Origin of the sequence: Erwinia oleae (assembly GCF_000770305.1) — a bacterium.
In the GTDB taxonomy this organism is placed as follows: domain Bacteria; phylum Pseudomonadota; class Gammaproteobacteria; order Enterobacterales; family Enterobacteriaceae; genus Erwinia; species Erwinia oleae.
Genome location: NZ_JNVB01000018.1, coordinates 1 through 57081, shown reverse-complemented (window position 1 = coordinate 57081; position 57081 = coordinate 1). Strand labels below are relative to the sequence as shown.

At 53.8% G+C, this 57081-nt stretch carries 45 protein-coding genes and 2 CRISPR repeat arrays; of the genes, 19 read left to right on the top strand and 26 right to left on the bottom strand.

Features of this window, described 5'->3' with window-relative positions; translation table 11 throughout:
* Nucleotides 1-36: 36 nt before the first annotated feature.
* From GS12_RS08135 to GS12_RS08100, 8 genes are all read left to right on the top strand, one after another.
* Nucleotides 37-1632, top strand: a complete 1596-nt coding sequence (locus tag GS12_RS08135) for an ABC transporter substrate-binding protein (protein ID WP_052118395.1) — start codon at nt 37-39, stop codon at nt 1630-1632.
* Nucleotides 1633-1643: 11 nt separating this feature from the next.
* The gene (locus GS12_RS08130) at nt 1644-2708 is read left to right on the top strand and encodes an ABC transporter permease (protein ID WP_034945754.1); all 1065 of its coding nucleotides are present in this window, start codon (nt 1644-1646) and stop codon (nt 2706-2708) included.
* The gene (locus GS12_RS08125) at nt 2705-3640 is read left to right on the top strand and encodes an ABC transporter permease (protein ID WP_052118394.1); all 936 of its coding nucleotides are present in this window, start codon (nt 2705-2707) and stop codon (nt 3638-3640) included. Before GS12_RS08130 ends, GS12_RS08125 begins: the two co-directional genes overlap by 4 nt.
* Nucleotides 3633-4499 carry an ABC transporter ATP-binding protein gene (locus GS12_RS08120; RefSeq protein WP_034945752.1) on the top strand — a complete coding sequence of 289 codons (867 nt, stop codon included), beginning with the start codon at nt 3633-3635 and terminating at the stop codon, nt 4497-4499. Before GS12_RS08125 ends, GS12_RS08120 begins: the two co-directional genes overlap by 8 nt.
* Nucleotides 4496-5254: an ABC transporter ATP-binding protein gene (locus GS12_RS08115; protein ID WP_034945750.1), complete on the top strand. Its 759-nt coding sequence runs from the start codon at nt 4496-4498 to the stop codon at nt 5252-5254. The genes GS12_RS08120 and GS12_RS08115 overlap by 4 nt, the downstream gene beginning before the upstream one ends.
* A 9-nt stretch (nt 5255-5263) precedes the next feature.
* On the top strand, nt 5264-6178 hold the full coding sequence (locus tag GS12_RS08110) for a serine hydrolase domain-containing protein (protein WP_034945748.1): 915 nt from the start codon (nt 5264-5266) through the stop codon (nt 6176-6178).
* Nucleotides 6179-7486: an MmgE/PrpD family protein gene (locus tag GS12_RS08105; RefSeq protein ID WP_034945746.1), complete on the top strand. Its 1308-nt coding sequence runs from the start codon at nt 6179-6181 to the stop codon at nt 7484-7486.
* A 222-nt stretch (nt 7487-7708) separates the two neighbouring features.
* Nucleotides 7709-11392: a S6 family peptidase gene (locus GS12_RS08100; protein WP_034945743.1), complete on the top strand. Its 3684-nt coding sequence runs from the start codon at nt 7709-7711 to the stop codon at nt 11390-11392.
* 52 nt (nt 11393-11444) lie between these two features.
* Here GS12_RS08100 and acnB read toward each other — a convergent pair whose 3' ends face one another.
* Nucleotides 11445-14042, bottom strand: a complete 2598-nt coding sequence (acnB, locus tag GS12_RS08095) for a bifunctional aconitate hydratase 2/2-methylisocitrate dehydratase (RefSeq protein ID WP_152601383.1) — start codon at nt 14040-14042, stop codon at nt 11445-11447.
* 292 nt (nt 14043-14334) lie between these two features.
* Here acnB and bla point away from each other — a divergent pair, with 292 nt between their 5' ends.
* Complete coding sequence (gene bla, locus GS12_RS08090) at nt 14335-15249, top strand: class A beta-lactamase (protein WP_052118393.1); 915 nt, start codon at nt 14335-14337, stop codon at nt 15247-15249.
* Here bla and GS12_RS08085 read toward each other — a convergent pair.
* The 16 genes from GS12_RS08085 to GS12_RS08010 form a co-directional block, all read right to left on the bottom strand.
* Entirely contained in the window at nt 15233-16576 is a 1344-nt protein-coding gene (locus tag GS12_RS08085) for a hypothetical protein (protein WP_034945739.1), read from the bottom strand. The genes bla and GS12_RS08085 overlap by 17 nt on opposite strands.
* A gap of 174 nt (nt 16577-16750) precedes the next feature.
* Nucleotides 16751-18103: a carbohydrate porin gene (locus GS12_RS08080; RefSeq protein WP_034945737.1), complete on the bottom strand. Its 1353-nt coding sequence runs from the start codon at nt 18101-18103 to the stop codon at nt 16751-16753.
* Between the two features lie 202 nt (nt 18104-18305).
* Nucleotides 18306-19010, bottom strand: a complete 705-nt coding sequence (locus GS12_RS08075; protein WP_034945735.1) for a GntR family transcriptional regulator — start codon at nt 19008-19010, stop codon at nt 18306-18308.
* A 42-nt stretch (nt 19011-19052) separates the two neighbouring features.
* The gene (locus GS12_RS08070; protein ID WP_034945733.1) at nt 19053-19913 is read right to left on the bottom strand and encodes a DUF7916 family protein; all 861 of its coding nucleotides are present in this window, start codon (nt 19911-19913) and stop codon (nt 19053-19055) included.
* 12 nt (nt 19914-19925) lie between these two features.
* On the bottom strand, nt 19926-20960 hold the full coding sequence (locus tag GS12_RS08065) for an oxidoreductase (RefSeq protein ID WP_034945731.1): 1035 nt from the start codon (nt 20958-20960) through the stop codon (nt 19926-19928).
* Between the two features lie 23 nt (nt 20961-20983).
* Complete coding sequence (locus tag GS12_RS08060; protein WP_034945729.1) at nt 20984-22723, bottom strand: PTS transporter subunit EIIC; 1740 nt, start codon at nt 22721-22723, stop codon at nt 20984-20986.
* Nucleotides 22724-22768: 45 nt separating this feature from the next.
* Nucleotides 22769-23080: a PTS lactose/cellobiose transporter subunit IIA gene (locus GS12_RS08055; protein ID WP_200884506.1), complete on the bottom strand. Its 312-nt coding sequence runs from the start codon at nt 23078-23080 to the stop codon at nt 22769-22771.
* A 20-nt stretch (nt 23081-23100) separates the two neighbouring features.
* Nucleotides 23101-24474: a glycoside hydrolase family 1 protein gene (locus GS12_RS08050; RefSeq protein WP_034945727.1), complete on the bottom strand. Its 1374-nt coding sequence runs from the start codon at nt 24472-24474 to the stop codon at nt 23101-23103.
* Nucleotides 24475-24661: 187 nt separating this feature from the next.
* A CRISPR array of direct repeats spans nt 24662-26825; the repeat unit is 29 nt; unit sequence CGGTTTAACCCCGCGGACGCGGGGAACAC.
* 84 nt (nt 26826-26909) lie between these two features.
* Entirely contained in the window at nt 26910-27203 is a 294-nt protein-coding gene (gene cas2e, locus GS12_RS08045; protein WP_034945725.1) for a type I-E CRISPR-associated endoribonuclease Cas2e, read from the bottom strand.
* Nucleotides 27204-27205: 2 nt separating this feature from the next.
* Nucleotides 27206-28123: a type I-E CRISPR-associated endonuclease Cas1e gene (cas1e, locus tag GS12_RS08040; RefSeq protein ID WP_034945722.1), complete on the bottom strand. Its 918-nt coding sequence runs from the start codon at nt 28121-28123 to the stop codon at nt 27206-27208.
* Between the two features lie 5 nt (nt 28124-28128).
* A complete protein-coding gene (gene cas6e / locus GS12_RS08035) occupies nt 28129-28827 on the bottom strand; it encodes a type I-E CRISPR-associated protein Cas6/Cse3/CasE (RefSeq protein WP_034945720.1) in 699 nt (232 codons plus the stop codon).
* Entirely contained in the window at nt 28827-29552 is a 726-nt protein-coding gene (gene cas5e, locus GS12_RS08030; RefSeq protein WP_034945718.1) for a type I-E CRISPR-associated protein Cas5/CasD, read from the bottom strand. The genes cas6e and cas5e overlap by 1 nt, the downstream gene beginning before the upstream one ends.
* A gap of 9 nt (nt 29553-29561) precedes the next feature.
* Nucleotides 29562-30599: a type I-E CRISPR-associated protein Cas7/Cse4/CasC gene (gene cas7e / locus GS12_RS08025; protein WP_034945715.1), complete on the bottom strand. Its 1038-nt coding sequence runs from the start codon at nt 30597-30599 to the stop codon at nt 29562-29564.
* 23 nt (nt 30600-30622) lie between these two features.
* Nucleotides 30623-31207, bottom strand: a complete 585-nt coding sequence (casB, locus tag GS12_RS08020; RefSeq protein ID WP_034945713.1) for a type I-E CRISPR-associated protein Cse2/CasB — start codon at nt 31205-31207, stop codon at nt 30623-30625.
* Nucleotides 31200-32768, bottom strand: coding sequence for a type I-E CRISPR-associated protein Cse1/CasA (gene casA, locus GS12_RS08015; protein WP_034945711.1), 1569 nt, complete (start codon nt 32766-32768; stop codon nt 31200-31202). Before casA ends, casB begins: the two co-directional genes overlap by 8 nt.
* Before the next feature lie 418 nt (nt 32769-33186).
* Entirely contained in the window at nt 33187-35889 is a 2703-nt protein-coding gene (locus tag GS12_RS08010) for a CRISPR-associated helicase/endonuclease Cas3 (RefSeq protein WP_034945709.1), read from the bottom strand.
* Nucleotides 35890-36166: 277 nt separating this feature from the next.
* On the opposite strand from GS12_RS08010, the gene GS12_RS08005 reads away from it, so the two are divergent.
* Together GS12_RS08005 and GS12_RS08000 are read left to right on the top strand one after the other, a co-directional pair.
* On the top strand, nt 36167-36466 hold the full coding sequence (locus GS12_RS08005) for a type II toxin-antitoxin system HigB family toxin (protein ID WP_034945756.1): 300 nt from the start codon (nt 36167-36169) through the stop codon (nt 36464-36466).
* Entirely contained in the window at nt 36466-36831 is a 366-nt protein-coding gene (locus GS12_RS08000) for a helix-turn-helix domain-containing protein (protein WP_034945707.1), read from the top strand. Before GS12_RS08005 ends, GS12_RS08000 begins: the two co-directional genes overlap by 1 nt.
* A gap of 230 nt (nt 36832-37061) precedes the next feature.
* A CRISPR array of direct repeats spans nt 37062-37517; the repeat unit is 29 nt; unit sequence CGGTTTAACCCCACGCACGTGGGGAACAC.
* 221 nt (nt 37518-37738) lie between these two features.
* Here GS12_RS08000 and lpdA read toward each other — a convergent pair.
* The 4 genes from lpdA to pdhR form a co-directional block, all read right to left on the bottom strand.
* Nucleotides 37739-39163: a dihydrolipoyl dehydrogenase gene (gene lpdA / locus GS12_RS07995; protein ID WP_034945705.1), complete on the bottom strand. Its 1425-nt coding sequence runs from the start codon at nt 39161-39163 to the stop codon at nt 37739-37741.
* A gap of 198 nt (nt 39164-39361) precedes the next feature.
* On the bottom strand, nt 39362-41257 hold the full coding sequence (gene aceF / locus GS12_RS07990; protein ID WP_034945703.1) for a pyruvate dehydrogenase complex dihydrolipoyllysine-residue acetyltransferase: 1896 nt from the start codon (nt 41255-41257) through the stop codon (nt 39362-39364).
* Between the two features lie 13 nt (nt 41258-41270).
* Nucleotides 41271-43934 carry a pyruvate dehydrogenase (acetyl-transferring), homodimeric type gene (aceE, locus tag GS12_RS07985; protein ID WP_034945701.1) on the bottom strand — a complete coding sequence of 888 codons (2664 nt, stop codon included), beginning with the start codon at nt 43932-43934 and terminating at the stop codon, nt 41271-41273.
* Nucleotides 43935-44085: 151 nt separating this feature from the next.
* Nucleotides 44086-44850 (bottom strand): pyruvate dehydrogenase complex transcriptional repressor PdhR, encoded by a 765-nt coding sequence (gene pdhR, locus GS12_RS07980; RefSeq protein WP_034912300.1) that lies wholly within the window; start codon nt 44848-44850, stop codon nt 44086-44088.
* Nucleotides 44851-45352: 502 nt separating this feature from the next.
* On the opposite strand from pdhR, the gene aroP reads away from it, so the two are divergent.
* On the top strand, nt 45353-46708 hold the full coding sequence (gene aroP, locus GS12_RS07975; protein WP_034912297.1) for an aromatic amino acid transporter AroP: 1356 nt from the start codon (nt 45353-45355) through the stop codon (nt 46706-46708).
* A gap of 63 nt (nt 46709-46771) precedes the next feature.
* On the opposite strand, the gene ampE is transcribed toward aroP, so the two are convergent.
* Nucleotides 46772-47626, bottom strand: coding sequence for a beta-lactamase regulator AmpE (ampE, locus tag GS12_RS07970; protein ID WP_034945699.1), 855 nt, complete (start codon nt 47624-47626; stop codon nt 46772-46774).
* Between the two features lie 5 nt (nt 47627-47631).
* On the bottom strand, nt 47632-48201 hold the full coding sequence (gene ampD / locus GS12_RS07965; RefSeq protein WP_034945697.1) for a 1,6-anhydro-N-acetylmuramyl-L-alanine amidase AmpD: 570 nt from the start codon (nt 48199-48201) through the stop codon (nt 47632-47634).
* Between the two features lie 161 nt (nt 48202-48362).
* On the opposite strand from ampD, the gene nadC reads away from it, so the two are divergent.
* From nadC to hofC, 4 genes are all read left to right on the top strand, one after another.
* Nucleotides 48363-49253 (top strand): carboxylating nicotinate-nucleotide diphosphorylase, encoded by an 891-nt coding sequence (nadC, locus tag GS12_RS07960; protein ID WP_034945695.1) that lies wholly within the window; start codon nt 48363-48365, stop codon nt 49251-49253.
* A gap of 208 nt (nt 49254-49461) precedes the next feature.
* The gene (ppdD, locus tag GS12_RS07955) at nt 49462-49911 is read left to right on the top strand and encodes a prepilin peptidase-dependent pilin (protein WP_034945692.1); all 450 of its coding nucleotides are present in this window, start codon (nt 49462-49464) and stop codon (nt 49909-49911) included.
* Nucleotides 49908-51299, top strand: a complete 1392-nt coding sequence (gene gspE / locus GS12_RS07950) for a type II secretion system protein GspE (protein ID WP_034945689.1) — start codon at nt 49908-49910, stop codon at nt 51297-51299. The genes ppdD and gspE overlap by 4 nt, the downstream gene beginning before the upstream one ends.
* Nucleotides 51292-52491: a protein transport protein HofC gene (gene hofC, locus GS12_RS07945; protein WP_034945686.1), complete on the top strand. Its 1200-nt coding sequence runs from the start codon at nt 51292-51294 to the stop codon at nt 52489-52491. Before gspE ends, hofC begins: the two co-directional genes overlap by 8 nt.
* 103 nt (nt 52492-52594) lie before the next feature.
* On the opposite strand, the gene GS12_RS07940 is transcribed toward hofC, so the two are convergent.
* Complete coding sequence (locus tag GS12_RS07940) at nt 52595-53635, bottom strand: GMP reductase (protein WP_034912281.1); 1041 nt, start codon at nt 53633-53635, stop codon at nt 52595-52597.
* A gap of 232 nt (nt 53636-53867) precedes the next feature.
* On the opposite strand from GS12_RS07940, the gene coaE reads away from it, so the two are divergent.
* Genes coaE through yacG form a run of 3 tightly spaced genes read left to right on the top strand, consistent with a single transcriptional unit; the run spans nt 53868 to nt 55439 of the window.
* Nucleotides 53868-54479, top strand: a complete 612-nt coding sequence (coaE, locus tag GS12_RS07935) for a dephospho-CoA kinase (RefSeq protein WP_034945683.1) — start codon at nt 53868-53870, stop codon at nt 54477-54479.
* A gap of 3 nt (nt 54480-54482) precedes the next feature.
* Nucleotides 54483-55226 (top strand): cell division protein ZapD, encoded by a 744-nt coding sequence (gene zapD / locus GS12_RS07930; protein ID WP_034945680.1) that lies wholly within the window; start codon nt 54483-54485, stop codon nt 55224-55226.
* 9 nt (nt 55227-55235) lie between these two features.
* Nucleotides 55236-55439: a DNA gyrase inhibitor YacG gene (gene yacG, locus GS12_RS07925; RefSeq protein ID WP_034912275.1), complete on the top strand. Its 204-nt coding sequence runs from the start codon at nt 55236-55238 to the stop codon at nt 55437-55439.
* 26 nt (nt 55440-55465) lie between these two features.
* Here the strand turns inward: yacG and mutT are convergent, their stop codons facing one another.
* Both mutT and GS12_RS07915 read right to left on the bottom strand, forming a co-directional pair.
* Nucleotides 55466-55858 (bottom strand): 8-oxo-dGTP diphosphatase MutT, encoded by a 393-nt coding sequence (gene mutT, locus GS12_RS07920; RefSeq protein WP_034945677.1) that lies wholly within the window; start codon nt 55856-55858, stop codon nt 55466-55468.
* A gap of 139 nt (nt 55859-55997) precedes the next feature.
* The coding region (locus GS12_RS07915; protein ID WP_034945674.1) for a preprotein translocase subunit SecA at nt 55998-57081 on the bottom strand (1084 nt) is incomplete at its 5' end.

Genomic DNA, 57081 nt, shown 5'->3' with positions numbered 1-57081 from the left:
CGCTGTAAACCGCTCAACCTTTGGGAGTTAACGTTTATGCTAAAACGCAATGCACTGAGCGCCGCCGTGCTGGCCGCAGGTTGTTACAGCGGCATCTCACACGCGGCCACGCCGCCCGACTCGCTGGTCATGGCGTGGAATATCGATGCGATCAGCACCTGGGACCCGGCACAAATTGGTGAGGTGGTCACCAATGAAATTATTATGAACACCTGCGACACGCTGGCGTCGTTTGACGTGAAAGATGAAAAGAAAGTGGTGCCGGAGCTGGCAAAAAGCTGGGACGTGTCCGGGGATCGCAAAACCCTCACCTTTCACCTGCAACCCAACCTCAAATTTGCCGATGGTTCACCGGCCACCGCCAGAGACTTTGCCTGGTCGCTACAGCGCGTGGTCAAACTGGGTTACGGCAACGGTGCCACTCTGACCGAGTATGGCTTCAGCAAGGAAAACGTCGATCGATTGATTACCGCGCCGGACGACGCCACGCTGGTGATGACCTTTGACAAAGCCTATCCCACTAATCTGCTGCTTCAGGCGATTGCCGCCAACAACGTCGCCACGCTGCTGAACCGCAAGCTGCTGGAGAAAGAGGCGGTCGGCGACGATATGGGGCACAAGTACCTTTCCACCCACACCGCCTGCGTCGGACCGTACCAGCTGATGCGCTGGAACGCTGGCGAAGGCGTAGTACTTCAGGCCGCGCCGAACTACTGGGGCACGGCGCCGAAGCTGAAACGCATCTTGATCCGTCACGTGGCGGAAACCGGCACTCAGCGCCTGTTGTTAACCAAAGGCGACGTGGACATCGCCCGCGATCTGTCGGCGGACGATCTCAAAACGCTGGACGAAGGCGGCAAGATCAGGGTTGATAAGGTGCTGAAACCACAGCTGTTTTTCTGGACGTTTAACAACGAAGATCCGATCTTCAAAAATGAAAAAGTGCGTCTGGCGATGCGTTACCTGATTGACTACGACGGGCTGGGGAAAAGTGTGATGCCTTACCTCGGCGTCCCTCGCGCCAGCTTCGCGCAACAGGGCGCATTTGGCGCGCTGGACGAAAAAGAGGGGCAGCCGTTTAAACTCGATCTGGCGAAAGCTAAACAGCTTCTGAGCGAAGCGGGCTATCCCGACGGCTTCTCCGCCTCGGTGATTTTCGGCACCCTGCCGCACTCCGCGCCGATTGCGCAGAGCATTCAGCAAAACGCCGCCAAAGTGGGCGTGAAGCTTTCGCTGGAGCGTATGGCGAATGCGCAGCTGTTCAGCCGCGCGCGCGGTCGTGAATTTCAGAGCGCGATGATGGCCTGGCAGACATCGGTGCCGGATGCCTATGGCAACGCCTCGCGGCTGGTCTACAACCCGGACAACCGTAAAGAGGCGCGCGCGACGCAGTATCCAAGCTGGCGCGCCGCCTATTTTGATAAAACTATGAACGACGCGGTGAACACGGCGCTGCTGGAGCCGGATGACGCGAAGCGCAGCGCCATGTACGCCGATTTGCAGCGTGCGGTAATGGAGAAAGGCCCGATGGCGATCATGTTCCAGATGTATAACACCGCAGGCGTCAGCCCGACGGTGAAAAACTGGACGTGGAATGGTTTTCGCGTGTGGTACGGCGCCGCAGAAAAATAACGGAGGCGGTTATGTCGCAGGTCACTTTACACTCTCCGCAGGCGTCGCCGCTGTTCCGCCGCCTGAAACGGGGGCTGAAAGGCACGCTCTCGGTTTTCTGCACGCTGCTGGGGCTGGCCGCGCTGACGTTCTTTATTGGTCGCCTGCTGCCGATCGATCCGGTGGTGGCGGTGATCGGCGACAACGCCAGTCAGGAAGCCTATGACCAGATGTACCGCCAGTTGGGGCTGGATCAGCCGCTGTGGTTGCAGTTTGTCGATTATCTGTGGCAGCTGGTTCACCTCGACTTCGGCACCGCCCTGACCACCAGCCAGCCGGTGGCGACGGATATTGCCCGCGTGTTCCCGGCAACGCTGGAGCTGGCGACCGTCGCAGCCATCATTGGCGTCGGGCTGGGCGTGCCGGCAGGCGTGCTCTCGGCGATGTATCGCAATACCTGGTTCGATCACCTGATCCGCTTTATCGGCCTGCTCAGCTACTCGACGCCGCACTTCTGGCTGGGGCTGATGGGGCTGCTGCTCTTTTACGCCACGCTGGGCTGGATCGGCGGGCCGGGCCGCATTGATTTCAGCTACGAGTTCGATCTCCAGCCGGTCACCGGCTTCTGGCTTATCGACAGCGCGCTGAGTGGCAATATGGCGGTATTTAAAAACGTCTTCAGCCATATCATTCTGCCGGCATCGATCCTCGGCCTCAGTTCGCTGGCCTATATCAGCCGGATGGTGCGCAGCTTTATGATCGAACAGCTGTCGCAGGAGTACATCATCACCGCCCGCGTGAAGGGGCTTTCCCGCGCGCGCTGCGTCTGGAATCACGCCTTTCGTAATATCGCCGTCCCCACCCTGACGGTGATCGCCCTCTCCTGGGCATGGCTGCTGGAAGGCGCGGTATTGACCGAAACGGTTTTCGCCTGGCCGGGCTTTGGCCGCTATCTGACTAACGCCCTGCTGGCGGGCGACATGAACGCCGTGGTCGGCTGCACCTTACTGACCGGCGCGATTTTTGTGGCGCTCAACCTGCTCTGCGATTTGCTCTATCGCATTTTCGATCCGCGCACGCGTCAGGAGGCAACATGACCGACTCCCTGAGTAAATCCCTGCCCGCGCCACGCCGCTCGGCGCTCCGTCACTGGCTGAGCACGCCTGAGCCTGCCTCGTCATTTCAGGCACGCATGCAGCAGATCTGGCTCCAGTGGCGGCGGTTTTGCGCCAATCACTCCGCGCTGTTTGGTTTGGCAGTCTTGCTGGTGATTGTTTTTGCGGCGCTGTTCGCGCCCTGGCTGAGCAATCACGACATTTTTGCGCAGAACCTGGCGCATCGCCTGCAACCGCCGGGATCGGATTTCTGGCTGGGCACCGACGAACTGGGTCGCGATATTTTCAGCCGCCTGCTGTGGGGCGCGCGCATCACGCTGTATATCGCTTTTCTGACTGCGATAATCATCACCCCGCTCGGCCTGCTGATTGGCACCAGCGCGGGCTATCTGGGCGGCTGGGTCGATACGCTACTGATGCGGCTGGTGGATATTTTCCTCGCCTTCCCCAGCCTGATCCTCGCACTGGCGTTTGTGGCCGCGCTGGGGCCGGGCATCGAGAACGCGATCATCGCCATCTCCCTGTCGTCATGGCCGCCGATTGCCCGCCTGGCGCGCGCGGAAACGCTCTCAATCCGCAAGATGGACTACATCGCCGCCGTGCGCTTACAGGGCGCCAGCTCGCTGCATATTATTGTCCGGCACATTATCCCTGTTTGCCTGCCGTCGGTAGTGGTGCGCGTGACGCTGAACATGGCCGCGATTATTCTGACCGCCGCCGGACTGGGCTTTCTTGGCCTCGGCGCGCAGGCCCCCAGCCCGGAATGGGGCGCGATGCTGGCGTCAGGCCGCGAGTTTATGCTGAACCACGGTTTTATCGCTGCGATCCCCGGCCTGGCGATCCTGTTTACCAGTCTGGCTTTTAACCTGCTGGGCGACGGCCTGCGCGACGTAATGGATCTCCGCCATGACTGATTCCCTGCTCCAGGTGCGGAACCTGAATATTGTTTTTAAAGGCGCCCATGAGGACAACCATGCGGTCAGAGACGTCTCCTTCAGCGTGGGCCGGGAGAAAGTGGCGATCGTCGGCGAGTCTGGCTCCGGCAAGTCGCAGACCTGTCGGGCCCTGCTCAAACTCACGCCCAACATTGCCCGTATCAGCGCCGATCGGATGCAGTTCTGCGAGGTGGATCTGCTCAACGCCAGCGAAAAAAAGATGCGTACCATACGCGGTAACCGCATCTCGATGATCCTGCAAGATCCTCGCTTTTCGCTGAATCCGCTGATGCGCATCGGCGACCAGATTGCGGAAGCGTATCGCCTGCATTCACAGGCCTCAAAACGCGTCGCCCGCGAACGCACCCTGGCGATGCTGGAGTCGGTGCACATTCGCGATGCGGAAAAAGTTTGCCGTCTCTATCCGCATGAAATTTCCGGCGGCATGGGCCAGCGGGTGATGATCGCCATGATGCTGATCCCGGAACCGGATCTGATCATCGCTGACGAACCAACTTCCGCGCTGGATGTGACCGTGCGCCAGCAGGTGCTCGCCATCCTTGATGAGCAACTGGCCAGACGCAATACCGGCCTGCTGTTCATTACCCACGATCTCAACCTGGTTTCGCGTTTTTGCGACCGCGTGCTGGTGATGTATGCCGGACGCATCGTTGAAGAGATTGCCGCAAACCAGCTGCATCTCGCGCAGCATCCTTACACTCAGGCGCTGCTCGCCAGCCAGCCGCGTCTGCACTATCCGGTTGATACGCTGAGCGTGCCGGCCCGCGATCCGGCGTGGCTGCACGGCCCGGCCTGGCGTAACGGAGTGGCATTATGATCCCAACACAGTTAAGACGTATCGAAACGGTCAATCTCTCCATCGCCTTCGGCGAGGGAAGCCAGCGGCGCCAGGTGGTGGACGATGTCAGTCTGACCCTGGCGTCAGGCGACGCGTACGGGCTGATCGGCGAATCAGGCTGCGGCAAATCGACCATTCTGCGCGCGCTTGCCGGCCTGAACAGCGACTATCACGGCGCCATTTTGTTTAACAACAAAGAGCAGCAGCCACGACGCGATAAAGAATTTTATCGTCAGGTGCAGATGGTGTTTCAGGATCCATACGCGTCGCTTCACCCCCGAAAGATGGTCTGCGATGCGCTGCTGGAACCGCTTACGCTGCACGGTTTTGATCGTAAAGCGTCGCGCATCAGCGACGTTTTGCATGCCGTAGGGCTGAATAACGCCTTTCGCTACCGCTATCCGCACCAGCTCTCCGGCGGGCAGCGCCAGCGCGTGGCGATTGCGCGCGCGCTGATCATGGAACCGATGGTGCTGCTGCTGGATGAGCCGACCTCGGCGCTTGACGTCTCAGTACAGGCCGAAATTCTTAATCTTCTCGCCGCGCTGCGCAGGCAGCGTCAATTAACGTATCTGATGGTCACGCACGACCTGGCGGTGGTGACGCACCTGTGCCAGCGGGTGGCAATAATGCATCAGGGCCGGCTGCTGGAGGAGCTGACGGCAGAGGAGGTTCGCGGCGGCGTGGCTCGCGAGGCGTACACTCAGCGCTTTCTGGCAGCCAGCGAAGCGTAAGGAGAAGCGATGTTTACTCGCCTGGAAAACACGCTGCGCGGCATGGATACCGCCGCCGTAATGATTTTGCAGTACGGCAAGCTGATATATCACTACGGCGACGTTGAACGTCGCTATCAGTGCCACTCAATGCGCAAAAGCTTTCTCAGCGCGCTGATCGGCCAGGCGGTGGCGGAGGGACGGTTCGATCTTTCACTGACGCTCGCCGCGCTGGGGATTGACGATCGCCAGCCGCTATCGGAGGTTGAAAAGCAGGCGACGGTGTACGATCTGCTGACGGCGCGGTCGGGGATCTCTCATCCGGCGAATTATGAAACGCCGTGGATGCAGCGCATCAAACCGCCCCGCCATCACCATGCGCCCGGCGAAAACTGGTGCTACAGCAACTGGGATTTCAACGCGCTGGGCAGCATCTGGCGCCAGTTGACCGGCGAAAACATCCATCAGGCTTTTGCGCAGCGCATCGCGCAACCCACTGGCATGGAAGATTTCGATGCCGAACGGGATGGCTGGTACGAAGACGGCCCTTTCTCCGATCACCCCGCCTGGCCTTTCCGGCTCTCCACACGCGATCTCGCCCGCTTCGGCCAGCTTTTTCTACAACGGGGCCGCTGGCAGACGCAGCAGGTGATCCCCGCCCGCTGGACAGACACCAGCACCCGCCCCATTTCGCACGCCGGGAGCCACGGCGCCTATGGCTATATGTGGTGGGTGACGCGAAACGGTATCGGCTGGCCGGAGGCGGTTCTGCCGGAAGGCAGCTATTCGGCACAGGGCGCTGGCGGTCACATCTGCCTGGTGATGCCCGCGTTAGATTGCGTGGTAGTGCATCGTGTCGACACCGACAGCCCGGGCCGCGAGGTGAATCGCTTTCAGGTGGGAAAGCTACTGCAATTGCTGCTGGATGAACTGGGAGAACGCTAAATGACCGTGATTGAAACTATCGCCGCCTGGTGCGCGCGTGAACCGCGCTTCAGCGCAACGGCCCGTCGCCTGGCGCGGGAAGCCATCACCGACACGCTGGCCTGCCTCTATGCCGGACGGGATGATTTCTCCGTCCTCGCCGTCCGCGAGGCGTGGGCCAGTTATACAAACCGTCCCGCCGCCATTGTGGCCTTACTGAACGGCACGGCGGCACATGCCATTGACTATGATGATAATTTTGGCCCAGGCATGAGCCACGCCTCGGCGGTGCTGGTGCCGGCCCTGCTGGCGGTGGCGCTGGAGGAGGATCGCGACGGCGAGGCGTTGGTTAATGCCTGGCTGGTCGGCCTTCAGGCGCAGGCGTTCGTGGGTGAACTGGTGAGTCAGTCGCACTACACCGCTGGCTGGCACGGCACCTCTACCGTTGGCTGCATCGGCACCGCCGCAGGCGTCGCCTGGCTGAAAGGGCTGGACGAAGCAGGCATTGCCCGATCGCTGAGCGTGGCGGTGAGCCTCGCCAGCGGCGTCAAAGGGCAGTTCGGTACGCCGCTGAAGCCTTTCCATGCCGGTATGGCGGCACGAAATGCGGTGGATGCCGCCACGCTTGCCGCCAGCGGTATGAGCGGCAGGCTGGATATTCTGGAAGGCGAAATGGGGTTTTATCAGCTTTTTGCGGGCAGCCGCTTTACCCCTGAAAAAATGCAGCGCTGGCTGACCGAGACGCAGCACGTGGTCGAAACCGTTGGCGTAATGCCGAAAAAGCATCCCTGTTGCGGCTCCACCCACCGCGTGCTGGATGTGATTGCGGATCTGCAACAGGAAACGCACTTTACTGCCGACGACGTGGCCTCGGTGAGGTGCAAAGTGGGCATCTCTAACTTCCGTAACCTGGCGTATACCGCGCCGGAAGACGAGATGCAGGCGCGTTTTTCGATGAACTACTGCGTGATGCGCATGCTGGAATCCGGCTCGCTGAGCGTGGCGGACTTCACGCCAGCGCGCGTACGCGAGCAGGCCGCGCATCCGCTGTTGTCGCGCATCACCATGGAGAGCTGGCGTGAAGACGAAGAAGCGCAGGCGGACAATCTGCCTCATCAGGTGGCGATCGTGCTGAAGGACGGGCGCACGCTTCGCCATCAGCGCCTGAGCGCAAAAGGCTCGCTCGCTGAGCCCTTCAGCGCCGACGAGCGCGCGCAGAAGTTCGCCGACTGCTGCAAGACGTTACCAGAGAGCGCCGCCCTCTTTCAGCGGCTGGGCCAGTTAGAAAACGAGCGCTCGCTGAATTTTTTACGCAGCATGATTATCTGAATTCCGCCCGGTTATGCCGGGCTGTCCTGGCTTATCTGACCGCGCCGCCCTTTAATTTTTTTTCTTCCTGGTCGCCTTCTGAAAGTTACCAATCATTTATTATGCGATCCAGGTAAAGGCCTTCGGGAAAATTCCGATTATATTATTACCACGGCCCGGTCAGACACAACCGCGCCAATCCTGCTCAACGCATGACGCGATTTTTACTTCAGGGAAGATTCAATGAAAAAACATCCGCTCGCCCTTTTTGTCTGCTCACTTTTCTCCGCGGTTCCACTTCATGCCGGTGTTATGCGGCACGATATCGCAGTACAGGATTACCGGGATTTTGCAGAAAATAAGGGGAAGTATAAGGTTGACGCGACAGGCGTTGCCGTTACGAGAAAAGATAATACGCTGGCGGGCTATCTTGATTTTCCTCTTCCTGATTTCAGCGCAGTTAATACTGACGGCTATGCCACCCTTATTTATCCCTCGTACATCGTCAGTGTCAAACACAACGGCGGTTACCAGACGACCAGTTGGGGAAATAAGGCAAAGTACGCCACAAGCTATAAGTTAATTAATCGCAATAACTCCGGTCATGCCGATTTTCATGTTCCGCGCCTGAATAAAGTGGTCACCGATGTTGCGCCCATGGAAAAAGTGAGTATGGGTGAGCTGCTTTCACAGCCCACGCGCTATACCCACTTCGTCCGCGCGGGCGCAGGCAGACAGATCCAGATCGCCGACGATCAACTCAACAGCACCGATCTGGCCCCTGCTTACAAGTGGAAAAGCGCTGGCGTCATGTCGGCAGCAGAGCTCACGCTAAATACCATGATTCGCTGGCAAATGAACCGGGATACGCCTTTATCGCTTGGCGCTGCCCCCGGCGACAGCGGCAGCGCCGTTCTGGCCTGGGACTCTGTGGCAATGAAGTGGAAAGTTGCTGGGGTGACGGTAAGCGTCAACGGTTCGACGAACTACGATCGTCAAAGCAACGCCGCCTATATGGATTCGGCCCTGATCGCCAGCGTGCTGGCGGCCAACAGCGATCCGAACGTGAAGGATACGGCGGCGTCAGGCACTATTCAGTGGCATGCAGACAGGATCGCGCAGGGCGAAGAGCAGTGGCAGTGGCACGGACTGGCGACAACCCTGCCGCCTTCCTTCGCCACCAACGAGCAACTGGATGCCACCAAAGATCTGCGTTTCAACGGCGAAGGCGGCGCCATTGAGCTGACCAGCGCGATAAATATGGGCGCGGGCAAGCTGCAATTTTCCAACAATTATCTTGTCAGGGCTGCGTCGCCTGATGCGGCGCACTGGGTCGGCGGCGGTGTTGACGTCGATAAAGACAAGACGGTCACCTGGCAGGTTAACGGCCTGAAGAACGATGCGCTGCACAAGATTGGCGAGGGCACGCTGCACGTTAACGCCAGCGGTATCAACGAAGGCGCGCTTAATACCGGCGACGGTACGGTTGTGCTCGATCAGCAGGCCGATGAAAACGGTCGGAAACAGGCTTTCTCGGAAATAACACTGGTCAGCGGACGTCCAACGGTGGTTCTGAACAGTGCCGATCAGCTGCCGACAACACATATTCGCTTTGGCTATCGCGGCGGCACGCTGGACGTTAACGGCAATGCGCTCAGCTTCAGCGAGATCAAGCATAATGACGAGGGCGCACGTATTGTCAACCGCAGCGCTTCGCGGCCCGCGCTGCTGACGCTGACCGGCGACCGCCAGCTATTTCTTGGCCAGTTCGGCGATAAAGAGAGCGCAAAAAACCTGAGCCTGCGCTATCAGCCGGATAAGGCGGATGCCACCTGGCAGTTGGCCGGTGGTGCGCAAATTCACGATCTGTCCGTTGCCCGGGGTACGTTTCAGCTTGCTGGTGCGCAGGTCGTCCACGCCGGCAACGTCTTTTTCGATAACGATTGGGAAGAGAAGCGCTACAGCGCGGCAAACGTCGTGGTTGAGCGCGGGGCGAACCTGACGCTCAGCGATCACGCCACGCTACATGGTGCTGTCAGTATACAGTCGGGCGCTAAGCTGGCCGTTTATGCCCACAGCGCGCTGGAGGGCAGTGTTGACCTGACCGACGGCAGCGAACTCCTGGCGGACATCCGCCAGCGCGGCAGCTCGATGGGACCGCTGGCGGCGCGTATCACCGCCGATATCAGCGGTGCGGGCGGGGTAAACAAAACCGGACCGGGCCGCCTGACGTTAGCAGGTCAGGTTAGCAACGCGCGCGGCGTCAACGTGGAAGAAGGCGAGTTGGAGGTCAACGGACGCCTCACGTCTACGCTGACCATGGCACAAGACACGCAGCTTTCCGGCAGCGGTAACCTGAGTGAGGTCATACTGGGTGACAACGTTTTTATTGCGCCGGGCGCTAATCGCCTGCGCGACGACGCGTGGTCTACGCTCCAAACCGGCAATCTGACCGCAGGCAGCGGAAGCAGCGCCCGGCTTCATTCCGCCTTTACCGCCAACGCGACCGACCGGCTCTTGATCGATGGCGATCTGACAATGAAAAACGATGCGCCGCTACTGGTGGACGTGGTTTCCCAGGCAGGGTGGCGTGACACAGACAGTAATCATGATGGTAAAGCTGACAATCACGAAGGCGTCTCCCTCGTTCAGGTTAGCGGACACTCCGCCGCCGATCGGGTAAAGCTGGCGGGTAAATACGTCGCGCGCGGTGCCTGGGCCTGGGGCCTGTATGCATTTGCGCCCGGCAAAGCCGCCGGAGAAGAGCGGCTGGTGAGCGGCGAAGGCGATCAGTATTGGGACTATCGGCTGCAAAACATCATGCTGAACGAAGAGGGAAACGCCATTGCGGAAGAACCTGCTCCGCAGCCGGTGCCGGATCGGGAATCCACACCTCAGCCAGAACCTGAAACCGTGCCTCAGCCCAAACCTGAAACCGTGCCTCAGCCCAAACCTGAACCGGTGCCGCAGCCCGCGCCGCAGCCGCAGCCAGGCAACATTCGTCCGGCGGTCATTCCGCAGGTGCCTTCCTACATTTCCATGCCCACCGCTTTTCTGCGCGTGGATGAAGAAATCAACAGCCTGTTCAATGATGCGGCAAAAGCCGACGATGCTGGCTTTTTCTTATCGGGCTATCGCGGCGGCGATCGCTACCATTCCGCAGGCAGCTTTAACAATTATGGCTACGACTTCTCCAGCCATTACAGCGGCTGGTTAATGGGGTCGCGCTGGCAAACCTACGCTGGGGAGCAGCAAAAGCTGGCGTTCAGCGCTGGCGTAAGTAAAGGCTCACTTTCCCTGACGCCAAACGCGCGCGATGGTAACAGTAAAGCCACGTTCAACACGCTGTCGCTGAATACGCAGCTTACATGGCAGCATAATAATGGCCTGATGCTAAACGTGCCGCTGGGTTACAGCCGCTTTAAAGGCAATGTCACTACCGATCTGCGCGGCGGCGTTGCCAGCCCTACGGCACAGATCTGGCACGCGGGTGCTGAAATCGGCCGGCGAATGCAGCAGGGACGCCACCGCTTCACGCCGGTCGCCGGACTGCTCTGGCAGCATCTGGCTATTGACCGTTTCCGCGATAAAGATGCTGCGCAGGTGAGCTATAAGATCGCGCACAACCCGATCTATTCTGCCGGTATGGAGTATACATTTGACTATGAAAATCAACTCAACGTTGGCAGCGAAATCCATCTTCTTCATCGTCCGGGAAAGGCGAATCAGGCAGTGATTGGCGACGGCTTACAACATGCTCGTTTTGATTCCGGGCGCGGCGGCGACAGTGCGCAGTTCAAAACGCACCTTGCTTATCAACTCCACCCGAACGTTGCGCTGAACGGTCAGCTTCAGTATCAAAAGCGCCTGCAAAAAGAGGGCATGGATGACTGGGGAATTCACAGTGGCATTAAGGTAAGCTTCTGAAAAAAAGGGACGCAGCTGCGTCCCTTTTATCGTTATGGCTCTGGCCGTTTTGTTAAATCGCGGTCTGGAAAATCACGTTGTCCGCTTTGTCCGTATACTGCGGCAGGCGGTCAAAGTTCAGGTAGCGGTAGGTGTCCACCGCCGTCTTATCGACCTGATTCATGAACTGCTGGTATTCGTCCGGCGTTGGCAGCTTGCCCAACAGGGACGCGACCGCAGCGAGTTCGGCCGAGGCGAGATAGACATTCGCGCCTGTTCCCAGACGGTTCGGGAAGTTACGGGTTGAGGTAGAGACTACCGTCGCGCCGTCTGCCACCCGTGCCTGGTTACCCATGCACAGCGAACAGCCAGGGATCTCAATGCGCGCCCCGCTCTTACCAAACACGCTGTAGTAGCCCTCTTCGGTGAGCTGCGCGGCGTCCATCTTGGTTGGCGGCGCGACCCACAAACGCGTTGGCAACTGGCCTTTATGGCTGTCCAGCAGCTTGCCCGCCGCGCGGAAGTGGCCGATGTTGGTCATACAGGAGCCGATAAATACCTCGTCGATCTTCTCGCCCTGCACGTCCGACAGCAGACGCGCATCGTCAGGATCGTTTGGCGCGCAAAGAATAGGCTCTTTGATCTCCGCCAGATCGATGTCGATCACCGCTGCGTATTCCGCATCGGCATCGCCTTCCATCAGTTGCGGATCGTCCAGCCATTTCTCCATGCCCTGAATACGACGCTCCAGCGTACGGCGGTCGCCGTAGCCTTCCGAGATCATCCACTTCAGCAGGACGATATTGGACGTGAGATACTCGATAATCGGCGCCTGGCCCAGCTTGATCGAACAGCCTGCCGCAGAACGCTCGGCGGAGGCGTCAGAAAGTTCAAACGCCTGCTCGACTTTCAGATCCGGCAGGCCTTCGATTTCCAGAATGCGGCCGGAGAAGATGTTTTTCTTGCCCTTTTTCTCCACGGTCAGCAGCCCCTGACGGATGGCGTACAGCGGAATCGCGTGCACCAGATCGCGCAGGGTGATGCCCGGCTGCATTTTGCCTTTGAAACGCACCAGCACCGATTCCGGCATATCCAGCGGCATCACGCCCGTTGCCGCCGCAAAGGCGACCAGGCCAGAACCCGCCGGGAAAGAGATGCCGATAGGGAAACGGGTGTGCGAGTCGCCGCCGGTACCGACGGTATCCGGCAGCAGCATGCGGTTCAGCCAGCTATGGATGATGCCATCGCCCGGACGCAGCGACACGCCGCCACGGTTCATGATGAAGTCCGGCAGCGTGTGGTGCGTGGTTACGTCCACAGGTTTTGGATAGGCGGCGGTATGACAGAAGGACTGCATCACCAGGTCTGCCGAAAAGCCCAGGCAGGCCAGGTCTTTCAGCTCGTCGCGGGTCATCGGGCCGGTGGTATCCTGTGAACCGACCGAGGTCATTTTAGGTTCGCAATACTGACCAGGACGGATGCCATCGGTGCCGCAGGCGCGGCCGACCATTTTCTGCGCCAGCGAGAAGCCGCGCGTGCTCACCGCCACGTCTTTCGCCTGGCGGAACACGTTGCTGTGCGGCAGGCCGAGCGATTCACGCGCGCGGGTGGTCAGACCACGACCGATAATCAGCGGGATACGGCCACCGGCACGGACTTCATCCAGCAGCACGTCGGTTTTCAGCGCAAAGGTTGCCAGCACGTCGCCGGTAAGATGGTTACGCACTTCGCCTTTATAGGGGAAGATGTCAATCACGTCGCCCATGTTCAGGTTATCGACATCCACTTCAATCGGCAGTGCGCCCGCATCTTCCATGGTGTTGAAGAAAATGGGGGCGATTTTACCGCCCAGTACCACGCCGCCGCCTTTTTTATTCGGCACGAAGGGGATGTCGTCGCCCATAAACCACAGCACCGAGTTGGTGGCGGATTTACGGGAAGAACCGGTTCCCACCACGTCGCCGACGTAGGCCAGCGGATAGCCTTTCGCCTGGAGCGCTTCAATCTGTTTGATCGGGCCGATGTTACCCGGCTCGTTCGGCTCAATGCCTTCGCGGGCGTTCTTCAGCATCGCCAGCGCGTGCAGAGGAATATCAGGGCGAGACCAGGCATCCGGCGCAGGAGAGAGATCGTCAGTGTTGGTTTCACCGGTCACTTTAAAGACGGTCACGGTGATTTTTTCAGCCAGTTCCGGGCGGGAGAGATACCACTCAGCCTCGGCCCACGAGGTCATAATCTGTTGAGCATAGGCGTTGCCCGCTTTGGCTTTCTCTTCCACGTCGAAAAAGTTATCGAACATCAGCAGCGTATGGGAAAGCGCTTTCGCAGCGATGGGCGCGAGCCTGTTATTGTCCAGCGCTTCAATCAGCGGATGGATATTGTAGCCGCCCTGCATGGTCCCGAGCAGCTCTACGGCTTTTTCAGGCGTGACCAGAGGAGAAGTGGCTTCACCCTTTGCGATAGCGGCCAGAAAACCGGCCTTAACGTAGGCGGCTTCGTCCACGCCAGGCGGAACGCGATTGATTAACAGATCAGACAGGAATTCTTCTTCACCCGCTGGCGGGTTTTTCAGCAGTTCAACCAGCGCGGCCATTTGGGAAGCATCCAGCGGTTTTGCAACGATCCCCTCAGCAGCACGCTCGGCAACGTGCTTACGGTATTCTTCTAGCACGACGTTCTCCTCGCTCACAGTGTAATGGCTTCCGGGCGCCCGAAAGGTTCAGCGTACGATCGTGAACGCGTAAAGGTAGGGTAAGGAGCCCGGTACAGCGACGGCCAGCATAGCAGGATTTCCGGAAAATGTTAATCTGTTTACAAAAAAGCAACATTTTTTGAAGCGTAAAATGTCGGCTGAAATAAATGCATTACGGTATGCGCTAACGGTGGCTTTACTCTGTTCAGAACGTTGCGAATAATGGCACCCAACAGTAGCGCAAAGAAATTGACGTGGGGAGGCATACTTAATGAGACGTCTGACGTACGCGCTCAGTACGATCGTATTGTCGTTTGTCATGGCCAAAAACAGTTTTGCCGTCGGTGATGCCATTGTGCTTAAGGCGCAGGCGATTGAAAAGCGCCTGAACGCACGCGTCGGGATGGCCGTTATCGATACCGGCAGCGACAGGCGCTGGTTATATAACGCCGAAGCGCGCTTCCCGCTCAACAGCACCTTTAAAGCCTTCGCCTGCGGTGCGCTGCTTTACCAGGCCGACGCGGGTAAAAATGACCTGAATAAAGCGACGAGGGTTACACGGGAAGAGATGATCCCCTATGCCCCGGTAGCGGAAAAGCTGATTGGGCAGTCGGTCAGCCTTGATCGTTTGTGCGCCGCGACGATGCGCACCAGTGACAACGTGGCGGCCAACAAAATACTGGCCAGCATTGGCGGCCCGGAAGGCATGACGCACTTTATGCGTGAAATTGGCGACAGCGTGACGCGTCTCGATCGCCGCGAGCCGGATCTCAACGAGGCGATGCCGGGCGATCTGCGGGACACCACCACGCCTGCGGCAGCTGTCGCCTCCCTGCGCAAACTGGTTCTCGGTAATGTGCTCTCCGTCGCGTCTCGTGAAAAGCTGACGCGCTGGATGATTGAAGACGCCGTAGGCGGGCCGCTGCTGCGCGCGGGCATTCCATCAGCATGGCGTATTGGCGACAGAACGGGCGCAGGCGGGCACGGTTCGCGTAGCGTCATCGCCGTAATGTGGCCGCCTTCTCACGCGCCGGTGGTTGTCGCCGTGTTTATCACCGAAACAACCGCCACCATGGAAGTGCGCAATGCGGCGATTGCCGAACTGGGCGCGGCGCTGGCGCAGGAGGTGCTGTCTCCCTCTCCTGAGCGCGTTCCGCGCCAGCTAAGCGTCAGATATCAAAATTAATATGTTGAATATGCTCTGGTTTGTTGAATGCCAGATTATGTAACAGACGATCGCTGCCGCCACAGCGGGCAATATCGAGATGCGTAATGCGCGGGTTGGCGGTAAGTGCGCGGAGCCCTGCATCACCTATTCTGTTATTGGACGGCAAATAAACGGCGGACAACCTCGGGCTGGCGGCGATTGTTTTCGCATCGGCCGCGTTCAGGCCGGCGTTTGACGCGTGAAATTCAGTCAGAGTGGGATGATCGAGCACATGTTTTAGCAAATCACCGCTGAGCAGCGTAGCCTCATCCAGCGTCAGCGAGGTAAGTTCCGTTTCTTTGAGTTGTTCAAGCATGGCTATTGACGGAGAGATGCCGTGCAGCTTCAATGATTTCAGGCTTTGCGGCAGCAAATCCACATCGTTTTCCTGAAAATGGGAATGGGTTTGCTGATGATTTCCGCTACGGGCCACCGTAAAATCCAGCGTTGCGATATCGGCATTATGCAGTACCGACGCTGTTTCAGCGACGTCTTCATCACCTGACTCAGGTGCGGTGAAGGGTTCCAGCACTTCAGCGAGAGACTTGCCGGGTGAAACGCTAACATGAACGGTTTTCAACTGATTAAAACGTTGAAGCTGCGCTGTCTCTTGCGGCGAAAGAGGCAGACTCAGGTGCAGTTCCGGCTGGCTGGCGGGCAGATTATCAAGCACCCTGTTGTGTACCGGCCCCGTCATATCAGCCATTTCAATCTTTTTCAGATGGGGAAACGTTTGCAGAAAATCCCATGCCTCGCCCGTGAGCGGCGCTTTAACCGTTACCTGCTGTAAAGAGGCGCGCATCCAGTCCGGGATCTGCTCCAAATCATGGAGGTCGTACTCCCCTTCCGGCGAGCGATCGGCATTCAGCGTTAAATGTTTCAGTCCGTGGGCGGCAAAGCCAATCAGGCTTTCGTTTTGCCTGAGTATCTCAGCACTCAGATGCAGATCGTGCGGCCCATAAAATGTCAGCGATTGCACGGTACTTCCGGCGGCCTGCGCAAAACTGTGGCTGGCTGCTGCAAATGCCGCGTTGGTTTTTTTATCTGCATTATTGCTGATGAGTTCGAGAATTTCCTGAGGAAGCCGTGGAACTGATGACGTCCCTGATTTAATTGTTAATCCCAGGCGCTCGAATATGGAACTGACTTTCTGTTGAGCATATTCGGGCACACCCAGCGCGTTGGCCGTATGCGCCGCCCCCTGTGGGAGTCCGGTTTTATGAAGCGTATTTGCCGCCGTATGTTGCGCTTTTTCTATAGCCGCACCGGCAGTCCGCACGGCATAGTCGCCAATATTCTTTATCATCACACCATTCCTTAAAGGTTCCGGGCAGAGGTTTTACCGTTGGTTGTGTGTATCTGCTCGTCCTGGGGTTCCATTGCCGCGCATCGAATGGATGTAACGACGTTGATAAGTGGCGGGTAATAAAAAGGTGTGTTAACCAATAACGGCATCCTGTTCAGATGCCGTTATTGATAATCAGAAGAGATATTTAAATCGTACACGCATGCCATATCGCGTATCGCCATCGCTCCCTGTATCAGCGCTATTAAGCATTGACGCGTAGGCGCCGAGATAAAGGTTGAAATTCTTCATATTCATTATATCGGGGAAAAGATACGAGGTATGAACGGTATGAATGCTGTATTTCCCTGCGGCGTCAAATACGCCGTCTCCGTCCTGAATAACGTTACTGCTGTTAAACTTCTCAATATTATTGTGGGCATAAATATAACCGACCTCAAACCGACGCCAGAGCGTATTAGCACCGATCGAGAAGTCTTGCTCATCCTGTGCGTCCAGATAAGCCGTACTGAAACTGGCAATAACGCCATCCTGCGGATCGGTCGCCTGCCCGTTCCAGCTCAGCGTCAAACCATAGCCACGACGACGCGACGGGTCGCTCGTTTCGCCCTGTGCATTTTCATAACGCCAGGCATTTTTAACGACGTTGCTCTCCATCGCCACGGCGGCGGAGAAAGCCTCTTTTTTCCATGCGACAACAGGTCGTAAATAAACTGCGTTTTTATTGCTGACCAGATCATTACCATGATAGCGTTTATCAACAAACAGTGCGGTTCCCTCTTCAAGCAGCGTATTTAATTCCAGATACCAGTTACCGATATTTTTACTCAAATTGAGACTACCACCGCTGTTACTACGACCCCGCCCTTCTTTCATCATGTAAATATAGCCATAACCGTCAGAATAGAGATCGTTAGCCGTATTTCCTGAATATTCAACAAACGTATCCTGATTGAGTGGGAACATATCGTACGCTTCGAAACGCCCCACTTTCACCTGCCAGTTTTTTTCTTCCCCAAAGAAAAATGCGGCATCATCGACGTTCATGTTCCCGTTGATATTCGCCAGCGGCTGCACGGTAAAACCAGAAAAGAAGCCGTTATCGTGTCGCGTATATCCCTCAAGGCCAATTAACAAGCGGCCATTGATGTCCCAGCGTTCATGGTTTCCCGGCTTCCAGTGTTTATCGTCGTTGGTTTTGATTGAGGTTAACTGCCCGCTGCGGCTCGCGCCGTCCATATTAAGCTCAACGTCGCCATACAGCTTGAGGTTATTAAAACCGGTAAGCGTAAGGGCTTGCGTATCCGTTGGTGTTTTCTGTGGATTAGCCACGGCTGTATTCACGGCTCGATCGTCATGACTGAGTTGCTGTATCTTCTCCTCTGCCTTGCCTGCCCGAGCCTCAGCCTGTCTTAAGCGCTGTTCAAGCAGCAACAGACGGCCTTCCAGCTCTGAAGATAATGCTGCATAGCTGTTGCCAGACAATACGGCCCCGGTAATAAATACGGATAAAAGTAATTTATTCATGAAGTCCCTTCCAGTTTTATTTTAAACAGAAAACTATCTGCCTCTTGCACAAGGCATTTTTACCACATGCTACGTTTCCGAACGAAGTTTATAGCTTAATAAAATGCGCTTTATTAATGACGAGGAGAGTCATTGATAGCGACTGGTATAACTTTTAATATTAAAAAACCATGTTACCTACACCGTTAATAACTCCTGATATTCAAACGCGCACAAAATCGGTTTCAAAGTTAAACGAATCCCACAGATGGCGGGCAATAGAATATTCAAACAGTTTCCCGTTATCGAGAAAAGCCACTTGCTCTACCTGAATCAGGGCAGTGGGTTCAACGAGCGCCAGCTGCTGGCACTCATGATGCGTAGCCTGTTGCCCGGTAATGGTCATATGCGCACTGTGAATGACCCATCCAAGCTGCCTGGTGATGTAGTGATAAATAGATTGATTAACGTAAGTCAGGGTGAGTTGCGGAATGAGATCGACCGGCATCCATGTATATTCAATAATTGAAGGCACGCCATCAATAACGCGTACGCGATGGATAACATAAACGAGCTGACCGCGGGGTATGGTCAGTTTTTGGGCAACATGCTCATCAGCAGGCTCTGCGGTAAAATTGATCACCCGCGTTTCCAGCTTTTTCCCCGCTCGGGCGCAACGCTCCGCCGTACCTGATAAGTGAGAATTACTGGCTGAGGAGGCCAGACGTTTTACAAACGATCCCGACCCGCGTTTGCGCAGAACTAATCCTTCACGCACCAGTAAATCAAGCGCTTTAGTAATCGTTAATTCACTGCATGAAAACTCGCTGGCAAGTTTCGAGCCCTCCGGAAGCTTTTTGTCTGGAGCATAGTTTCCCGACTCAATTCGCAGGCGAATTTCGCGGTAAATTTCCATATATTTAGGCATAGTACACTCCGAAGCGGCTCCTCTGATCCGTACGTCTGGCCGTTAGCGATGTAATGACGCAGCCATGCGCACCCAGGTATGCCGGCGGCCCCGGATCGCAATCGACAGCGCTTTTACCGCTTCCGGATCGGCCATTCCGGCCACGCCCGCATCACCAAAGTTATGCATGTCGCTGCCACAGCGCTTGCTGGCAAGGCCAATTTCGCGAACCGTAGCACAGTCCGCGCCTTCCTGACTACTGCTGATAGTGGTAACAGCAAGGCCACTGGCCTGCTGTATCGCCGCTATCGCGGCGCTGACATTTGCCTCGCTGGCACCGCGACAACTGGCCGGAGCGGGAACGATCGCGCCATGCGCGCCCGCAGTGATATAGCTGGCATACTCTTCCGGTTGCGCAACGCCCTGGCTGTAAAATTTCGCAACCAAAACCATTTTTGAGCATGCTTCACAAGTTTGACGAATAACCTGATGCATACGCTGTGTGGTTACGCCAGGTTTGTCATAACCCGTCAGGCAAATAAAATCGGCATCCTGGACTCGCGCAAGATTTTCACTGCTGAACCCCGTTGTCCCTTGCGCCGCGTCCTCTGCCAGCACCTCCAGGCTCACGCCCACCAAACAACCCGTTAACCGTTTAATTTGCGCCACGGCCGTTTCTCCAAACGCGACGGAACTTCCGCTGACCTGCTGCTGCTGACAGTTAAGGCCTTTGAGTAAGATTAAATCGGCCCCAAATGCACTCAGTAATTCTGCGTTAGTGATTTCAGCGTATAACGGCGCGGCGCTGGCAGCGACTTCCGTCATAATAACGCGGCCTTCAGAACTTGCGATAGCCTGCGCCAGCTCCGGGCCTGTTACAGATAAAGCAAAATCAGTGGTTCGACAGTTCAAAATACGTTTCATGATTGTCCCTTATCACAAAGTCACTACAGCAGGAGAAGGTTGTTTGAAAGCTGTTTCGAGAATATCAAGATTGGTCAGCGCTTCCTGCTCGCTAACATAGTTCGGCGCGCCATTTACCAGCGTTTCATAGAGCGCATCATAAACGCGTCCGTAATCACCCTGCACCGCAGGTAATTGCTCACGCACGGTTTCTCCTGAACAATCTGTATATTCCAGAACGGCCTGCTGGGGGTCGTGCGCAAAATCGGGCTCACCCGGCATCACGCCTGCCTTCAGACTGGTTTCCTGCCGATCAATACCATAACGAATAAACGAGCCATGAGTGCCATGGACAATAAATTTTGGATAATCTATTTTCACCAGATGGCTGGTTTTAATAATCGCCTTCATCTCTTTGAAATAGAGCTGAACTTCGAACGTATCATCAGGGTTGAGCGGGTTACGCAGTTTTTGCAGGTGATAACCGACCTGCTGTGGGCGGCCAAATAGCGAGATAATCTGGTCGAGGGTATGCACGCCAAGACCATAAAACGCCCCGTTAAAATGACCACCGGGGCTGGTTTCAGCTTCCGGGCGAAAATAGTCGAAATGACTTTCCACCTCAACAATCTTGCCCAGTTTGCCGCTCTCAATGGCCTGCTTCATAGTTAGAAAGCAGCTATCAAAGCGGCGATTCTGGAAGGGAGAAACCGTCAGTCCTTTTTCACGCGCAATGGCAAACAGCGTTTTCGCCTCATCCAGCGTAGTGGTGAACGGTTTCTCCACCAGCACATTTTTACCGTTTTCCAGGCACAGGCGCGCATAGTAATAATGACTGTCCGGATGCGTACATATCGTCACCAGCGTAATGTCTGCATCGTTCAGGATATCTGCCAGCTCGCTGGTAAATAAAATATGCTGATACGCCTGCTGGTTCTCTTTATCAGCCTGCCGTTTAATGTCGTAAATACGTTTAACCGTAAATTTGTCCTTTCGTGCCAGCACATAGGGCAAATGATAACGCGTGGCGCTTTTGCCGAATCCGATAAATGCACTTGTAATCGTCATTCTCTCGTCCTTTCAATTATTTTTTATTTGCTGATATAAGGCAATGCGGCTTCAATAACGGCTTTGCCATCGAGCTTACTGAAATGCTGTGGATCAATCGGTAAAACCGGACAGTGATGGTTTATTTCACTGCTGATGTTTTCCGCCATATAAGTGAGTTGTGGGCCGAGCAGAATAAGATCGGCTTTAGGATATTCAAGGCTTAATTTACCCAGGTTGATCGCGTAGACCTGTAAATGACATCCCTGACTTTCGGCATACTTACGCATTTTAGAGGCAACGATAGAGGTGGACATTCCCTCATTGCACATCAGGATGAAGGTTTTACCGTTTGCTTTTTCAAGAGAGGATGACGTGGCCTTTGGCGGATTCCCCGGCAGCGTCATCGCGTCGCTGATATCAGCGGGAGCGGTTACGGACTGCCGCTGCTCCCCTGCTGCATCGATAATTTTTTTGCTTTTTCCTTCAATAAGAGAGCGTTCATACGCCATCAGGAACGGCAGGTAAGCAACCACACCAAAGACCAGCAGAATAACTTGCAAAATAACGTTCCGGAAATCCCCCCCGGAGCCTAACCAGCCAGATAACAGAGGTGGAACCGACCACGGCACGTAAGCAACGATGCGGGAAACCATTCCAAGATCGGTAGCAAAGTAAGCAATAATAAAGTTAATCTGCGGGGCGATAATGAAGGGGATCATTATCAATGGATTATAAAGCACCGGAAAACCAAAAATAACGGGCTCATTAATATTAAATATCCCCGGTGCCATCACCGTACGCGAAAAGTTACGGTGGCTAGACATTTTGCTACGCAGCATAATGGCAAGCAACAGCGACAACGTGCTGCCGGTGCCGCCCAGATGCCCATACAAATCGCGAAAAGGCAGCACAATAATGTGCGGTGGAATAAGCCCTTGCGCAAATGCGGACATATTCTCCTGCATGGCGACCAGCAAAGGCGGTTCAAGAATGGGATTAATAATGCCGGATGGATGTATACCGAGCGAAAAAAGCACATTCGTTAATGTGGTTAATGCAATAAAACCTGACAAATTTGTCGTCAGATGAACAAGCGGTGCCTGAATAGCCTGCTGAATCACCTGATAAATTTCCAGATGCGTCAGTGTCGTCACACTGAATGCTGCCAGCGCGAATATCCCGATAGTCAGCATGATAGAGAACATCGACTGGAATGATTGCGCAACCATCGGGGGGACATCATCACCGAGGTGAATGGTCAAATACCTGTTTTTTGATATCCACAGGAAAATGGTCGTGCCAATGACAGCGGTGAGAATGGCAAGAAAAACGCCCCCCGCATTGGTCAGGCTGTATGAAACAACGCCGCCTACCTCGACTGGCGCATCGCCACCCGGCGCGAGCACCTGCGTGTTAACAGGCATTAAGACAAAGAAAGCTGCCAGCGATACCATTGCCGGAATGATCGGTGTATCAAACCTTTTTTTACTGGCAATATTATAAGAAATCAACAATACCAGCATTATTGATAAAATATTCATCGTGCCATTAAGAACACGATCGCCAATATTACTGAGCAATGTTAACTTTTCTGGTGAGCACCAACCTGAAAGCATACCGGAAGGTGAAAGAATAACAAAATTGAGCATAATAAACAGCCCTGCCAACACCAGAAAAGGTATTGCAATGACAAAGCTATCCCGCAGGCTCCGCAAATGCACTTCAGAAGCCATCTTTTGTGATATATCGGTAATACGCCCAAGAAATGTTGAATCGGACATAAGGCCACCTGTTTTAACAGTGTGATATTTAAAATATAGTTTTAATCAGCGCTGATGTAACTCAATGATTTCCTGAATTAACTCTTTAGCCAGCATTGCCGTCATCAAATGATCCTGCGCATGTACCATGATCAAATGAACCGGAATTTTACCTTCGCCCTCATCAAACTCAATTAGCCGCGTTTGAAGAACATGCGCTTCTTTAGCCATTATTTCAGATTGCGTCATTAATGCCGTGGACTCTACGATGTTCCCTTTTTTAGCCTGCTGTAATGCCTGAAAAGCAAAACTTTTGCATTGACCGGCATTAACAATTATCCCCATAACAATTTCTTCATAGTCCATATGTTCAAACATGACCTTTCCCTTATAAAATATTAAAAACCATTTTTTCTAATGACGTCTTGATACCAATAAGCACTTCGTTTTGGACTGATACTGCCATCCGACAGATCGAATCGATATAGTCCATAGCGATTTTTATAGGCATTTAACCATGACCAGTTATCTATGAACGTCCAGCAGTGATAACCAAAACAAGCGCTTCCTTCGCTAATCGCCTCACTGATACAGCGTAGATGGTCCTGCATAAACGCTATCCGGTAGTCATCCTCAACGATGCCTTTGCGTATAAAACGCTCTTCGTTTTCGACACCCATGCCATTTTCAGAAATAAAACAAGGGATATTGCCGTAGTGGTCACGCAGATTAGTCAGAATATCGTACAGTCCTTGCGGATAAATTTCCCAGCCACGATAAGGATTCATTCGGCGGCCAGGCATTTCATAATTATCAAAGAACCATTCAGGCATAAAAGGCGCATGAGGATGTATAGCGTGAATTTTCGCCTGTACACGTCGCGGGTGGTAATAATTGACACCCAGAATATCAATCGCCGCCGTGGCTATTTCACGAAGATCTTTCGCAGTATATTCCGGTAACTGCTGATGTTTTTTTAGTAATGCAATCAATTTATGGGGGTAGCGCCCCTTTAATGAAGGATCAAGGAAACTTCGGTTAAAGAACAGGTCGGCAATGAGCGCAGCCTTTTTATCCGCCGGATTTATTGAACGTGGATAGGACGGGGTAAGATTTAAGACAATACCAATGTTACCCTTCTGACCACTGGCCCGATAGACGTTAACTGCTTTTGCATGAGCAAGCTGGGTGAAGAATGCAGCCTGAGCCGCCATCTTAAAGTCACGCTGATTGGGATAATGGAAATCATATAAATACCCACCCTCCAACGGCACAATAGGTTCGTTAAACGTTATCCAGTTTTTTACTTCATTCGAAAATAATTTAAAACAGAGGGCTGCATAATCAGCGAAGGCGTTAACGACGGCGCGATTAGTCCAACCGCCCTTTTGCTGCATTAAATAAGGCATATCAAAATGCATTAGCGTGACGACGGGTTCGATACCGCTATTTCTCAGTTCGATAAAAAAACTGCGGTAATAATCGATAGCTTTTTGATCGGCATTTTTACCATCAGGTAACAGTCGCGCCCAGGAAATTGAGGTCCGAAAACTATTCAAACCGATATTATGCATCAGCTCAACATCCTGTTTATAGCGGGAATAGCTATTACGTGTATGCCGTGGACCGTGCTGATTAAAAAAACGCTCCGGCTGCTGTTGATACCAATATTGCCAGTTGGTGATTGAGGTGGACGTATCTGCTTCACCTTCCGTTTGTGCCGCCGATTCAGCGCATCCCCACCAAAAATCCTCTGGAAACGTTGTCTTCATCATTCAATCCTTTTGGACAAACTCCTGTATAGCATCCATTTAAAACTATATAGCTTTAATTTAAAGATATATAGATCACAAAACGGATTTTTGTCTTTTTACTCATTTTCAATGCGTGTTGGCAGCACCGCTTACCAGTGGATTCACTGTTACATACTTCGGTCAGTCGTGAGGCGGGAAAGGCGCACGGTTTAACCCCGCGGATGCGGGGAACACTAGCGGTGATAACCCATGCGCAGGGTTAGGCCCGGTTTAACCCCGCGGATGCGGGGAACACCAGCGGTGATAACCCATGCGCAGGGTTGGGCCCGGTTTAACCCCGCGGATGCGGGGAACACGATATTTCAATAAGTTCTGGCATTTGTGTGCTCGGTTTAACCCCGCGGACGCGGGGAACACAAACAACAAGAGTTACAAAGCGCATCGTATTGCGGTTTAACCCCGCGGACGCGGGGAACACGGAAAGTATAGAATGCTGGGACTGCATGGCTCCGGTTTAACCCCGCGGACGCGGGGAACACCACCTGAAGGCCATCCGTGGAAGAAGCCGACGCGGTTTAACCCCGCGGACGCGGGGAACACATAACTGGTACCGCCATACTGTTGCCAATAGCCGGTTTAACCCCGCGGACGCGGGGAACACTGCTGAATGAACCAGCCGATTTCCTCTCCAGCCGGTTTAACCCCGCGGACGCGGGGAACACGCTCGCGGCTCGGAGGAGAATCCCGCCGCACGCGGTTTAACCCCGCGGACGCGGGGAACACACGATACCGATCAGGATGATTTTCTGGCCGCGCGGTTTAACCCCGCGGACGCGGGGAACACCCGGGTAACCATCAGTCGCGCCGGCTCAAAAACGGTTTAACCCCGCGGACGCGGGGAACACGTTCAATGGCCGGTGCGGTGGCAGTTCCCGGGCGGTTTAACCCCGCGGACGCGGGGAACACTGCTCGGCGTCGGCATCCCGGCTAACTCCTGCCGGTTTAACCCCGCGGACGCGGGGAACACACTTGTGTTAAAACAGCAACCTGATTCTCGGCCGGTTTAACCCCGCGGACGCGGGGAACACATCCACGGCTGATAGTTCGGCAGCAGCCGCGTCGGTTTAACCCCGCGGACGCGGGGAACACCTGTTAGTTGCTCACGCATGATCGTCTCCCCCCGGTTTAACCCCGCGGACGCGGGGAACACGTCGGGTTGCACTGCAACCTGACAAGAGATCTCGGTTTAACCCCGCGGACGCGGGGAACACGTTAGGTGGAATCTCGCCTTTCGCCTTCAACTCGGTTTAACCCCGCGGACGCGGGGAACACCGCCATCTCCTGTAAATTTTTCAGGCACTCAACGGTTTAACCCCGCGGACGCGGGGAACACAGTGATGCGCATGACGACACTAAGTCCTGGCTCGGTTTAACCCCGCGGACGCGGGGAACACTTCTGGAATCTAAATCGGACGAACTGCGCGACTGGTTTAACCCCGCGGACGCGGGGAACACAGCGTGCGCGATTTCATCCACAACGTAGGCACCGGTTTAACCCCGCGGACGCGGGGAACACCGACGTCGTCGCCAGCATCGCCAGCCGCTACGAGGTTTAACCCCGCGGACGCGGGGAACACTCAATATCGCGATACCCCTCAATCAGCAGCGCCGGTTTAACCCCGCGGACGCGGGGAACACGACTCTGCTGGAGCCATGTCAGAAATAATCCCCGGTTTAACCCCGCGGACGCGGGGAACACGACGGGTGGATTTCAACGCTATGAAAAATTTTCGGTTTAACCCCGCGGACGCGGGGAACACGCCATCAATATTGCCGCCGAAGGTGATGACGGCGGTTTAACCCCGCGGACGCGGGGAACACCGATCTCTCATCACTGCATCGGCTGCAACCGGCGGTTTAACCCCGCGGACGCGGGGAACACAAATCTACTGAGATACTGCTGACTACCTATGCCGGTTTAACCCCGCGGACGCGGGGAACACGTACTATTCAAAAATATCACAGGCTATCGACGCGGTTTAACCCCGCGGACGCGGGGAACACGGAATGTTCCCAGATTACCAAAGGCACAGTGGCGGTTTAACCCCGCGGACGCGGGGAACACACCTGGCGGAACGTGATAAGCCTATTGAAGGTCGGTTTAACCCCGCGGACGCGGGGAACACACATCTTCTACGATATAGGCCCGTCCATAACGCGGTTTAACCCCGCGGACGCGGGGAACACGACTGGCAGTTCTTTATTACCAACGATTGCTGCGGTTTAACCCCGCGGACGCGGGGAACACCTGGTCGGTGAGTCCAACATCGGTAAATCGTTCGGTTTAACCCCGCGGACGCGGGGAACACTCTAAAACTATACAACTGATTAATAAGGCTTTTTAGGCCGACAAAGATTCTACCGGAAAATCCCTATTATTAAAGATCTGTAATTCATTGATTTGTAACAGGTTGGAATGACACTAATCGTAATCCATCCATATCTACCGGAATTCGCCTGTTCTCACCGTAAGTCTGAAACTCAAATCCAGACTCCGTATTGGTCGACCAGGCCATCACCACATTTCCGTTATCCGCGAAAACGATGATCTGTTCCCACAGCATTTCCCGGGTTCGTTTCGTAACATCACCGATATATACGCCCGCCCGTATTTCAAGCAGCCAGATGGCAAGTCGTCCTCTCAGTCTGGGCGGTACGTTTTCAGTTATTACAACAAGCATACTCATAATCATCCACTCCGGTGGCCAGCATCCCCAAAGGTTTCAGGAAGAGGAATAGCTATGGGTTGAGCATCAACAGGAGGAAGCGGTGGAGAAATGCCGCCAGCGGACAGAACGTCTTCAATAAGCGGAATAAGCTTCGCCAGCGTTTTTCCACTGCGAAATATATCCCGACAGGCGAGCCTGATTTCTCTGTCTGGCTGAGCAGGATTATGGCGTGCTATTTCAAATGCCTTTGGCACGACAGTATCAAATTTGATGATATCGGCGATGTCATAAACAAAAGAAAGAGGTTTGCCGGTATGAACAAAGCCGATGGCGGGAGCATATCCCGCCGCCAGTACTGCCGCCTCGGTAACGCCATAAAGGCAGGCGGTGGCCGCGCTGATACATTGATTTATTACATCGCCTTTTTCCCAATCTTTTGGATCGTATCGGCGGCCATGCCACTTAATGCCATACTGTTTGGCCAACAACGCATAGGTCGCTTTTACCCGGCTACCTTCTATACCACGTAACTGATCGACCGAGCGTCGCGTTGGCGCTTCTTCGCCAAACCTGAGTTCAAACATTTTGCGCACAACTTTCAGACGAAGATCGTCATCCAACGCCAGCTTTGCCTGATAAAGAAGTTTGTCCGACCTGGCTCCGCCAGGCTGGCCGGAAGCATAGAGTCGGACGCCTGCTTCACCGACCCAAACCAGCAACGTTCCCACCGCAGCGGCAAGCCGTATAGCTGCATGAGACACGCGCGTTCCCGGCTCAAGCATAATACAGGCGACCGATCCCACAGGAATATGCGTACGTACGCCGGTTTTATCGATCAGAACGAAAGCACCATCCATTACGTCGATCTGGCCATACTGCAAAAAGATCATGGAGACGCGATCTTTTAACGGTAGCGGTTTAAGCGGTAACCAGTTCATTGCCGTTACCTTTTTATCATTAATAAACCACAGCCAAGCGCCTTGCTTTTCCCAATACCGTGAAACAGCGCCTGCTGAAAAAGCGCCACATCAGTCACTGTTAACCTGCCACTGAAGTCCACACTGCTATACCTGATGGGGGGCTCATTTGCCTTGCGTTGTAAACGATGCTGCTGATAAGCCTTCACTGAGGTTGCCGCCTGTAAGGAAAGATCCTCCTCACTGCCCGCCCACAGAGCAAATTCGTCAAAGGAGGAAGCAACAGGACTGAATCCGTGTTGATCTCCCTGGCGTTCAAGCCATTGATGAGCGGCCCGCGTTTGCAATTCCCACCAGTTTTGCTGCGCAATGCCATTGGCTTTAGCCTGGAATTTCGCATCCATCATTACGTCACAGCGCTTATTGTTTTTGCAAACAACTGGATTGGCGCGGAGTTGAAAACTGAGTTCAAGCCCTACTTCCAGATGAGGGTTAAACGGTTTGGTCTCAATGGAAAACAGTGCGTGCTCAGGCAGTGGCAGCGTTTCTGAAAGAACAAAAAAGCCTGCCTTTGGTTCCTGACGAAAAAGGAAAGGCCTTGTCTCCTGCTGCGGGAAGAGCTGCCATAACCACTGATGTCCGGCATAGGATGCCGCGCCCCGCCACTTCTCCAGCATAGAGGGCTTCAGGCGTTCAAGCCTGAGTTGGATACGAGACAGATACATTATTCCGCCTCCTGTAACAAACCGCTGAAGCGCGTGTAGCGACCAAACTGCCACCGTTTACGGCTTACAGACTGGTTGTGACAGTGCTGCTGTTCTTGCCTGAGCAGGCTCTCTTCATTTGGATCGTCCCAGTAACAGCGGCTTCCCCCCTTCATGAGCATCGACAGTTCAGAGGGAGCCATTTCACGCGCGGCCTGAATGAAAACCTGATTCAGAGAGCCTTCCATCAGGCGCGGCGACAGCGGTAGCGCCAACGGGCAGGATTTCCGTCCCAGATAAAGAGGGAAACGGGGCGCCAGCAGTGCGGCATGCAGCGTCGCCAGGTCTTCGGGGGCTTGCGACTGTTCGCTGACGGCAATATGCCAGTAGCCATCGCAGCGGTACTCTCGCTGCGTAATAATGGTACCCACTTCTGCCGGAGCCATACGCAGTTCATCGCGACGTGTAACATAACGGTGTTTTTTATTCTCACGTGGCATGCTGACCGTATGGTAATCACGCAGCCAGCGCTCCACCGACGATAGCGGGCGTAGGGCAAGATGATAGTGCTGATTAAAAAGGGCCAGGCGCTCTTCTTCTTCACGTCGAATGCCTACGGCGGCGGCGAGCAGCCCAAGAATGGCAGATCGCGTTGGCACGGGTGCCGTATGGCGGACTTCGCCCACGGCTTCAACGCCCCATGACGCCAGCGGCGCATAGAGCTGGAAAACCAGATATCGCTTCATCGTTTATCCTCAGGCTGCGATAAATTTCAGCAATTCCGCCAGTGAACCTTCCCCTGCCGAGACGTTCACTTCATAGTGTTTTTCGGCACACGGACCATAGGCAGCATCAAATTTATCGCGCTGTTGCTTTAAGTTGTTGATCGCAACTTGTACCTGATCTTCACCGCGAACGGGCCGGAAGAAAGCGACGGCCAGAGAACGAGGCTGCTTATTACCTTTTTCAGCTAACACATAAGATGCGTAAGCCCGTGAACCAAAGCTGTTTTGTTTTCCCGTTGGCGAAACGGTCATTGCCGTTTCGGTCAGTGCGGCAATCGCCCGGCTGGTCAACTCTTCATTGCCGCCGAGATTTTCCAGCAGCAGATCCCGACTGATACAGATGTAGGTATAAAAAAGCGCTGAGGCAAAGCCCTGCTCGCCCATATGCGCGGAACCTTTGTCATTCTCGCCGGTATTGAGATCGTCCACTGCCGTGAAAAAGTCGTCCTCAATCGTCACCGCACTAACGCCCAGAGCATGAGCAACCTGGCAGGCCGCTTCAACGTTGAAATCTGGCGACGAGGCCAGCATGCGGCCAAACAACGCCATATCCACATCGCGTTGCTCCTTTCTCAACAGTTTTAGTTCGTTCTCATTTGGCGCGCGTTTTTCATTAATTAATGTTTCGACCAGCGTGTTGATTAGCGCGATTTCATGATTGCTGATGTGCACAACCTGTTCGATCTGGTGGCTGCCTTTCTTAGGCGTACCGAACTGTCTGGCGATCTCTTCCGCTGCGCTTTTTGCGATTTTTTCATCAATATTTGCGGCTTTCATTGGCTGGTAAACATAGGTTTCACCAATCAAACGGGTTCGGGTACCGATGTGTCCTTCCATGGCGTCTTCGAAAGTTTCCGACACGCGCCAGGCCCGCTTCAGGCTTTGCGAAGAAACACGCAAACGCTCCACACCGCCCATTATTGCCGTTTTAGGCCTGCCAGACTCGTCACGATTCAGATTGGAAGGGGCATAGGCGGTTAACAGATGAAGCTGAATAAAGGTAGTCATAATTCATTCCTTGTAATTGGTAGCTAGCGAGCCGTAGAAAGGTATTCATTTGCCCAGCGGATGTGGTGGCGTTCAAAAGGGCTGACGTTTTTTTGCGTCGGCTCCTGCCACTCCCTCATCCAGATAAAAATGCTGTCCGCCAGTGAGACGATATTGACGCCTTTGCTTCCCCGGATCCTGACGGCGCGGATCAGCTGCTGACAAAACACTTCAGGCTCTTTCGCCTTTTGCAGCCGCTCAAACCGGAGTGACGACAGGCAGGGCGTATCATCGATTTTTTCACCCAACTGCGCGGCAAAACTGAGGTTGTCTTCATGATTTTTGATATGAACGGCGACGGAAACAAACAGCGCCAGAGCCAGCTCATCCACCGGTTGCAGCACCATTTTCTCCGCCAGCTGCTGCCGCAATGCAACATAACCGTCGCACATCATCACATCGTAAGGCGGTGCCATACGGCGCAGTTCTGCCCGCCATGCGCGTCCGTTTATGCGTTTGCCGTTTTGCCTGCCTTCCGGCTCGGACAAAATATCAAACCACTCTTTGAGCACGTTTTTTGCTGGCGTGCTGGTGATGATCCGTTCCCTGGCAGTATCGCTGTTAAGCATGTCCGTTCTCCTTTTGTTCTTCAGCCAGTGCGAGTATTTCCCTGCGCGTTTTTAGTTTGCGATAGTCTTCATCCAGCTTGCGTCGCGCGCGTATCTGACGCAGGAGGATATCGGCGGGGCAATCAACATCAGTCAGCGCTTCACGCTCAAACATTTCCAGCAGAGACGTATGTAACGTCATTTCCCAGCGCCTGATTGCCTGACGGGTGGCAGGCTGTGCGCATGATGAGTCAGGAATAAGGGCATCCAGCAGTGTGCGAAAAGCGGGTTCGGTCTCCTGCCAGAAAGCGATGGTGGTTATGCTGAAATCGATTTTTGCTTCAGAGGGTGCTGTGAACCAGGCGCTTTTAAGCTGAATTTTGAGTAGCTGTAACGCATTGGAGGCCAGCTCAATTGCGCGCCTGACGACAGCAGCGAACTTATCAGGGTGCTCAGTCACAATTAAAGGGATGCGGTGCTGATACCAGCAGCGGGCCTTGGCATTATCCATATCCCATGCAAAGCACCACAGGCTCGTGGCGGGCAGACGCTTCCGCCCTGCCCTGGCTCTGACCACCCGAGCAGGAATGGTACGGTTAAATTTATCTTCTCCTGAGAGCGTAAGGCCCAACCAGTCCTGATAATTCAGTCCGCCTGGCTGCCCTTTCAACGCCAGCCAGCCAGCAGCGGGATCTTTTAATGCCTGCCGATAAGGTGAAAGAGGGTGCAACCAGCAGTCGTACTGCACGCCATAGTTTTTTCCACGCATTTGCAGCAGCAGTTCCTGATGATGCTCGCCGCAAAGATCGCAGTTCCCGGCTGCCGTATGTGTGAAATCAAGTTCAATTCGTCTTGGCATTCCCCAATAAGCCTGAAGCGGGTGAGCATTCTCAGGTGTAACAATGCTGCCCTTTTTTTCGCTGGTTTTTGTTGCCGCCAACCAGGGAAATATCAGCGGATAGTGCGCAGGCTGCGGCGGAGACTCTTCGGGCAAAATATTCAGCCAGAGCTTTTTCCACAGGGGGATGAGATCGTCCTCCACCGGCACTACCAGCGTAGTCAGAGGGCCGCCGCCGCGCAGGCTGACACGATAACCTGCCCCCCCTGCCGGTGAGTTAGTCTGTAGTGTAAACAACGCCATGACGGCGCAGTGGGGACACATTTTTTCCGCCGTGTGCCGTTTAACAAAGTGATCTTTGTTGAGCTTCAGCGTATTTCCGCCGGGCGCATCAATCAACAGACCGGCAATGGACGTGTTTTCACTATCCAGCGGCTCAACGCTCTGCAAAAAAGCAGGTTTCTGTGGGCCAAAGCGCATAGCGGTTGCAATGGCATTGAGCGCCTGTATCCACGTTTCGCCGTCAATGCCTCTTTTCCATACGTCCGTCCATGCATCTTCATTTTCCGGCGCAACGGTACACTGCAACAATCCGATCAAAAACTGCCAGGCGGCGCCCTGAAAATCAGCGCGTGGATATGCCACGTCCAGAACGTTGTCATCCAGAAGATCGATGAGCGCAATTTTCTTTTTTGAACCGGAAAGATCAGTCACCGGCAGCCAGGGTTCCTTTATCAAATCCATCGATCTCACTCCTGTAAAGCTGGCCCCGGCCGGGGCCAGTATCTGTCACAATCTTTTTAAATTAACCATCAGTAATGTTAGAAAAACAAAAAAATCTATCTGAGTGATTGATATCGTAAAAGCCATAAGACCGTCCTTTATATTGATGATAATGCGGACGCCGTTTAGAATAGAGTTGCGATTCAGTTCTAAACGGGCATCCGTCCACAGGGGGCTTTAGTACTGCCCCCTGCACTTACTATCATAAGTACTCAGGATACCAAGTCAAATAAAAATAAGATGATATGATAACTTCAAAAAAATTCAGACTTCAGAATTTTATAATACCCTGTTAACCTTACTTCTTCCTCGCTATGGCGGGGATGAACCAATGATGTGATAACTTCAAGTCTGTTCCCCGCGCCAGCGGGGATTTTTCTTATCCTGTCAAACCGCAACGACGGCTGTAGTAAGGTGCTTCGCCTTCTTCTGACACCAGCACCACCTGCGCCGATGGGCGGCGAGTAGCTTTACGGAATGTCTCCAGCAGACTTTGCTCAGGTTGGTTCAGGTTGCCTTGATGTTTCTGCCACCATGTAAGCCGCACCTGCACGCGGCTCTTCTCCCACTGAAAATCATCTTCTCTGACCATGGGCTGTAGCTTTCCCTCGTCGTCCAGCCAGGCAAGATAGATATCTGTGCTTATTTCGCCGAGGCGCGTCGAAAACTCCCGCTCGTCATCCCACAGAAAATCGCTTGATTCCCTGTCGTACCCTTTGTCCCGATGTAATAGATTTTGCGACGCGATGGCGCGCTTGCTCAGAATGCCGGCGAAAACGTCGACGGAAACTGCCTCAAGCCCCGGCGGCACAGGTATCAGTTCCTCGTAAACGCCATCAACCAGAAAACGAGCGTCTTCGGGCATGCGGATCTGCCCCTTTTGACGCAACAATGCCTGCGTACGCCACAGCGCCCCATGATCAGGGTAAACAAAACCGGTTCCGCGCAGTTCATCGCCCAGCCAGCCGCGTTCAGCCTGCTCCTGCCATTCCGGTGCAAGCAGATGAAGTACGGGAGCAGGACGTTCGTCAGGAAGAGACGCTTTACAACGCCCCTGCGCATCGCGAATATGCCGCTGTAAGCGCCCGGCGCGTTGGATCAGTAAATCTACCGGCGCAAGATCGGAAATCATATTATCCAGATCTAAATCCAGGCTTTGTTCAACCACCTGCGTGGCGATTAAAACTTTGCCATGCCGTTGCTTCGGCGATGCATCTTTACTAAACCAGTCGAGTGTTTTTTCTTCAATTGCCATGCGATCGCCAAAGGCGAATCGGCTGTGGAAAAGCAACAGGTTCTCTTCAGGGATTTTCCCTTCAGCCATAAGGCGTCTGAAAGCGGTCAGCGCATCATCCACGGTATTGCGTATCCAGCAGATACACTCCCCTGTTCGTACAGCCTGATAAATAATGTCAATGGCCCGATCGCTGTCATGTATCCAGTTGACCGAGACGCAACGGCGCACTTCTTTTCTCGTCTCAAGAAGCTGTTCACTAAGTCCAGTCGATGAAAGATGGCTTAACCAGGGATAGCCGGCATCAGGCGCGAGCAGAGCGGGACTGAACCCGGCGCCAGCGTTGAAAGCCGCGATTAACTTTTCACGCAGACCAGCGGGCAGCGTGGCGCTGAGGATGACCGCACTGCCGCCCTGAGCAGCATGGAACTTAAGCAATCCTTCGAGCAGTCTGACCATATAGCTGTCGTAGGCATGGACTTCGTCAAGGAGCAGAACCTTACCGCGCATGCCCGCCAGCCGTAACGACTGGTGACGGAAAGGCATCACCGCCATCAGCAGTTGATCGATGGTGCCTACGCCTACCTCAGCCAGGAGCGCTTTTTTCCTGGAATCGGCAAACCAGCTGTGACATTCACTACTCGCGCTGAGATCTGTTGCGGTATAGTTATCGTTGCCCGACTCTCTCTCCTGCCAGACGGACTCGCTGAAAGCGGCAGACATGTGTCGGCCACCATGTGCCAGCACCAGCGATGGTCTGGCGCCTTCATCAAATAACGCATGATAAGCACTGCCAAGCCGTCGATACATGGCGTTTGCCGTTGCCATTGTTGGCAACCCGACGTAAAGGCCTGCCCCTTTTTTGGCGGAAAAAAGGCGGTGCGTAATGATCATTGCAGCCTCGGTTTTACCCGCACCAGTAACATCCTCGCATATAAACAACTGCGGCCCCGATGCATCAATGTTGATAGAGGAGGCACATTGTTGCAGTGGCGTTAAGGTATTAATAAAGGGAAATAGTGCGTGATGCCCGCTAAAGCTGCTGGTTAAAGAAGATGCAGGAAGATGCGAAAGTGCATTTCCCGCTCTGCTACAGGCGATAGTCCAATACTCATCGAGCGACAATGGGGAACTGAGAAAGGGAAAATAGTGCTCGTTGGAACCCAACCAGTCGGCGAGCGTAACGATACCCGCCAGAAACCAGCTTTGCTGCTTCAGTTTTTTCCGCCACGTTTTGTCCAGCCAGAGGCCAGGCAGATCGTTCATTGAAAACAATTTATTCAGTTCAGTAAGGTAATGCTCCGCAGCAGCATAATCTCTTTCTTTAAAAGAGAGTGGTCCGCCGTCAGCGGTTTCATCAGGAGGCTGACCGTGATGCCCGGTGGTGATCTTCATCCAGACAGAGAGAATATCGCTAAAGTCTTCACGCGCTTCGCGCGGAATATTTGGAAAGAGGTGCACCTCCCCCTTTTCCCAGCGGGATATCAGTTTTTCCCATAAATAATAACCCAGGGAGTCGTGACGAGCGCCATATATGACGCCAGTGACCGGAGATAACAATGGTGAATCAGGATGAGAAGCCAGCTTTTGAAACCCGCTGGCAAATTTACCTATATCATGGCAGGCGAATAACCAGGCGATCCATCGTGCGGCATCGTCACCAGTCATGCCAAGCTCAGCCAGAATATCGGCAACACCGTAACGGTTTTGCTTCACCATCAGATTTCCGCATGCCGCTACGTCGAGACAGTGCCAGGAAAGCAGATGATATGCGTCGCCTTTAGCAGCGCTATCACGGCGGCTTTTCCCCCAGTAACAATGAAAATCAGGTGTGCTCAAAATGAAAATCCTTTTTATTTCAGCCCGCTATTTTATCAAGACACTATCAAATAATTAAAGTATTTCAAGGCAAAGCTTTATAAGAATCAACATATTAAAATATTGATGATCTGGATCACATTATAATTGCTTACCATGTCTTCTCTGACTCGTTTGTAGGGGAAAAATATCTGGATGCTATGGACTCCTCGTGGTTGCTGGCAGATACGACTTCGGAAAAGTGGAACTTGCAAAAATCCCAATATGGGACTAAGATCAATCAGGAACAATGGAGCAGGGAAAGAAAGTGAGAATTATATCCATAGCTCAGCTAAAGACGTTTTGGGAAGTGCATAATCAGGCCGAACAACCGTTAAAGTCCTGGATTGACGAAGTCAGGCAGGCCAGTTGGCAAACACCTCATGACATCAAAAAAAGATATCCATCAGCAGATTTTGTTGGCAATAACAGGGTAATTTTTAATATTAAAGGTAATGATTACAGGCTTATTATTGCCGTTGCATATCATTTTAAAGCAGTGTACGTGAAATTTATCGGAACTCACGCTGAATATAATAAAATAGATGCTAATACGGTAGGTACATAATGAAATATCAAGTTAAACCGATTCGTACTGAAAGCGATTATCAGGCGGCGTTAGAGGCGGTTTCACCACTTTTTGATCAACAGCCAGACGTCGGCACACCTGAGGGTGATTTTCTCGAGGTAATGATTTTACTCATCGAACAATATGAGAACGCACATTACCCCATTGATGCGCCAACGCCCGTTGAGGCGATTAAATTTCGCATGGATCAACAGGGGTTAACCGCAAAAGATTTGGAGCCTGCGATTGGTCGTGTGAACCGTGTCTATGAGATCCTGAATGGCAAGCGCAGCCTGACATTACCGATGATCAGAAAATTGCATCGCGATTTTGGTATTCCCGCAGAGTGCCTTATTGGCACATGAGACTGAAAAACTGATGGTTTTTACTTCAATGCAGGGTGTAATGCTTTAGAAACGTTATGCGTGAAAGGTTAATACAGATTTAATTTAATGTTTTCCACCTGACTGGTTGGATATGCCAGTGTGGATGCCACTCTTTACGACAGTAGCTCAGAACCTGTTAAAACTGAAACGGTTTAACCGCATCTATGTGGGGAGCACCGTCAGCAGCATGGCCTGCCCTTATTTTTTGGCGGTTTAACCCCACACACATGGGGAACACATCAGCGCAGAACCGTCGCCCAGTGGGTTGCCCGGTTTAACCCCACGCACGTGGGGAACACTTGAACACCGTGAAAATGGTGGCAGGCAACAGCGGTTTAACCCCACGCACGTGGGGAACACCGTTAACCGAAAATATTCGGGCACTCTCATTGCGGTTTAACCCCACGCACGTGGGGAACACTCACCGCTATCAGCGACGTCATAGCCAACCGTCGGTTTAACCCCACGCACGTGGGGAACACAATAGCGGCGGCTGGAATATTCGCTAAAGGTACGGTTTAACCCCACGCACGTGGGGAACACGCATTCATGAACATCAGCGGCGTCAGCAACTGCGGTTTAACCCCACGCACGTGGGGAACACTTCCCATAACCTCGTAATCTACCTACTCTATTCGGTTTAACCCCACGCACGTGGGGAACACTCTAAAAATAACCTACTGAAAGTAATAGATTTTTATCACCAGATAAATTCTACCGGCTATTCAGGTAAATTTAAACGTCGCAGTTCAGGCTATATTCTACAGAAAAAGTCATAGGGCGTATTAAAACGATCGAGTCGTTTTCGGCAACCCAACGCCGATCTCCTTATAAAAAAGGCAAAAAAAAGCTCCCGGACGGGAGCTTTAATGATCGGCAATGAGGCCTATTTTTTCTTTGCTTTCGCATTCGGCAGGTCGGTAATGCTGCCTTCATAAATCTCGGCCGCCAGACCGACCGATTCATGCAGCGTCGGGTGGGCATGAATGGTCAGCGCAATATCTTCCGCGTCGCAGCCCATTTCGATAGCCAGACCGATTTCGCCCAGCAGTTCACCGCCGTTGGTGCCGACGATGGCGCCGCCAATAACGCGGTGGCTTTCTTTATCGAAAATCAGCTTGGTCATGCCATCTGCACAGTCTGAAGCAATGGCGCGACCAGAGGCTGCCCACGGGAAGGTCGCCGTTTCATAGCTGATGCCCTTCTCTTTCGCTTCTTTCTCAGTCAGTCCAACCCATGCTACTTCCGGCTCGGTGTAGGCGATAGATGGAATGACTTTCGGATCGAAGTAGTGCTTCTTACCAGAAATGACTTCTGCCGCAACATGGCCTTCATGAACACCTTTGTGCGCCAGCATTGGCTGTCCCACGATATCGCCAATCGCATATATGTGCGGAACGTTAGTGCGCATCTGCTTGTCGACGCGAATAAAGCCACGGTCATCCACTTCAACGCCCGCCTGGCCTGCATCCAAACCTTTACCGTTAGGTACGCGGCCAATCGCCACCAGAACGGCGTCGTAACGCTGTGGTTCTGCAGGCGCTTTTTTGCCTTCCATCGAAACATAAATGCCGTCTTCTTTTGCTTCTACGGCGGTCACTTTTGTTTCCAGCATCAGGTTGAACTGCTTGCTGATGCGTTTGGTGAACACTTTCACCACGTCTTTGTCAGCAGCCGGGATCACCTGGTCAAACATCTCAACCACGTCAATCTGTGAACCCAGCGCGTGGTAGACGGTGGCCATTTCCAGGCCGATGATGCCGCCGCCCATGACCAACAGGCGCTCCGGGACTTCTCTCAGTTCCAGCGCATCGGTAGAATCCCACACGCGGGGATCGTCATGCGGGATAAACGGCAGTTGAATTGGGCGCGAGCCCGCCGCAATGATGGCATTATCAAAATTGATCGTCGTCGCGCCATTTTCGCCTTCAACCACCAGCGTATTGGCACCGGTGAATTTGCCCAGGCCGGTCACGACTTTTACTTTACGCCCTTTTGCCATGCCGGACAGGCCGCCGGTCAGTTGGTTGATGACTTTCTCTTTCCAACCGCGGATTTTATTGATGTCGGTCTGCGGTTTTCCGAACACGATACCGTGCTCTTCCAGCGCTTTCGCTTCTTCAATCACTTTCGCAACGTGCAGCAGCGCTTTAGAAGGTATACAGCCTACGTTCAGACAAACCCCGCCCAGGGTGCTGAAACGCTCAACGATGACGGTCTCCAGACCTAAATCAGCGCAACGGAATGCGGCAGAGTAGCCTGCCGGTCCTGCCCCAAGTACCACGACCTGAGTTTTGATTTCTGTACTCATCATGACCTCTTAATTATTTACGGCAATGCCGGGAGCCTGTCGCCCCCTATCCACCGGGTCGTTCAATCCGTCCGCATTTTACAAAATCGTTAACAATTTTGAAACAACAAACGAAAAACGAATATATCTGGTCTCAACAATCTCATCAGCATCATGAGATTATCAGAAAAAAGCCGGCCGTCAGGCCGGCTTTTTCGATTACATCACCAGGCGGCGGATGTCGCTCAGCGTGTTGTTGATGATGGTGATAAAGCGCGCACCATCAGCACCGTCGATGACGCGGTGGTCGAACGACAGGGAGATGGGCAGCATCAGACGCGGCACAAACTCTTTACCGTTCCAGACCGGCTCCATCGCAGACTTGGAGACGCCAAGGATGGCCACTTCCGGCGCGTTGACGATAGGCGCGAAGTGCGTGGTGCCCAGGCCGCCAATGCTGGAAATAGTAAAGCAGCCGCCCTGCATCTCACCCGCGGTCAGCTTGCCGTCACGCGCTTTTTTGGAAATGGTCATCAGTTCGCGGGAAAGCTCAACGATGCCTTTTTTATTCACATCCTTGAATACCGGCACAACCAGCCCGTTAGGCGTATCCACCGCCACGCCGATGTTGATATACTTCTTCAGCGTCAGCTTCTGGCCATCTTCAGACAGCGAGCTGTTGAAGCGCGGCAGTTGCTCAAGCGCGGCAGCGACGGCTTTCATGATGAAGACAACAGGGGTGATTTTCACATCCAGCTTACGCTTCTCAGCTTCCACGTTCTGCTGTTTACGGAACGCTTCCAGATCGGTGATATCCGTTTTATCGAAGTGCGTAACGTGCGGGATCACCACCCAGTTACGGCTGAGGTTTGCACCAGAAATTTTCTGGATGCGGCCCAGTTCAACTTCTTCGATCTCACCAAACTTGCTGAAGTCGACTTTCGGCCACGGCAGCATGCCCGGCAGGCCGCCGCCCGTTGCTGCGGCAGGCGCAGATTCGGCGCGTTTCACCGCCTCTTTCACGTAGGCCTGAACGTCTTCTTTCAGGATGCGGCCCTTACGACCGGAGCCTTTGACTTTCGCCAGGTTCACGCCGAACTCACGCGCCAGACGACGAATAACCGGCGTCGCATGCACGTAAGCGTCGTTTTCAGCGAACTCGTCTTTTGAAGCAGCAGCGTCAGCTTTCGCCGGCGCGGGCTTCGCTTCCTGCTTAGCCGGAGCCGCTTCTTCTTTCTTCGCGGCTGGCGCAGGCGCTGCGCCTTCCACTTCGAACACCATGATTGGCGAGCCGGTTTTCACCTTGTCGCCGGTCGAGATTTTAATCTCTTTCACGGTGCCGGCGAACGGCGCAGGAACTTCCATTGAAGCCTTATCGCCTTCAACGGTGATCAGCGACTGCTCGGCTTCAACTTTATCGCCGACTTTCACCATCACCTCGGTAACTTCAACTTCATCACCGCCGATGTCAGGCACTTCAACGTCTTTTACGCCGCTGGCAGCGGTAGGCGCGGCAGCCGCTTCTTCTTTAACGTCTGGTTTCGCGTCAGAAGACGGTGCGGAGCCTGCCGTTTCGAAGATCATAATCAGCGAACCGGTGCTGACTTTGTCGCCGGTGGCAATTTTGATCTCTTTTACGGTGCCGGCGAATGGCGCAGGGACTTCCATTGAGGCTTTATCGCCCTCAACGGTGATCAGCGACTGCTCAGCGTCGACGGTATCACCAACTTTCACCAGAATCTCAGTAACTTCGACTTCATCGCCACCGATGTCCGGCACGTTCACGTCTTTGCTTTCGGCCGCCGCTGCTGGCTTCTCGTCCGCTTTTTTCTCTTCTTTCGGCGCTTCTTTCGCTTCAGCTTTTTCCGGCGCGGCTGCGCCTTCGGCAGAATCAAAAATCATGATCAGCTTGCCGGTTTCCACTTTGTCACCGGTAGCAACTTTGATCTCTTTTACCACACCCGCTTGCGGCGAAGGCACTTCCATCGAGGCTTTATCGCCCTCTACGGTAATCAGCGACTGCTCAACGTCAACCTTATCGCCCACCTTGACCAGAATCTCGGTGACTTCCACTTCATCTGCACCGATATCCGGTACGTTGATTTCGATAGCCATTAATCTTTACCTCTTATGCCAGACGTGGGTTGACTTTATCGGCATCGATATTGAATTTGGTAATCGCTTCCGCGACCACTTTCTTATCGATTTCACCACTTTTGGCCAGTTCACCCAGCGCTGCAACCACCACGTATGATGCGTCCACTTCGAAATGGTGACGCAGGTTTTCGCGGCTGTCAGAGCGTCCGAAACCATCAGTGCCCAGCACGCGGTAATCGCTGGCTGGCATGAAGGTGCGGATCTGCTCGGCGAACAGTTTCATGTAGTCGGTTGATGCCACGGCTGGCGCATCGTTCATCACCTGCGCGACGTACGGCACGCGCGGCTCCTCGGTTGGGTGCAGCATGTTCCAGCGCTCGCAGTCCTGACCGTCGCGGGCCAGTTCAGTGAACGAGGTCACGCTGTAAACGTCTGAGCCAACGCCATACTCTTTCGCCAGAATCTGTGCCGCTTCACGCACGTGACGCAGGATAGAGCCTGAACCCAGCAGCTGGACTTTACCTTTGCTGCCTTCAAGGGTTTCCAGCTTGTAGATCCCCTTACGAATGCCTTCTTCCGCACCCTGCGGCATCGCAGGCATGTGGTAGTTTTCATTCAGCGTAGTGATGTAGTAGTAGATATTTTCCTGCGCGTCGCCGTACATGCGGACCAGGCCATCGTGCATGATAACCGCCACTTCATACGCGTAAGCCGGATCGTAAGAGATACAGTTAGGAATGGTCAGCGACTGAATGTGGCTGTGGCCATCTTCATGCTGCAAACCTTCCCCATTCAGCGTGGTACGGCCGGAGGTGCCGCCGATCAGGAAGCCGCGCGCCTGCTGATCGCCTGCCGCCCAGCACAGATCGCCGATACGCTGGAAGCCGAACATGGAATAGTAGATATAGAACGGGATCATCGGCAGGTTGTTGGTGCTGTATGACGTTGCCGCCGCCAGCCACGAGGCGCCTGCGCCCAGTTCGTTAATCCCTTCCTGAAGGATCTGGCCTTTTTCGTCTTCTTTATAGTAAGCAACCTGCTCACGGTCCTGCGGCGTATACTGCTGTCCGTTCGGGCTGTAGATACCAATCTGGCGGAACAGACCTTCCATCCCGAAGGTACGCGCTTCATCAGCGATGATCGGCACGAGACGATCTTTGATCGACTTGTTTTTCAGCATCACGTTGAGCGCGCGCACGAAGGCGATAGTGGTGGAGATCTCTTTGTTCTGCTCATCCAGCAAGGATTTGAAGTCTTCCAGCGCAGGCATCTCCAGCTTCTCGCTGAATTTGGGCTGACGGGTCGGCAGATAGCCGCCCAGCTTCTCGCGCTGGCCGTGCAGATATTTGTACTCTTCAGACTCTTTTTCGAAGGTGATGTATGGCATCTCTTCGAGCCGGGCATCCTCAACCGGCACGTTGAAGCGATCGCGGATGTAGCGAACGCCATCCATGTTCATTTTCTTCACCTGGTGCGCGATATTTTTACCTTCTGCGGTGTCGCCCATACCATAACCTTTGATGGTATGCGCCAGGATCACCACCGGTTTGCCTTTGGTGTCCTGCGCTTTTTTCAGCGCCGCATAGATTTTCTTCGGATCGTGACCGCCGCGGTTCAGTGACCAGATCTCATCGTCGGACATATCTTTAACCAGCGCGGCGGTTTCAGGATATTTGCCGAAGAAGTGCTCGCGCACGTAGGCGCCGTCGCGTGATTTGAAGGTCTGATAGTCGCCGTCAACGGTTTCGTTCATCAGCTGAACCAGCTTACCGCTGGTGTCTTTACGCAGCAGTTCGTCCCAGCGACTGCCCCAGATAACCTTGATCACTTCCCAACCGGCGCCGCCAAAAATGCCGTCCAGTTCGTTGATGATCTTACCGTTACCGGTGACCGGGCCGTCCAGGCGTTGCAGGTTACAGTTGATGATGAAGACCAGGTTGTCCAGCTTCTCGCGGGTGGCGATAGTGATGGCGCCTTTGGATTCCGGTTCATCCATTTCGCCGTCGCCAAGGAAGGCGTAAACGGTCTGCTGCGCGGTATCTTTCAGGCCGCGATGCTCAAGATATTTCAGGAATTTGGCCTGATAAATTGCGCCAATTGGGCCAAGGCCCATTGATACGGTCGGGAACTGCCAGAACTCAGGCATCAGTTTTGGATGCGGGTAAGAGGAGAGCCCTTTACCGTGCACTTCCTGACGGAAGTTGTTCATCTGATCTTCGGTCAGGCGGCCTTCCAGGAAGGCGCGTGCGTAAACGCCGGGAGAGATGTGGCCCTGGAAATAGACCAGATCGCCGCCGTCTTTCTCGCTGCGCGCACGGAAGAAGTGGTTGAAGCACACTTCATAAATGGTTGCGGAAGACTGGAAGGAAGACATGTGTCCACCCAGCTCCAGATCTTTTTTCGATGCGCGCAGAACGGCCATAATAGCGTTCCAACGGATCGCGGAACGAATACGACGTTCCAGAGAAGTATTGCCCGGATAGTCTGGCTCGTCCTCAACGGCAATTGAGTTGACGTAGTTACTGACGCCTTTACCAGAAGCTACCTGCACGCCACCTTTGCGTGCTTCGCTCAGCACCTGGTCAATCAGATACTGTGCGCGCTCAACACCTTCTTCACGGATGACCGATTCGATCGCCTGTAGCCAGTCGCGAGTTTCGATCGGATCCACGTCATTTTGTAAACGTTCTGACATGGGCGGTATTCCTTATTTGTGTCTACTACGTTGAATTATCTGGAGCCTGTCTCTCTGTACTTTGTTTCTTTTCAAAGCACAAAGAGACAGGCCCTGGTGTATTCCCTTCGCCTTCGGCGTGGGGGCGAATTTTCACGTATATCTCTACGCGTTAATCCTTGCGTTGCTGTAAACGTCGCAGAGAGCGTTCACGACGCGTCTGCTCCCGGCTTCTGTCCAGCAGTATTTCCTCGATAAACGCCAGGTGACGGTGTGAAGCCTCGCGCGCCCGTTCGGGCTCACGCGCTACAATCGCCTCGAAAATACTGGCGCGGTGACCGCTCACTGTTGCCAGCATTTCGCGGCGCGAGTAGAGCAATTCAAAATTCTGTCTTACGTTCTGTTCGAGCATCGGCCCCATGCAGCGTAGCAAATGCAACAGCACTACGTTATGCGCTGCTTCTGTTACGGCAATTTGATACTGCATCACCGCATCGGCTTCAGCATCCCGATCGCCGCTCTGCTGGGCAGCCTGAATCTGCAAATGGCAGTCGCGGATGCGTTCAAGATCGTCATCAGTTCCCCGAAGCGCGGCGTAATAGGCGGCAATCCCTTCCAGCGCGTGACGCGTTTCCAGCAGATCGAACTGGGATTCAGGATGGCTGGCAAGCAGTTCAACGAGCGGGTCGCTCAGGCTTTGCCAAAGGCTGGTCTGAACAAAAGTGCCGCCGCCCTGACGGCGCAGCAGCAGACCTTTCGCTTCCAGACGCTGGATAGCTTCACGCAAAGAGGGACGGGAGACATCAAACTGTTTTGCGAGCTCGCGTTCAGGGAGCAGTTTTTCACCCGGTCGAAGCGTCCCTTCCATGATCAGGGATTCAAGCTGTTGCTCAATGGCATCGGAAAGCTTTGGCTGGCGAATCTTACTGTAGGCCATTATCCCTTCTCATGCTCTTCACCGAAGTAAATTGGTAATACCAATTGAAAAATGGTGCCCGTAAAGTAACAAAGTATTCACCTTGTGTCTATATGGCATCAGCCCGAAATCAGAACAGCTTCACGCTTTAACAGACGGCATGAGTCTGTATAAAGCGGTCATAAATCCGGGTGGCTTAAAGGTCAAACGGCTTAACTTTCATCAAAGAAGGCAAACGCTTAAGTAAAAGCATTGTTAATCATAAGCGAATACTATTCGCCTTTATTCAACGAATATGACATGACTCAGAAATGTGACCGGCCGATGCTTTTTTACGCATACCGCCGCACAGAAAGCGAAAGCGAGTGCAATGCGCTGCACTTATCACTATTCTTGTCGCGAAGGTAGCCGGGGTCATAATTTAATGGCCCAGGCTCTGTACACTTTTCAATACGTTACTTGTAATATCTCTCTTACACGAGCAATCGTCCGTCAAGAAGAATAACGACATCAAGAGGTTTATATGGGACAACATCAGGGCGAGACGCTGAAGCGTGGTTTAAAAAACCGCCATATACAGCTGATCGCGTTGGGAGGTGCCGTAGGTACCGGCCTGTTTCTGGGGATCGCGGACACGATTAGAATGGCCGGCCCATCCGTATTGCTGGGCTATGCAATCGGTGGTTTTATCGCGTTTATGATTATGCGACAGCTAGGGGAAATGGTCGTTGAAGAACCCGTAGCCGGATCGTTCAGCCATTTTGCCTATAAGTACTGGGGTAACTTTGCCGGTTTTGCCTCCGGCTGGAATTACTGGATTTTGTATGTGCTGGTCGCCATGGCCGAGCTGACCGCCGTTGGCAAATATATTCAATACTGGTGGCCCGAAATCCCGACCTGGATGTCTGCGGCCGTGTTCTTTGTGCTGATTAACGCCATCAACCTTACTAACGTTAAAGTGTACGGTGAAATGGAGTTCTGGTTTGCCATTATTAAAGTGGCGGCAGTCATCGGCATGATCCTGTTTGGCGGCTGGTTGCTGTTCAGCGGTAGCGCCGGGCCGGAAGCAACGGTTTCCAACCTGTGGGACAAAGGCGGCTTCTTCCCCAACGGCGTCTCCGGCATGGTGATGGCAATGGCGGTGTTAATGTTCTCTTTCGGGGGTCTTGAACTGGTCGGCATTACCGCAGCAGAGGCCGACGATCCCGAGAAAACCATCCCCAAGGCCACTAACCAGGTGCTGTACCGCATTTTAATCTTCTATATCGGTTCACTCACCGTTCTGCTGTCGCTCTATCCCTGGACGAAAGTTATCGGCGGTTCCAGTCCTTTCGTTATGATTTTCCATGATCTGGGCGATACCCTGGTAGCAAACGCGCTGAACGTGGTAATCCTTACCGCGGCACTGTCGGTCTATAACAGCTGTGTGTACTGCAACAGCCGCATGCTGTTTGGTCTCGCTCAGCAGGGCAACGCCCCGCAGATGCTGATGAAGGTTGATAAACGCGGCGTCCCGGTAGCGGCAATTGGTATCTCGGCGTTGGCAACGGCGCTCTGCGTATTGATCAACTATCTGATGCCGGGCGAGGCGTTTGGTCTGCTGATGGCACTGGTGGTTTCTGCACTGGTGATTAACTGGGCGATGATCAGCCTTGCTCACCTGAAATTCCGTCGTAAAAAGGATCGTCAGGGTGTACAGACACGCTTTAAAGCGCTGTTTTATCCGGCAGGTAACTGGATCTGTCTGGTCTTCCTTGCGGGGATCCTGGTGATTATGGCAATGACGCCGGGCATGGCGATTTCAGTATGGCTGATCCCTGTATGGATTGCCGTTCTGGCGGTAGGCTATGCACTAAAAAACCGCATGCAAAAAGCATAAGGTGAAAGTTTTATCTAAAGGGGCTTCCGGCCCCTTTTTTTAACGCCTGAAGAATACGTTTCTTTAAATAAGCGCGCCGTAAATGGTTAACAGCGCCACCACCACCACAATGATCAGTGAAACTTTTTTAGCCAGCGCCACCGCCACGCGGGGCGTCTCAACCTTATCGGTATGCGGGTCGCGCGCCAGTGAATACTGTGCCAACCGTGTTAAAACCTGATACTGCGGTGTACGGCGATCGGTTAATGACGCGAACCAGGCAGGCAGTGCGCGCTCACCGTGGCCAAGCAGCGCATACGCGACGCCAACCAGCCTGACCGGCAGCCAGTCAATAACGTGCAGCACGCTGTCAATACCGGCCTGCGCGCGCTCAAGCGGCGTCCGATGTCGTGCCAACCAGGTTTGCCAGGCGCGCAGAAAGGCATACCCCACCAGCAGTACCGGCCCCCATGTCCCTCCTACTACAAACCAGAAAAGCGGAGCCAGATAAAAGCGATAGTTAATCCATAACAGCGCATTTTGCAGTTCGCTCAGGTATTCACGCTCACTACAATTGACGGGCAAGCCATGAATAAGCGTGAGCTCTTCAGCCATGGCGCTGTGTGCATCAGTATCATTGCGGCTTGCCGCCTTCAGATAGGCATGATAGTGCAAACGCACCGAGCCCGCGCCGATGCATAAAAGCCCGACGGCGGTCCAGAACAGCAGTTGCAAAACACCATAGAACCAGCCTTTCAGCGCCAGCACGCAAACCGCAGTAACGCCAATGGCAACCAAAAACATCAGTAGCGTGCGCGATAACGAGAAACGATGTTGCTTACTAAAAAATGGCGTCAAAAGATGATCGAGCTGCCAGTGCTCACCCATTTTAAACAAGCGTTCCCAGCCTGATACCAACAGTAAACAAAAGAGCGTCATGCTGGTTACTCCTTATCAACAGGCTTTGAGTCATATTGCCTTAGCGCGGCATAGTATCGCGTCCAGTCAAACGACGGCCCGGGATCGGTTTTTCTGATCGGCGCAATATCGCTATGACCAGTAATATTTTCTGCGATGGTCGGATAGTACTCAACCAGCAACCGGGTCACCTTCTCAAGCGCACGATACTGCGCATCGGAGTAAGGGAGCGTGTCGGTTCCTTCCAGTTCAATACCGATGGAGAAGTCATTACATGCCTCACGCCCCTGATAAGATGAAACTCCGGCGTGCCAGGCGCGCAGATGAAAAGGGACGTATTGCACGATTTCGCCATCGCGCCGAATCAGACAATGTGCTGAAACACGAAGAGCGGCAATAGCGGCAAAACAGGGGTGCGCGTCAGGATCCAGCGTTCCGGTAAACAGCGCATCAATCCACGGCCCGCCGAACTGGCCCGGCGGCAGGCTAATATTGTGAATAACCAGCAACGTGGGCGCGACACCGGCTGGCCGCTCATCGAAATGCGGCGAGGGCACCCTTCTCGCCTCATGGATCCAGCCTGCTTGTAAATGCATGCGATACTCTCCTTTCGTAACGATATCATCAGAGTAACATGAATCATTTTTTGGCAATGCAACATGTGATGCGCATTAAATAGCGTTCTGGCCGGCTGACAAGGCCCCCTGAACCAGGCTAGCATAATCGAACATTTTATCCGACGTTTCGGAGCCCAACCATGACCACCCGCCGCTACGATCCGAACAGCCGCCACGCCGCGCTGCTGGCCCGTATTGATGACGATATTCCTCCTGCCGTTGCACTGGCTTTGCGTGAAGATCTGGGCGGCGATATCGACGCTGAAAAAGACATTACCGCCAGCCTGCTTCCCGCCGAGGCCCGCGCCCATGCCGTTGTTATCACCCGCGAGCCCGGTATTTTTTGCGGTAAGCGCTGGGTAGAAGAGATCTTCATCCAACTTGGCAACAAAACACAGATTATCTGGCATGTGGACGATGGCGATGCCATTCAGGCTAACCAAACGCTGTTTGAAGTGTTGGGCCCTTCTGCGTTGATTCTGACCGCAGAACGTACGGCACTGAATTTTGTGCAAACCCTTTCCGGCGTGGCTACCGAGGTCAGTCGCTACGTTGCCCTTTTGCAAGGTACGCGTACTCAACTGCTGGATACGCGTAAAACACTGCCCGGCCTGCGTACCGCGCTGAAGTATGCCGTGCTGTGTGGCGGTGGCGCTAACCATCGTCTTGGGTTGTCGGATGCTTTCCTTATAAAGGAAAATCACATCATCGCGACGGGCTCCATTCGCGATGCCATCAATAAAGCAAGCTGGCTGCATCCCGACGTTCCCGTTGAGGTAGAGGTGGAGACGCTTGATGAACTCAACCAGGCGATCGATGCCGGGGCGGATATTATCATGCTTGATAATTTCACCCTTGAGGCTATGCGTGACGCCGTGAAGCTTGCCGATGGTCGCGCGCTGCTGGAAGTTTCCGGCAACGTTACCGCTGAAACACTGAAAACCTTTGCCGAAACAGGCGTTGATTATATTTCCGTGGGCGCGCTGACTAAACATATCCATGCACTCGATCTCTCCATGCGCTTTCGTTAACCGCACCTTTTTGTATCATGCGCCACCCGTTAAGTGTGGCGTTTATTTTGGCTGTGATATTAATTTGCGGCATGCCTTCCACGCTTATTGCTTAATAATGCAACAGACAAATCATTTCTGAATCTGGCTCCAGACCTCTTTTTTTGCCGCTGGAAACGCACGATGCCCGCTATTAGGCTGCACTCCTCATCCCTAAAGGAGTAGTGCTATGGAAAAGCAACGTGGTTTCACCCTGATCGAACTGATGATTGTTATTGCCATCATCGCCATATTGAGCGCAATCGGCCTTCCTGCTTATCAGAACTACCTGCAAAAAGCGGCGCTGACGGATATGTTGCAAACGGCAATGCCGTATAAAACGGCCGTCGAACTATGCGCGCTTGAACACGGTGGGCCGGGCAGCTGTTCTGAGGGCGTTAACGGCGTGCCTTCAGGTAAAGGCTCACGCTATGTCTCCGCCGTTTCCGTTCAGACAGGCACCCTCACCCTGACCGGGCAGGAGAGCCTGGCCGGACTGAGCGTGATCATGAAGCCGCAGTGGAATAATGAAGGGCAAATGGGCTGGCAGCGTAGCTGTAACAGCGAGCAACCAACGTTAAAAGAAGCCTGCGAGAACATGTTCCGCTTCGATGATGAAAGTACCGGCGGTGAAGAATGACGCAGTTGCCCTCTCACAAAGCTATAGAAAGTCTCTGCCAGCAGAATCAGGCCGTGATATTAGAAATGACGCAGGAGCGATTACATCTGGCCGTTAGCGAAATGCCCTCAACAGCCATGATGGAATCGCTACGCTTCGCCACACAGGCCGTTATTGATATTGAACACTGGCCTGAGGCACGCCTGGCGCAATTTTTACAAACGCAGGATGCAAAGCCGCAGACAGAGTCTAATCATCAAACAGCAGCGCCTGAGCGCATCAATCAGCTGTTATTACTGGCCATACAACAGCGCGCATCTGATATCCATCTTGAACCGCAGGCGAAATTATTACGAATTCGCTTTCGGGTTGATGGCGTGCTGCAAGACGTTCCCACCAGCGCGGCAGATTCTGCCGCCACGCTCGTTGCCCGCCTGAAGATCCTTGCAGGGCTGGATATTGCAGAGCGACGAACGCCTCAGGATGGTCAGTTTTCGGTTGACCTTAATGGAAAATCAGAAACGTTTCGCCTTTCAACGCTGCCCATACGCTTTGGCGAGAAAGCGGTCATTCGCCTGCTGCAAAGCGATACCAATGCCGTTACGTTAGAAAATCTGGGGATGACATCAGCCTCGCTACGGCGCTTTCAGAAAGCGCTGTCACGACCACAAGGCCTCATCCTTGTTACCGGCCCAACCGGCAGCGGTAAAACCTTTACGCTTTACAGCGGACTGAGCTGGCTGAACCATCCCCAGCGCAACGTATGTAGCGTAGAAGATCCGATAGAAATACCGCTGGTAGGCGTAAATCAAACCCAGATTCATCCCAGAAGCGGGCTTGATTTTGGCCGGGTGCTGCGCGCGCTTCTGCGCCAGGATCCTGATGTGATTATGCTTGGCGAAATTCGTGATGCCGAAACCGCTGAGATAGCAGTTAAAGCCGCGCAAACAGGGCATCTGGTACTGTCGACATTACACACTAATTCGACCACGGAAACGCTTACCCGTATGGCGCAGATGGGGATCCCGGGCTACCTGCTTGCTTCTGCGCTGAAACTAGTGATCGCCCAACGGTTAGTTCGCCGTCTCTGCATTCACTGCCGAGAACCGGCGGAAGCCGTAGCGCACTTTCCCTCCAACATCTGGCCTGGCACGGTACAAAACTGGCGAGCCAGAGGATGCGAACGCTGCTGCTCAGGTTTCTATGGCCGCCTGGCGATATTTGAGCTTTTACAGATAACACCTCGCCTGCAAAACGCCATCATCGCTGAGAAAGGCCCGGAAGAGCTTTCCGATTTAGCTAAAAATCAGGGAATGCAGCCTTTATTTATTGAAGGATTACACTGTGTGAATCGTGGCGAAACAACGCTTGAAGAGCTTAATCGCGTAGTGGGGCTGGAGGATGGCTGATAAACGGCTATTTCACTGGCGCGGAATGGATAGTGAAGGCCATTTTAGTCAGGGTGCTTTTTTTTGCCTCTCCCGTCACGAGGCAATGGAAAGGCTGGTTGAAAAAAACTGCCTGCCCACAACGCTTGTTGCCGGGCGCAGATATCAGGCCAAAGACTGGAAGTGTCCACATAAAACTGCTTTTTTCCGCCAGCTTGCGACCTTGCTTAAGGCCGGCCTGACGCTATCAGATAGCTTAACGCTGACAGGCGAAGACCATGACGAGCTGGCGTGGCAGGCTTTGATTACGCACATTCAGCAGAGCGTATCGGAAGGCGTTCCTTTTTCCGATGCGATGGCAGAGTGGCCCGACGTTTTTCCGCCCCTCTATCCTGCGCTGATAAAAGTAGGCGAACTCACTGGCCGACTGGACGAGTGCTGCTTGCAGTTGGCGAGTCAGCAGGAGCGGCAACAGGCGTTACAAAAGAAAGTGCAAAAGGCGCTGCGCTATCCGCTATTCATTCTCGCGGTTGCTCTGATAGTAAGCACTGGCATGCTGGTATGGGTATTACCTGAGTTTGTATCCATTTACCAAACCTTCGATGCACCGCTACCGGCGTTCACAGCCGCAGTGATGACGCTTTCCGACTGGCTGCGTCAGTACGGGCTCTTTATCCTTCCTGGCGTGATAGCCGCAGGATATAGCGTACAATGGCATTTTCATCGCTCAGCATCCTGGCAAAGAAAAATACAGTTAACGTTATTACGCATTCCATTAATTGGACGGCTTTATCGCGGTGGGCAGTTAGGAAGAATATTTATGACGCTGGCGATGACGCAGCAGGCTGGTTTAACCCTTCTGCAAAGCCTTCAGGCCGTGGAGCGGACGCTAACGCAAAAACTCTGGCGTGACGCCATCGTGATGCTACAAACGCATATTTCATCCGGGCGACCGCTAAACCATGCGCTAAAACAGCATGTGCTGTTCACGCCGCTTTGCTACCAGCTCATTAAAGTGGGCGAAGAAGCCGGTTCGCTGGACAGTTTGCTGGTCAGACTGGGCGTTTTTCATGAGGAAAACACCGCAGAACTGGCGGATAATCTGGCGGCGGCGCTGGAGCCGTTAATGATGATAGTGACAGGAGCGATAGTCGGCACGCTGGTGGTTGCCATGTATCTTCCCATCTTCAATCTTGGCGATGCGCTTGGCTAGCGTTTAACAGAACGAAGGCGCAAAACAGAGTGAAACACCGGGCGGAAACGCCACAAAGAAGAGCACCCTTCATCATCAATACCTCATAATGAAGGGTTAAGTATTAGCGGTTAAACACCCGGTTTTCCTGTTCAGCCACGCGAATAAAGGTAGTGCGCTTGGTCAGCTCTTTCAAACGTTCGGCACCAACGTACGTACAGGCCGAACGCAGACCGCCAAGGATATCACGCGCGGTATGCTCTACCGGTCCGCGAACAGGCAGCTTCACCGTTTTACCTTCAGCGGCACGGTAACCTGCCACGCCGCCAGCGTGGCGCTTCATGGCTGACTCGGAGCTCATACCGTAGAAGAGCATAAACTGCTCGCCGTTTTCCTCCACCACGGTGCCCTCACATTCGTCATGTGCAGCGAGCATTCCACCGAGCATGACAAAATCTGCGCCGCCGCCAAAGGCTTTTGCGACGTCGCCGGGTACGGAACAGCCTCCGTCGCTGACGATCTGACCGCCAAGCCCGTGGGCGGCGTCTGCGCATTCAATAACGGCAGAAAGCTGAGGATAGCCTACCCCGGTTTTGACGCGCGTAGTACAAACAGAGCCAGGCCCGATGCCAACTTTAATGATATCCGCGCCGGAAAGTATCAGTTCTTCAACCATCTCGCCGGTGACAACATTACCGGCGCAAATCGTTTTATCCGGGCAGGCTTCACGCGCGCGTTTCAGGAAATCGACAAAATGCTCAGAATAGCCGTTAGCCACATCGATACAGATAAAGTTCAGTGCGGGCGACAGCGCCAGAATTTGTTTCAACTTAACGAAGTCGGACTCAGATGTTCCGGTTGATACCATGACGTGCCGCAACACGCTTTCCGGCACGCGTGAAACAAACGCCTGCCACTGCTCGATGCTGTAGTGTTTATGTACGGCGGTCAGCACGTCAAAAGATGCCAGTGCTTCCGCCATGCTGAAGGTGCCCACCGTATCCATATTGGCGGCGATGACAGGCACGCCTGACCAGACCACGCCAGAATGCTTAAAGGTGAAATGACGTGTCAAATCCACCTGAGAACGGCTCTTAAGCGTAGAACGCTTTGGCCGGATAAGAACATCTTTAAAACCTAACTTAATATCTTCTTCGATACGCATGATCTTTTCCTGGTTAATGGCGCAATCTAACAGGCGTGCTGCCAGCTCCAGTGAGCTTATCATACGCACTAAAAACGCGGCGACAAGACTGCGAAAACCGGTTTATTTACGCTACAATCCCATAAATTTACCGAAATTCTTCAGATGCGGATGAGACTGCGACATCGCGTGCCGTATTTGATAACGAGCCACACCAACTGTATCCATTCGTGGGCCAGAGGCACAGGAGCTTATGCGCTATACTGTTGCGCTGACCGGAGGCATCGGCAGCGGGAAAACCACTATCGCTAATGCCTTTGCCGCCAGAGGCGTGGACGTTGTCGATGCGGATGTCATCGCCCGCCAGGTTGTTGAACCAGGCCGGCCAGCGTTGAACGCCATACATGAAAAATTTGGTCCGCGGATCCTCCTGAAAGACGGTTCGCTGGACCGCGCGCGGCTACGTAAGCAAATCTTCACCGCACCTGAAGATAAAGCGTGGCTGAATGCGCTGTTGCATCCTCTGATTCAGGCAGAGACCCGCAGACAACTGGCGATGGCGCAATCAGTATGGTGCCTGTGGGTTGTCCCTCTGCTGGTAGAAAATAATTTGCAGCACCTGGCGAACCGGGTGCTGGTTGTGGATGTGGATCGCACTACACAGCTTTCGCGTACGATGGCGAGAGACGGCGTATCCCGCGCGCAGGCGGAACATATTCTCGCGGCGCAGGCCTCACGTGAAACCCGACTTGCGGCGGCAGACGATATTATTAATAACGGCGGGTCACCCGATGCAGTGGCCGCCCAGGTTGCCGTTCTTGACCAGCGCTACAGGCAGCTGGCTTCGGCAACACAGCAGGATTAATACATGAGCACAACCATACTATTTGAATATCCTTTAAATGAAAAAATGCGCACCTGGCTGCGTATTGAATTCCTTCTTCAACAGTTGGATCAGTGTCAGACCATTACCGATCACCTGAGCGCCCTGACTTTTTTTCGCAACGCGGCCGAGTTGCTGGACGTTTTTGAGCGCGGCGAGTTGCGCACTGAAATATTAAAAGAACTGGAAAAACAGCAGCAAAAGCTACGTTCATGGGCTGAAGTTCCGGGTGTTGATATGGAACGGGTAAATGTGCTGAACGACAACCTTAAAGCGCGTGCGGCGGTGCTGATTGCCGCGCCGCGTATGGGCCAGCTACTGCGTGAAGATCGCCTGATCGGGCTGGTACGCCAGCGCCTCAGTATTCCCGGCGGCTGTTGTAGTTTTGATCTTCCGACGTTGCATACCTGGCTACATATCGGGCAGTCACAGCGCGATGAACAGGTCGCACTATGGATGTCTTCGCTCGATCCTATTCGCCATGCGCTGACGCTGCTGCTCGATTTGATCCGTCAGTCGGGCAACTTCCGTACGCAGACCAGCCTGAACGGTTTCTTTCAGGATAATGCGGACGGCGCAGAGCTACTGCGCCTGATGCTGTCGCTGGATGACGCGCTCTACCCACAGGTCTCCGGGCATAAAAGCCGTTTCGCTATCCGCTTTATGCCGCTCGACAGCGAACGCGGTGAGATCCCGGCCCGGCTTGATTTTGAACTTGCCTGCTGTTAAAGGTGTTTTATGAATAATGATGTAACGATGGTTAATTGCCCAACCTGTGGCAAAGACGTGATTTGGGACGAACTAAGCCCATGGCGGCCATTTTGCAGTAAGCGCTGCCAGCTTATTGACCTGGGAGAATGGGCAGCGGAAGAAAAACGCATCAGCAGCAGCGGCGATCTGTCGGAAAGCGACGACTGGAGCGAAGCAGATCCTGACCGATAACGGTGCCCGCTGATGCGGGCAGCCGGCTACGCTTCAGCTCTGAGACGGGCAACAATGCCTACATTAGCAGGCGGGAAATCTTCAGCAATTAAATCCGCCTGCGCAACCCAGCGCGATGGCTGCCCTTCGCGACCATAGGGCTCTCCCTGCCACTCCTCAACGATAAAGAAGTAGAGTGACACTTTTAAATCGTCGTAGGTATGGTCGAATGACTCATAGGGCACCGCATTGAGCACAGTGATATCGGTTTCTTCCCGGAGCTCGCGCTTTAATGCCTCCAGGGGTGTTTCACCTGCTTCAATTTTTCCACCAGGAAACTCCCACATACTCGCCATGTAGGCGGTTGCAGACCGCTGCGCCAGGAATATCTGCCGTTGCGAATTACGAATGATCCCCACGGCTACTTGCAGATGCTTCATTTTCTTCTCACTTTGTCATCCTGATTTTGCTGATACTATTTCAGTCTTAACCTGTTATGACAACCTTCCGGCAGGCGAAAATTTTTTTGCGGCCATAAAAAAGGCCGGTATTTCTCCGGCCTCAGTCTGATGTATTTGTTTATGCAAGGCGCCCGTGGCACTGCTTAAACTTTTTACCGGAACCGCACGGACAGGGATCGTTTCGCCCGACTTTACGTTCGCCGGTCTGATCGGCCAGCGCGATTGCCGCTTCCGTCTCGGTATCAACGTGACTTAGCTGCTGCTGTTGGGCCAGACGCTCGGCCTCTTCACGGCGCTGCTCTTCCATCGCCTCGACCTCTTCCGGCATACGAACCTGCACCTTACTCAGCGTACTGATCACTTCGTACTTCAGCGATTCCAGCATGGCTGCGAACATCGCAAAGGATTCGCGCTTATACTCCTGCTTCGGATCTTTTTGCGCATAGCCACGCAGGTGGATGCCCTGACGCAGGTAGTCCATCGCCGCCAGATGCTCTTTCCACAGGGAATCCAGCGTTTGCAGCATCACGCCTTTCTCGAAGTTGCGCATCATCTCAACGCCAACAATCTCTTCTTTAAGCAGGTAATGCTGTTTAGCCTGTTCAAGAATACGTTCCCGCAGCGTTTCTTCGTGCAGATCCGGCTCCTTATCCAGCCATTCAGCGATGGGCAGCTCAAGATCGAAGTCGTTTTTAAGACGCTCCTGCAAACCCGGCACATCCCACATTTCCTCAAGCGACTGCGGGGGAATGTAGCTGTCCAGCGTCGTTTTAAAGACGTCTTCGCGAATACTGGCAATGGTTTCTGATACGTCTGATACGTCCAGCAGCTCGTTACGCTGTGAGTAGATAGCGCGGCGCTGATCGTTGGCCACGTCATCATATTCAAGCAGCTGCTTGCGAATATCGAAGTTGCGGCTTTCCACTTTCCGCTGCGCGTTAGCAATGGCTTTTGTCACCCAGGGATGCTCGATCGCTTCGCCCGGCTTCATGCCCAGCTTGCGCATCATATTGGACACGCGATCAGAGGCGAAAATACGCATCAGCGCATCTTCCATTGACAGGTAGAAGCGCGAGGAGCCGTTATCACCCTGACGACCGGAACGACCACGCAGCTGGTTATCAATACGGCGTGATTCGTGACGCTCGGTACCGATAATATGCAGACCGCCAGAGGCCAGCACCGCTTCATGGCGGATCTTC

Bases quoted from the DNA above. Each gene is read 5' to 3' on its own strand.
- GS12_RS08135 (WP_052118395.1), top strand. From the start codon at position 37: ATGCTAAAACGCAATGCACTGAGCGCCGCCGTGCTGGCCGCAGGTTGT.
- GS12_RS08130 (WP_034945754.1), top strand. From the start codon at position 1,644: ATGTCGCAGGTCACTTTACACTCTCCGCAGGCGTCGCCGCTGTTCCGC.
- GS12_RS08125 (WP_052118394.1), top strand. From the start codon at position 2,705: ATGACCGACTCCCTGAGTAAATCCCTGCCCGCGCCACGCCGCTCGGCG.
- GS12_RS08120 (WP_034945752.1), top strand. From the start codon at position 3,633: ATGACTGATTCCCTGCTCCAGGTGCGGAACCTGAATATTGTTTTTAAA.
- GS12_RS08115 (WP_034945750.1), top strand. From the start codon at position 4,496: ATGATCCCAACACAGTTAAGACGTATCGAAACGGTCAATCTCTCCATC.
- GS12_RS08110 (WP_034945748.1), top strand. From the start codon at position 5,264: ATGTTTACTCGCCTGGAAAACACGCTGCGCGGCATGGATACCGCCGCC.
- GS12_RS08105 (WP_034945746.1), top strand. From the start codon at position 6,179: ATGACCGTGATTGAAACTATCGCCGCCTGGTGCGCGCGTGAACCGCGC.
- GS12_RS08100 (WP_034945743.1), top strand. From the start codon at position 7,709: ATGAAAAAACATCCGCTCGCCCTTTTTGTCTGCTCACTTTTCTCCGCG.
- bla (WP_052118393.1), top strand. From the start codon at position 14,335: ATGAGACGTCTGACGTACGCGCTCAGTACGATCGTATTGTCGTTTGTC.
- GS12_RS08085 (WP_034945739.1), bottom strand. From the start codon at position 16,576: ATGATAAAGAATATTGGCGACTATGCCGTGCGGACTGCCGGTGCGGCT.
- GS12_RS08080 (WP_034945737.1), bottom strand. From the start codon at position 18,103: ATGAATAAATTACTTTTATCCGTATTTATTACCGGGGCCGTATTGTCT.
- GS12_RS08075 (WP_034945735.1), bottom strand. From the start codon at position 19,010: ATGCCTAAATATATGGAAATTTACCGCGAAATTCGCCTGCGAATTGAG.
- GS12_RS08070 (WP_034945733.1), bottom strand. From the start codon at position 19,913: ATGAAACGTATTTTGAACTGTCGAACCACTGATTTTGCTTTATCTGTA.
- GS12_RS08065 (WP_034945731.1), bottom strand. From the start codon at position 20,960: ATGACGATTACAAGTGCATTTATCGGATTCGGCAAAAGCGCCACGCGT.
- GS12_RS08060 (WP_034945729.1), bottom strand. From the start codon at position 22,723: ATGTCCGATTCAACATTTCTTGGGCGTATTACCGATATATCACAAAAG.
- GS12_RS08055 (WP_200884506.1), bottom strand. From the start codon at position 23,080: ATGTTTGAACATATGGACTATGAAGAAATTGTTATGGGGATAATTGTT.
- GS12_RS08050 (WP_034945727.1), bottom strand. From the start codon at position 24,474: ATGAAGACAACGTTTCCAGAGGATTTTTGGTGGGGATGCGCTGAATCG.
- cas2e (WP_034945725.1), bottom strand. From the start codon at position 27,203: ATGAGTATGCTTGTTGTAATAACTGAAAACGTACCGCCCAGACTGAGA.
- cas1e (WP_034945722.1), bottom strand. From the start codon at position 28,123: ATGAACTGGTTACCGCTTAAACCGCTACCGTTAAAAGATCGCGTCTCC.
- cas6e (WP_034945720.1), bottom strand. From the start codon at position 28,827: ATGTATCTGTCTCGTATCCAACTCAGGCTTGAACGCCTGAAGCCCTCT.
- cas5e (WP_034945718.1), bottom strand. From the start codon at position 29,552: ATGAAGCGATATCTGGTTTTCCAGCTCTATGCGCCGCTGGCGTCATGG.
- cas7e (WP_034945715.1), bottom strand. From the start codon at position 30,599: ATGACTACCTTTATTCAGCTTCATCTGTTAACCGCCTATGCCCCTTCC.
- casB (WP_034945713.1), bottom strand. From the start codon at position 31,207: ATGCTTAACAGCGATACTGCCAGGGAACGGATCATCACCAGCACGCCA.
- casA (WP_034945711.1), bottom strand. From the start codon at position 32,768: ATGGATTTGATAAAGGAACCCTGGCTGCCGGTGACTGATCTTTCCGGT.
- GS12_RS08000 (WP_034945707.1), top strand. From the start codon at position 36,466: ATGAAATATCAAGTTAAACCGATTCGTACTGAAAGCGATTATCAGGCG.
- lpdA (WP_034945705.1), bottom strand. From the start codon at position 39,163: ATGAGTACAGAAATCAAAACTCAGGTCGTGGTACTTGGGGCAGGACCG.
- aceF (WP_034945703.1), bottom strand. From the start codon at position 41,257: ATGGCTATCGAAATCAACGTACCGGATATCGGTGCAGATGAAGTGGAA.
- aceE (WP_034945701.1), bottom strand. From the start codon at position 43,934: ATGTCAGAACGTTTACAAAATGACGTGGATCCGATCGAAACTCGCGAC.
- pdhR (WP_034912300.1), bottom strand. From the start codon at position 44,850: ATGGCCTACAGTAAGATTCGCCAGCCAAAGCTTTCCGATGCCATTGAG.
- aroP (WP_034912297.1), top strand. From the start codon at position 45,353: ATGGGACAACATCAGGGCGAGACGCTGAAGCGTGGTTTAAAAAACCGC.
- ampE (WP_034945699.1), bottom strand. From the start codon at position 47,626: ATGACGCTCTTTTGTTTACTGTTGGTATCAGGCTGGGAACGCTTGTTT.
- ampD (WP_034945697.1), bottom strand. From the start codon at position 48,201: ATGCATTTACAAGCAGGCTGGATCCATGAGGCGAGAAGGGTGCCCTCG.
- nadC (WP_034945695.1), top strand. From the start codon at position 48,363: ATGACCACCCGCCGCTACGATCCGAACAGCCGCCACGCCGCGCTGCTG.
- ppdD (WP_034945692.1), top strand. From the start codon at position 49,462: ATGGAAAAGCAACGTGGTTTCACCCTGATCGAACTGATGATTGTTATT.
- gspE (WP_034945689.1), top strand. From the start codon at position 49,908: ATGACGCAGTTGCCCTCTCACAAAGCTATAGAAAGTCTCTGCCAGCAG.
- hofC (WP_034945686.1), top strand. From the start codon at position 51,292: ATGGCTGATAAACGGCTATTTCACTGGCGCGGAATGGATAGTGAAGGC.
- GS12_RS07940 (WP_034912281.1), bottom strand. From the start codon at position 53,635: ATGCGTATCGAAGAAGATATTAAGTTAGGTTTTAAAGATGTTCTTATC.
- coaE (WP_034945683.1), top strand. From the start codon at position 53,868: ATGCGCTATACTGTTGCGCTGACCGGAGGCATCGGCAGCGGGAAAACC.
- zapD (WP_034945680.1), top strand. From the start codon at position 54,483: ATGAGCACAACCATACTATTTGAATATCCTTTAAATGAAAAAATGCGC.
- yacG (WP_034912275.1), top strand. From the start codon at position 55,236: ATGAATAATGATGTAACGATGGTTAATTGCCCAACCTGTGGCAAAGAC.
- mutT (WP_034945677.1), bottom strand. From the start codon at position 55,858: ATGAAGCATCTGCAAGTAGCCGTGGGGATCATTCGTAATTCGCAACGG.